Source organism: Massilia sp. UYP34, assembly GCF_056279385.1.
This window is the reverse complement of record NZ_JBWBRF010000005.1, coordinates 56391-111592: the sequence shown is the minus strand read 5'-3', so window position 1 is coordinate 111592 and position 55202 is coordinate 56391. Positions and strand designations below refer to the sequence as shown.

The window sequence follows — 55202 nt, the reverse complement described above, 5'->3', positions numbered from 1 at the left end:
GCGGACTGCTGGTCGGCTGCTGCCTGCTGCGCCTGGCCGAGCGCTGGCGCGGCATCCGCCGCAGCCAGGTCATGCCGCAGGCGCTGGCCGGCGTGCTGGCCGTCGGCGGCGCGCTGCTGTATCTCGACGCCGTCGGTTTGTTGGCGCGCGGCTTCTACTATGCCGGCTTTGGCCAGGGCGCCGCGCCGCTGTTCGGCATCGTCGCCGCCATCGCCTGCGTGCTGGCCATCGTGCGCGGCCACGCGCGCGCTCCGGCGGCGAGCCTGCTGGGCGCGCTCGCCCTCTTCGCGCTGCTGCGTCTGCCGACCGGCAACCTGTGGGATGCCCTGGTCGACCCGCTGCTGTGGGCCTGGGCCGTGGCCGCCCTGCTGGCCGCCGCGCTGCGTCGCGCCGGCCGCCGCGCCGCCGACCGCCTGCCGGAATCCGAACCCGATCCGGCCCCGACGCGCGCGCTGCAGCCGCTGGCGGCCGAACATTTTTCGTCTTTGAAGGAGTAATTGAGTGGTAGATAACAAATGGTACAAGCATCCGGTCATCATCTCGGCCTCGATCATCAACGCGTTCTGCCTGCTGCTGGCCCTGATCTGGGCCAACAATCCGCATGAGCTGTCGCGCCTGCTGGTGGAAGACGGCATCGTCGAATGGATGCAGTTCCTGGCATTTTCGCTGACCTCGGGCCTCCTGGGCTATGTCGCGCTCGCGCGCTGGAAGAGCGGGGGATTCGATCTCGGCGTGCTGGCGCTGGCGGGCCTGACCGGCCTGGTGGCCCTGGCCGCGCTGGAAGAAGTCAGCTGGTTCCAGCGCATCCTGAACATCCAGTCGCCGGAATGGTTCCTGCAAAATAACCGCCAGGCCGAAACCAATCTGCACAACCTGGGCTTCGGCGAGGAAAGCCTGCACAAGGCCGTGCTGCTCAAGGTCATCGTCATCACCGGCCTGATCCACAATCTGTTCCTGCCGCTGCTCGCGCTCAAGCGTCCGGCGATCCGCGCCTTCGTCGAGCGCTTCGGCCTGTACCTGCCGCCGCTGGCCGCCTCGGTGCCTTACCTGATCCTGGTGATCCTGTCGCACCTGCTGGTCGACCATCCGCGCAAGGGCGAGCTGGGCGAGACCTTCGGCGCGGTGCACTACATGGCCACCGTGTTCGGCGCCTATTTCGTCGGCGTCGCCTACGGCAACAAGCCGCTGTTCGAGGGCATCAGCGCGCGCCGCGTGTCGGTGCTCTTCACGCTGCTGATGTTCTACCTCCTGATGATGGGCTGGATGCTCAGCGCCGGCGCCGGCGCCGATGCGGCCATCGCCACGGGCCTGGGCGCGGACTAAGACGCCGAACGCGAGCGGGGCGGCGCCGGGGTCGCCCCGCCTGCCGCCCCGCTTTTCTTCCCTCTTTTCTCTCCGCTTTTCTCCCCGCTTCTCCCCGCTACTCTCCCGTGCCTACTCGGTGCAGTCGCACCCGCGATCGAACACGACCGCCCATCTTCCCGGCGCCTCCAGCCGCCACACCGTGTTGAAGCTGCCGATACGGCGGCCCGCCGCATCGCGCACCGGCCCGGTGCTGTAGGCCATCGTGCCCGACTCGACCACTTCCACCTGCCCGGGCTCCCATGAGAACGGCGGCTGCCGGCCGTCATAGTAGCGGCGCCAGGCGTTCAGCACCGCCTCCTTGCCGCGCTGGGTGCTGCTCCCGGTCATGAACACGGCCTCACGCGCCAGATAACGGCCAAAGCCCTCGAAGTCGCGCGCCGCCATGGTGGCGGCGAACGCGCGCTCGTGCTCCACCACCTGGCGCCGCAGGTCTTCGTGGGTCACACGCGCACGGCCGGTGGCGACGGCGGCCACGAGGCAGACGACGATCAATGATAGGGAACGGAGGCGCATTTGGCGAAAGTACAAAACTTTGCTATTTGGCAATTGAATGATTCTGTCACGGGACGGCTCGCTTGACAACCGTCCCTTGCACGCTATCCTGAAACGGAGTATAAATACTCCTATATCGGAGGAATCATGAGCGTGGCCTATGCCTATCCCAAGAGCCGGTTCGAGCCGGCGACCCTGGTCGATCTCCATTCGCGGGCCGAGCGCGAACGGCTGTCGCCATCGGCGCTGAAAGGTTTTTTCCGGCTGGCGGCGGCCTGGAACCTGCGCGACGACGATGCGCGCGAACTGCTCGGCGGCCTGTCATCCTCGGCGTTCTATGACTGGAAAAAGCACCCGGACCGGGTGCTGGAAGTCGACCGCATCACCCGCATCTCCTACCTGCTCGGCATCTATAAAAGCCTGCACATCCTGTATGGCGACAAGCTGGCCGACGAATGGGTCCAGCTGCCCAACACCAATCCCATCTTCGCCGGCCGCACGCCGCTCGCCTTCATGCTCGCTGGCGGCCTGCTCGCGATGCAGGGCGTGCGCCGCCTGCTCGACGCCCGGCGCGGCGGCCTGTGATCGATGGCCAAGCTGAGTCCGCGCCTGACCCTGCTGCGCCAGAACGATACCTGCCGCCTGATCCCCTCGCGCTTCGCCGACATGGAAAACTCGGTGCTGGCGCCGCTGGCCGAGGACGACGACGTGCTGCGCGACCTGTTCGACCTCGATAACGCCACCAACGACCGCCTGCGCGGCGAGTCCGGGCTGTTGCCGGGCATCGGCATGGACGAGCTGGTGTTCGGCGTGCCGAACTTCCGCATCGTCAACGCCGCCTTTACCTATGCCCGCCCCGAGGGCAGCCGCTTCAACGACGGCGAACGCGGGGCCTGGTATTGCGGCTTCGATGCCGCGACCTCGCTGGCCGAGGTAGTCTTTCACAAGACGGTGGAATACGCCGAGATCGGCCGCTTCGACGACAGCGTCTCCTACCAGTGCCTGCTGGCCGATTTCAGCGCCACCTTCCATGACCTGCGCGGCATCGCCGCCTACGAGGATTGTCTCGATCCAGGCAGCTACGTCGCTTCGCAGGCCCTGGCGCACGACTTGCTCGACGGCGGATCGATGGGCGTCATCTACCCCAGCGTGCGGCATCCGGCCGGCACCTGCCTGGCCTGCTTCCGGCCGGCGCTGGTCGGCAATGTGCGCAAGGCGCAGACCTATCGGTTAACATGGGCGGGTTCGCCGCATCCTGCGGTCGAGATTCTTTGAACAGATTCACGATGAAAACCAAACCCGAGAAAGACACCGAACTGCACGACAAGATCAACCGCGAGACCGGCCGCGTCAAATGGAGCGAGCTGCAGCGCCACTTCGCCAGCGGGTCGGTCATCTGGGTCAGCGAAGCGCTGGACCTGATCGAGGTCGCCCTGCGCATCGCCCACGACGACCGCGACAGCGTGACGCGCTGGATGACCGACGGCAGCGTGGCCAAGGTCAGCGACGCGCAGGCGCAGGGCTGGCTGGAGGCGGATGAAATCTTGTGGGCGTCGGTGGTGAGCCCGTTCGTGCTGGTGCAGGCCGAGAAGAAGCAGCTGCATTGAACGTCGTCGCGACATTCAATACGTCGTCCCCGCGAAGGCGGGGACCCAAGTGTGCCTGCTTATCGGATCTTCAAGCGCAGTCTCAACGCTAACGACTTGGGTCCCCGCCTGCGCGGGGACGACGGTTCATGGGGTAACGAATTACTTCGACAGGTCCACCGCATACAGCGCCGTGCCCTTGCCGCTGCCATCGTCGGCCTTCAACTGGCTGACGTTGTCGATTCCCGCCTCGCGCGCCAGCCCGACCAGCTCCGGCGCCGAGCGGAACACCACCGGCCCGGCCGTTTCTACCCGGGCGAAACGCCAGCTGCGCGCCGCGCCGTGGGCCTTGCGGCCCAGTTCCTTCGCACCGCGGATGTATTCGATCAGGATGTCGCGGTTGTTGTCGGGCGAGGCCAGCACCACATTGCCGCCGTCCAGGCCCGGGAAGCCGCCGCCACCGCTGGCGCGGTAATTATTGGTCGCCACCAGGAATTGCTGCGTCGGCGCGACCGGCTTGCCCTGGTAGGTCAGCTTGCGGATGCGCTCGCCCGGCGCGCGCGTCACGTCGATCTCGTAGCGCACGTCGGGCGAGGTGATGGTGTCGAAGTTAAAGCTCGGGAAGCGGCTGTTGACCAGCTCCTGCGCCTCTGGCTTCGCAGGGTCGATGGTGTTGAAGCGCCCCGCCGCCGTTTCCAGCCACGCCTTCAGGCCCGCGCCGTCGACCTTGACCGCGTACAGCGAGTTCGGGAACAGGTACAGGTCGGCCGCGTTGTTCAGGGCGAGATCACCGGCCGGCACGTCGGTGTAGTCGGCCACGGTCGGAAAGCCGGCCTTGAACGGCGCCGTCACCGACAGCACCGGCAGGCTGGCGTATTGCGGCAGGTTGGCCTGGACGTACTTGCGGACATAGTCGGCCTGCGCGCGGTTGACCACTTCCAGCGCCGACGGATCGCCCACGTCGGCGAAATAGGTCGTCATGCGGAAAGCCGACCTGCCCACCGGCGTCCTGACGTAGGCGATGGTCGCCTCGTGCTCGGCGCGCACCAGCGCCGTCACTTCGGGATCGGGCTCGACGAAGGTTTTAGGAGCGGTCTGGGTCGAACGCGCTTCGACCACGGTCTTGTCCTTTTCCACCGTCCAGCGCTTGCCGTCCGACTTCAGATGGAGTCGAACCACGCCCAGATGCTTGCCCCACTGGCTCGGCATCACGGCCGGCACGCCGTGCACCAGGCCGCGCGCCTTGTCCACGCCCGGCAGGTTGAACTGGGGCACGCTGCTGTCCTTGTTCGGGAACAGCTGGTGCGAATGGCCCATCAGCACCACGTCCACGCCCGGCGCCTTGGCCAGGTGCCAGTTGGTGTGTTCCATCTTCGGTGAATAGGCGGCGTCATCGAGGCCCGAATGGCCCAGCACCACCACCAGTTCGGCGCCCTTCGCGCGCATTTCGGGGATGTAGCGCTCGGCGCTGGCCTTGATGTCGACCGGCTCGACGCGGCCCGCGAGCCAGCGCTTGTCCCAGGCCATGATCTCGGGCGGCGTGAAGCCGATGATGCCGACCTTGACGGTGCTCTCGACCTGTTTGCCGTCCTTGCCGGTCGCGACGATCTTCTTGTCGATGATCTTGTAGGGCGCGAACAGCGGCTGGTTCGTCTGCAGGCTGTGGATGTTGGCCAGCACGATCGGGAAGTTCGGCCCGGCGCAGGGCCTGGCCTGCGGCGCGACGTCCTTGACCTGGAAGCTGCTGCCCGTGACTTGGTTCAGGAACGGCAAGCCGTAGTTGAACTCGTGGTTGCCTACGGTAGCCCCCTCGTAGCCGAGCGCGTTCATGATCCTGTAGATGCCCAGCACCTGGTCGCAGCCCGGCGGTTTCACGAGCGCCTGGTAGTCGGCGAAGGCCGTGCCCTGGATCGTGTCGCCATTGTCGAGCAGCAGCGTGTTGGCGAATTCCTTGCGCGCCTGCCGGATCAGCGTGGCGGTGCGGTCCAGGCCGATCGAGGCGTCCGGCGCCAGCTTGTAATAGTCGTAGCCGACCACGTTCGCATGCAGGTCGGACGTCTCGAGCACGGCCAGCACGGCGGTCGAACCGCTCGGGGCCTGGGCGGCGTGGACGGGAAGGATGAGCAGCAGCGGCGCGCAGGCCATGCCAATTTGGTAACGCAGGGAGCGGTTCATGAGCAGTTCTGGATACAGGACGGGGCCGATGATACGGCAGCAGCCACGGCCGTGGCAATCCATACGGCGTCGTCGGCGCAGTGGTCAGCGCAGGCATTGGCGCCGTCGTCGGGTATAATCCCCGGTTCGATTCAACCAACCAATGAGACTGCCGAGACCATGGAAGCCGAACGCATCAACGCCATTTCCGCCCTGCTGAACGACCTGACCGGTCGCGAGGCCGAACTTCGGAGGTATCTTTGACTTCGATAAGAAGTCGGAGAAACTAGAACAGGTCAACCAGGAGATGGAAGACCCCTCCATCTGGAACGACCCGAAGAAAGCCCAGGAAATGGGCAAAGAGAAGAAGGCGCTGGAAGGCGTCGTCCTCGTGCTCGAGAAGGCCAAGGCCGACCTGGCCGACGCCAGGGACCTGTTCGACATGGCGCGCGAGGAAGGCGACGACGACACCATGGAAGCGGTGTCCGGCGACCTGGACGAAGTGCAGAAGATCATCGAGGCGATGGAGTTCCGCCGCATGTTCAGCAATCCGATGGACCATGCGAACTGCTTCATCGACATCCAGGCCGGCGCCGGCGGCACCGAAGCCCAGGACTGGGCCTCGATGCTGCTGCGTCAATACCTGCGCTACTGCGAACGCAAGGGCTTCAAGGCCGAGATCCTCGAACAGTCCGACGGCGAGGTCGCGGGCATCAAGACCGCCACCATCAAGGTCGACGGCGAGTATGCCTATGGCCACCTGCGCACCGAGACCGGCGTGCACCGCCTGGTGCGCAAGTCGCCGTTCGACTCGGCCAACGGCCGCCATACCTCGTTTACCTCGCTGTTCGTGTATCCGGAAGTGGACGACTCGATCGAGATCGAGATCAACCCGGCCGACGTGCGCATCGACACCTACCGCGCATCGGGCGCGGGCGGCCAGCACATCAACAAGACCGATTCCGCGGTGCGCCTGACGCACGGCCCATCGGGCATTGTGGTCCAGTGCCAGAACGACCGTTCGCAGCACCGCAACAAGGCCGAGGCCTGGGACATGCTGCGGGCGAAGCTGTACGAACTCGAACTGCGCAACCGCATGAGCGAGCAGCAGAAGCTCGAAGACTCCAAGACCGACGTCGGCTGGGGCCACCAGATCCGCTCCTATGTGCTCGACCAGTCGCGCATCAAGGACTTGCGCACCGGCTTCGAAACGGGCAACACCAAGAACGTGCTCGACGGCGACCTGGACGACTTCATCTCCGCATCCCTCAAGCAGAACGTCTGACGAGGCAGAACCCGATGACCGCACCCGAGCGCGCGCTGATCTTCGACATGGATGGCACCATCGTCGACAACATGGACTTCCACACCCAGGCGTGGATCACCTTCTTCGCGCGGCGCGGGCAGGTCATCGAGCCGGACGCTTTTTTTCGCGACACGGCCGGGCGCCAGGGCAAGGAAATCCTGCGCCATTACATCCGCGACGATCTCGCCGACGACGAACTGGCAACGCTCAACCACGAGAAGGAAGCGCTGTACCGCGAGCTGTACGGCCCGCACCGCCGCACGATTGCCGGATTCGACGCCTTCATCGAGGCCGGCCGCGCGCGCGGCTGGAAACTGGCGGTGGCCACGTCGGCGTCGCCCGGCAGTGCGCGCTTCATCCTGGACGAGATGGACTTGAGGCCCCGCTTCGACGCGGTGGTGGTCGGCACGGTCGACGTCCCGCGCGGCAAGCCGCATCCTGACGTCTTCCTCAAGGCGGCCGACCGCTGCGAGACGATGCCGGCCGGGTGCATCGTGTTCGAGGACGCGCCGCTGGGCGTGGAAGCGGCGCGCCGCGCCGGCATGCGCGCGGTGGTGCTCACCACCACCCTGCCGCCTGATGCCTTCGCCGAGTTCGACAACGTCATCGCCGTCGTCAACGATTTCACGCAGCTGGACGTTGAGACCCTGCTGGCCTGAACCAACCAACACCAGAATCACACAATAATGAATATCGAAAACCAAGAACAGGCTCCGCTTCCGGCGCTTGACGAAAACAAGATCATGGCCGAGCGCCGCGCCAAGCTGGGTGCGATCCGCGAGAAAGGCGTCGCCTTCCCGAACGACTTCGTCCCGCAGCACAAGGCCGCCGACCTCGTGGAAACCTACGGCGGCAGGACCCGCGAAGAGCTGGAAGCCGAACCGGTTCCGGTGGTGCTGGCCGGCCGCATGATGCTGCGCCGCGAAGCAGGCAAGAAGGCCGCCTTCGCCACCCTGCAGGACAGTTCCGGCCCGGCCGCGGCGGGCCGCATCCAGGTCTACATCGCCCTCGACAACGCCGGCGAGGAAGCCATGGAAGCGCTGCGCAGCTACGACCTGGGCGACATCCTGGGCGTCGAGGGTGTGCTCTTCAAGACCAAGACCGACGAGCTGACCGTCAAGGTGACCACGCTGCGCCTGATCACCAAGGCGATCCGCCCGCTGCCGGACAAGTTCCACGGCCTGGCCGACCAGGAGACCAAGTACCGCCAGCGCTACGTCGACCTGATCATGAACGAAGAGACGCGCCGCACCTTCAAGGCGCGCACCGCCGCGATGTCGTCGATGCGCCGCTTCATGGAAAAGAACGGCTTCATGGAAGTCGAGACCCCGATGCTGCACCCGATCCCGGGCGGCGCCGCGGCCAAGCCGTTCATCACCCACCACAATGCGCTGGACATGGAAATGTACCTGCGCATCGCGCCGGAACTGTACCTGAAGCGCCTGGTGGTGGGCGGCTTCGACCGCGTGTTCGAGATCAACCGCAACTTCCGCAACGAAGGCGTGTCGGTCCGCCACAACCCGGAATTCACGATGATGGAATTCTATGCGGCCTACACCGACTACAAGTGGATCATGGACTTCACCGAGCAGGTGATCCGCCAGGCCGCGATCGACGCCCAGGGCAGCGCCGTGCTGAGCTACGGCGGCCGCGAGCTGGACCTGTCGAAGCCGTTCCAGCGCCTGACCATCGTCGAGGCGATCGACAAGTACGCGCCGGGCTACACCCCCGAGCAGCTGAACGACGCCGAGTTCATCAAGACCGAGCTGAAGACCAGGTTTGGCGTCAAGCCGTTCGCCACCGCCGGCCTGGGCGCGCTGCAGCTGGCGCTGTTCGAAGAGACCGCCGAGGCCCTGCTGTGGGAACCAACCTTCATCGTCGACTACCCGGCCGAGGTCTCGCCGCTGGCGCGCGCCTCGGACACCCGTGAAGGCGTGACCGAGCGTTTCGAGCTGTTCATGGTGGGCCGCGAGATCGCCAACGGCTTCTCGGAGCTGAACGACCCCGAAGACCAGGCCGCGCGCTTCCTGGCCCAGGTGGCCGCCAAGGATGCGGGCGACGACGAGGCGATGTTCTACGACGCCGACTACATCCGCGCGCTGGAATACGGCATGCCGCCGGCCGGCGGCTGCGGCATCGGCATCGACCGCCTGATGATGCTGATCACCGACTCGCCGAACATCCGCGACGTGCTGCTGTTCCCGCACTTGCGCAAGGAAGACTGACGCAAGGAAGTTTGACGCAAAAAAGCCGCCGATAGGCGGCTTTTTTCATGCGCACATGCGCAGCCTACTTCACCCGCACGCCGTATTAGGGCAGCGGGCCGTTTATTGCACGATGGTATAACAAGGCGTATACGCCTTGCCCGGCAATTTCATGCGGCTCTGCTCGACGAACGACGCCAGCAGCGCATCCATCGGCCCCATGATCTCGGACTCTCCGTGGATCTCGTACTTGCCGTACTGCTCGATCGCGCGGATCCCCTCTTCCTTCACATTGCCCGCCACCACGCCGGAGAATGCGCGGCGCAGGTTCGCCGCCAGCAGGTGCGTGGGAATGCCGCGGTGCAGGTCGAGGTTGCGCATGTTCTCGTGCGTCGGCTTGAACGGCTTCTGGAATTCATGGTCGATCTTGAGCCGCCAGTTGTAATAATAGGCGTCGCTGTGCGCCTTGCGGAAGGCGCGCACCTCTTGCACGCCGGCCTGCATGGCGCGCGCCACCCCGTCCGGGTCGTCGATGATGATCTGGTAGCGCCGCTGCGCCTGTTCGCCCAGGGTCACGCCCAGGAAAGCGTCGATCTGGGTGAAGTAGTCGCGGCTTGACGCCGGCCCCGTGAACACCAGCGGGAACGGGATCTCGGCATTGTCCGGGTGGAGCAGGATGCCCAGGATGTACAGGATCTCTTCGGCGGTGCCGGCGCCGCCCGGGAACACGACGATGCCGTGGCCGGTGCGCACGAACGCCTCCAGGCGTTTTTCGATGTCCGGCATGATCACCAGGTCGTTGACGATCGGGTTCGGCGATTCGGCCGCGATGATGCCAGGTTCGGAGATACCCAGGTAACGCCCGTTGCCGAGGCGCTGCTTGGAGTGGCCGATGGTGGCGCCCTTCATCGGGCCTTTCATGGCGCCCGGTCCGCAGCCGGTGCAGATATCCATCTCGCGCAGGCCCAGCGCATAGCCGACCTTCTTGGTGTAGTTGTACTCGATGCGGCTGATCGAATGGCCGCCCCAGCACACCACCAGGTTGGGATTCCTGTGCGGCTGCAGCACGTTGGCGTTGCGCAGGATATGGAAGACGGCGTCGGTGATGCCCTCGCTGCGGGTCAGGTCGAATTTGGGGTTGTCGGTGACGTCGAAATTCACGAACACGATGTCGCGCAGCACCGAGAACAGGTGCTCGTGGATGCCGCGGATCATCTTGCCATCGACGAAAGCATTGCCCGGCGCGTTGCGGATGTCGAGCTTGATGCCGCGCTCGCGCTGCAGGATGCTGATGTCGAAGGACGCATAGCGCTCCAGCAGCTCCTTGCCGTCGTCGATGTCGCTGCCGGTATTGAGCACGGCGAGCGCGCACTTGCGAAATACGTCGTACAGGCCGGCCTTGCCGGTTTCCAGCAGCTTGGCCACTTCGGCCTTCGACAGCACTTCGAGCCGGCCTTGCGGCGAAATCAGGGTGTCGACCAGTTGCAGGCTTTCGGGTGAAACGAGTGTATCGACTACGTCGTGGGTCATGGTCCTGTTTTCCTCTTCTCTCTAAGTAACGTTACGGCCTTTACAGCAATATACGCCAAACCGCGGCAGTTTGCGCCTGATCCGTGCCCCACAAATGTGAGTCTAGCGGGGTGCAGTGCACCATCTTCGACCCGTCATAACACACGGGGAAAAAACTTTCTTGTGATGAAGAATATGCACTAGAATGCCTGCCTATTGGAATGTTCGGCCTACGAACTAGTCCATTCTCTATTACTCTGTCACTACATTTTCGGGAGGAACCGCATGAGCGGTGCAGCTACTACACCCGCCAGCCGACCTCTTCCAGAATTCAAGCAGATCATGGGCCACCCAGCACCGCTGTGGATGCTGTTCATGACCGAATTCTGGGAGCGCTTCGCTTTCTACGGCATTCGTTGGGCACTCGTCCTTTACATCGTTGCCCAGTTCTACGGCGGTGACGCGGCCGGCCAGGCCGACGCCAACCTGACCTACGGTTCCTATCTCGCGCTGGTGTATGCCGGCGCCGTCTTCGGCGGCTATGTCGCCGACCGCATCATCGGCTACCAGCGTTCGATCCTGGTCGGCGCCATCTTCATGGCCGCCGGCCTGTTCATGATTTCGGTCCCGAACCACGACGTCTTCAAGCTGGGCCTCGCGACCATCATCGTCGGCAACGGCCTGTTCAAACCGAACATCTCGACCATGGTCGGCCAGCTGTATGCGCTGAACGACACCCGCCGCGATTCCGGCTTCACCATCTTCTACATGGGCATCAACGTCGGCGCCTTCTTCGCGCCGATCCTGACCCAGATCCTGGCCGAGAAGGTGTTCGGCACCCAGGCCATGCCGTCGTACAAGATCGTGTTCCTGGCCTCGGGCATCGGCATGCTGATCTCGCTGTTCTGGTTCTACGTCGGCCGCAAGTCCCTGAAGGGCATCGGCGCGCCGATCGGCGACCTGGCCAATCCGAAGCGCCTGGTCTTCACGGTCGTCGGCGCGCTCCTGGTGATCCCGGTCATGTACCTGCTGCTGCAGGCGGGCGCCAACAACCTGCAGATCCTGTTGACCATCCTGTTCATCGGCCTGGCCGCAATGCTGGTCATGGAAGGCATCCGCGAGGGCAAGGTCGCGCGCGACAAGACCTGGGCCATGATGATCATCTTCTTCTTCAACATCCTGTTCTGGTGCTTCTTCGAGCAGGCCGGCAGCTCGTTCACCTTCCTGGCCGACAACATCGTCGACCGCGACTTCGGCGGCTGGACCTTCCCGGTCGCCTGGTTCCAGTCGGTGAACTCGGTCGCGATCATCGTGTTCGCGCCGATCATCGCCGCGATCTGGGTGTGGCTGGGCAGGCGCAACGCGAATCCGTCGATCCCGCGCAAGTTCGGCCTGGGCCTGGTGTTCAACGCGCTGGCCTTCGGCCTCCTGATGTACGCGCTGTCGCAGCTGATCAACGACAACGGCAAGATCCCGTTCTGGACCCTGTTCGCGGTCTACGTGATCCAGTCGATCGGTGAGCTGTGCCTGTCGCCGATCGGCCTGTCGATGGTGACCAAGCTGGCGCCGACCCGCCTGGTGGGCCTGGGGATGGGCGGCTGGTTCCTGTCGACCGGCATCGGCAACAACCTGTCGGGCATCTTCGCTTCGCACGTCTCGGGCGATTCGGGCATGTCGGTGGCGTCGGCACTGGGCGGCTACAGCTTCGGCTTCTGGTCGCTGCTGGGCGGCGGCGTGCTGCTGCTGCTGCTGGCGCCGGTGATCCAGAAACTGATGCACGGCGTAAAGTAAGCGCGTCCTGCTCCAACGCAAACGGCGGCCCGCGGGCCGCCGTTTGTCGTTCCGGCGCGCGGATCGGCCAGCACGGATCGGCAAGCACTAATCGAGATGCGCGCGCATGGCCGCCATCTCGGCCACCATCCACTCGCGAAAGCGCCGCACCTTGAGCATGTGCTCCTTGTGCGGGTTGGCGAGAAAACGGTAGCCGTTCGCGAACGGCATGCTGCGGCAGGGGATCAGGCGCAGCGCGCCGGAAGCGATGTCCTGGTACGCGATCCCGTACGGCACCAGGGCCACGCCCTGCCCCGCCACCGCGGCCTGCACCAGCACGCCCCAGTGGCTGTAGGCGCGCGAGAAATCGTATTCGCCCCTGAGTGCGCGGTTCTCGTTGAGCAGTTGCAGCCAGGCCTCGGGCGAGTGCACGATCAACAGGCGGTGCCGGTCCAGATCGGCCAGGGTCAGCGCCGCCTGGCCCGGCGCCAGCAGGTCCGGGCTGTAGGCCGGCACCAGCCGCTCGCGAAACAGCACCGCCGGATCGGCATCCAGAACGGGGCCATAGCGGATCGCGACGTCGGTGCTGTCGGCCTGCAGGTCGACCGGCGCGTCGTTCGAATCGAGCCGGATGTCGAGTTCCGGATACAGTTTCGTGAAACGGTGCATGCGCGGCACCAGCCACTTGATCGCGAACGAGTGGGTAGTGGCGATGCGCAGCACCGCTTCTTCGTCGCCGCTCTGCAGCGCGCTGACCTTGGCGCGCAATTCGCCCAGCATGCGGGCGGTGGCGATCGCCAGCTCCTGGCCCTTTTCGGTCAGCGCGATGTGGCGCGGATGCCGCACGAATAGCGCGAACCCGATGGTTTCTTCCAGCTGTTTTACCTGAAGGCTCACGGCCGCCGGCGTCTTGTGCAGCTCGTGCGCGGCCAGCTTGAAACTGCCCCAGCGCGCGGCGCACTCGAAGTCGATCAGGCCGGACAGGCTGCGCAAGGCCTTCACCGCAACCTCATGGATAAGTTTTTCTTAGTCATTGGTGTGATTTTTTCTCGGTTGATGAATTGTACTGCTCCGAGGAAAATAATAATGATCACACAAGGAAGCACCATGCCCAAGAATATTCTCGTGATCGGCGGAACCCGGTTTTTCGGCAAGCTGCTGGTGCAGCGCCTGGTCCGGGCCGGCCACCACGTCACCATCGCCACCCGCGGCTACGCGCCGGATCCTTTCGGCGCGCGCATCGCGCGCGTCAGGGTCGACCGCCGCAACGAGCACGCCATGCGCGCCGCCTTCGGCGGCGTGAAGTTCGACATCGTCTACGACCAGATGTGCTACTCGCCGCTCGACGCGGCCATCTCGAGCCGCGTTTTCGGCGGCAACGTCAAGCGCTACGTCATGACCTCGACCATCGATGTCTACCGCGCGCTGGAGCCGCAGTCGCAGGCCTTCGACGAGGATGCGCTCCACGTCGACGCCCAGCCGATCGATGCCTCCTATCCATGGCACGACCCGGCGCACGCGGTCGACAGCTACGTCGCCGGCAAGGTGCAGGCCGAGGCTTACCTGTACCGCGCCGGCAGCATGCCGGTGGTGACCGCGCGCCTGGGCCACGTGCTGGGCGGCCCGGACGACTTCACCGGCCGCCTGGCCCATTACGTCGACCTGGTGCGCCAGGGCGCCGCCCTGCCGTACACCAGCGCGAAGGCGCGCACCTCCTTCCTCGAGGCGCGCGAGGCAGCCGACTTCCTGGTCTGGGCCGGCGCCCAGGACTTCACGGGACCAGTGAACGCGGCATCCGACGGCGCGCTCTCGGCCAGCGAACTGCATGGCCGCGTGGCGGCGGCGCTGGGCGTCGCGGCGCGCACGCGCAAGGTCGCCGCGGGCAGTCCGTCGCCGTTCGACCTGCTCACGCCGCTGATGCTCGACACCGGCCGCGCGCGCGAACTCGGCTACCGCTTCAGCCATGCCGACGACTGGATCGACAGCACGATCCGCCAGCACGACCTGGCCTACGTCTAGTCCCCATCCCTTTAAAGCGACGACGCCGGCTCCCAGCCGGCGTCGTCGCTTGCGCCTGGCGCTGTTACGCCTTCCCGGTCTTCTCGCGCGCCACCCAGTACAGCAGCAGCACGATGGCGCCATACGGAATCATGCTGAGCCAGTTCGCGCTCGCGCCCGCGAAGAACGGGTTCGAGGCCTGGGCCCAGGCGCCGACCGCGGCGTCGAAATCGGTGAACACGCCGGCCGTGATGGCGATGATGATGCCCGCCAGCGCGCCGCCGGCGATATAGCCCGAGGCCAGCAGCACGCCCGCGCTGCGGTCGCCCGCCGCCTGGCGCTCTTCGTCGTTGAAATGGGCGTTGTGCGGCAGCTTGTTGTTGCGGCGATCGGCCAGCCAGCGCACGGTGCCGCCGATCGCGATCGGCAGCGTTGCCACCAGCGGCAGGTAGACGCCGACCGAGAACGCCAGCGAGGCGATCCCCGCCATCTTCAGCACGATCGCGATCATCACGCCAAACAGCACCAGGGTCCACGGCAGTTCCTGGTCCAGGATGCCCTTGATGATGTACGACATCAGGACCGCCTTCGGCGCATCGTATTTCTTGACTTCGGTGCCGTCCGGACGCGTATTGTGGTGGCCGTTGATGCCTGGGTCGACCAGGTACACCACCTTGCCCGCGGCGTCGACGAAGTACTTGCCGGCCGGGCCGCCCACGGTGTCCGTCTTGTGCCAGACCTTATAGGTGTTCGGGTCATCCTTGGCCTGCGGGCCCTGCAGCTGCGCGGTGTCGGTCAAGGTCGCGGCGTCGACCGTGAGGCCGGGCGCCACCTGCGCCGCCGGCACGTAGACGGTGCCGGCTTCGTTCAGCTTGAGCAGGATCGGGCCCAGGATCAGGGCCGAGGCGAAGGCGCCGCACAGGATCGCATACTGCTGCATGCGCGGGGTGGAGCCGACCAGGTAGCCGGTCTTGAGGTCTTGCGAGGTGGTGCCGGCATTGCTGGCGGCGATGCAGACGATGGCCCCGACCGACAGCGCGGTCACGTAGTACTGGCCGCCGGTCCAGCCCATCACCAGGAAGATCAGGCAGGTGAACAGCAGGGTCGCCACCGCCATGCCCGAGATCGGGTTCGACGACGAGCCGATCTCGCCCGTCAGGCGCGACGAGACGGTGGCGAACAGGAAGCCGAACACCAGGATCAGCACCGCCCCCAGCACGTTCATGTGCAGCGGCGCGGCCAGCGAGATGATGGCGATGATGGCCAGGCAGCCGATCACCACCCACTTCATCGGGATGTCGCGGTCGGTGCGCAGCGACACGTCGCCCTTCGACCCCTGCCGGACGCCGGCCAGGCCGCCGCGCAGGCCGTTCCAGATCGTCGGCAGCGAGCGCGCCAGCGAGATCAGGCCGCCGGCCGCCACCGCGCCGGCGCCGATATACAGGATGTACGAGGCGCGGATGTCGTCGCCCGTCATGTCGCGGATCGGGATCGTGGCCGGCGCCAGCGGCGCGCTCGCCAGCTCGCCGAAGAACTTGATCATCGGGACCAGGAGGAGCGAAGCCAGCACGCCGCCGGCGGCCATCGTGTAGGCGATGCGCGGGCCGATGATGTAGCCGACGCCCACCAGTTCGGGCGACACCTCGGCGCCGATGCTGCCGGTCTTGAGCGGCGCGCCGAACTCGAAGTTGATGGTGTCGCGCCAGCCCTTGAACGACACGCTCAGGGTCTTGTACAGGATGCCGATGCCGAAGCCGCCGAAGATCAGCATCGCGCGCCGTTTCGCCGTCTTGATGGCGTCGCTGCCTTCCGCGCTCGCCGCGTCGCGCACTTCGCCGGCAGCCTCGCGCGAGACGTCGGTGGCGGCGGCCTTGAGCACCTCGGCGCAGGCCGTGCCTTCCGGGTATTTCAGTTCGCGGTGCTGGTCGACGATCAGCGTGCGGCGCAGCGGGATCATCATCAGGATGCCGAGCAGGCCGCCCAGCACCCCGACCAGCATCACGCGCGAGATCTCGAGGTCGAAACCGAGGATCATGATGGCCGGCATGGTCACGCCCAGGCCGAAGGCCAGCGATTCGCCGGCCGAGCCGGCGGTCTGGGCCACGCTGTTCTCGAGGATCGTCGATTCGCGCGCGCCGAGCTTCTTCGCCATGCCGAACAGGGTGATCGCGATCACCGCCACCGGGATCGAGGCGCTGACCGTCAGGCCCACCTTCAGCACCAGGTAGAGCGAGGACGCGCCAAAGATCATGCCCAGGATGACGCCCATGATCAGGGCGCGCGGGGTCATCTCGGGCAGCTGGGCGCTCGCCGGGATATAGGGCTTGAAGCCGGCCGGTTTCGAATCGAATGGCATGGATTTCCTTCGTGGCTGACGCGGCCCGCCGCGCCGCGGACGGGTCCAAGGCGAGAATATCGCACATGCGCGAACGGAAGGAAAGTGCAGACGCGGTGCGCCGCGCAAAGCGGATTATAATCGGCCGCTCCTGGCCCACAGCGCGGCCGCACCGCGAAAGTCCAGCAGTGAGCGATACCAACAAGCAGTCCAGCAACACCCTGTTCGGCATGAAGCGCCTGCACGCCTTCATGCTCATCGCACTGACCGCGATCATGCTGCCGATCGCCGGCGCCGCCGTCTACGTGATGACGGCGATCCTGCCCAAGGTGCCGCCGATCGACGCCGTCCTTGATTACCGTCCCAAGATCCCGCTGCGGATCTACACGGCCGACAATGTGCTGATCGGCCAGTTCGGCGTCGAGCACCGCGACTTCGTGCCGATCGCGAAGATCCCTCCGACGATGAAGGCCGCCGTGCTGGCGATCGAGGACACGCGGTTCTATGACCACGGCGGCATCGACTTCATCCGCGCGCTGGGCGCGGCGCGCGCCAACCTGCGCGGAGGATTCCGGCAAGGCGCGTCGACCATCACGATGCAGGTGGCGCGCAACTTCTTCCTTACCAACGAGAAGACCGTCACGCGCAAGCTCACCGAGATCGCGCTGGCCTACAAGATCGAGGACAACCTCACGAAGGACCAGATCCTCGAGCTGTACATGAACCAGATCTTCCTCGGCCAGCGCTCCTATGGCTTCTCGAGCGCCGCGCGCAGCTATTTCGGCAAGACCCTCGAACAGCTCACGCTGGCCGAGACCGCGATGCTGGCCGGCCTGCCGCAGAACCCGGCGCGCACCAATCCGGTGTCCAATCCCAAGCGCGCGCAGGCGCGCCAGCACGCCATCCTCAAGCGCCTGCTGGAACTGGGCGAGATCAACGAGTCCCAGTACCGCCAGGCCCTGGCCGAACCGCTGCGCGTCAAGCGCGATGCCGGGCAAAGCTTCGACACCCGCGCCGAGTACGTGGCCGAGCTGGCGCGCCAGGTCGTCTACCAGCAGTTCGGCGAAGAGGCGTACACGCGTGGGATCACCGTGACCACCACCATCCTGGCGGCCGAGCAGAACGCGGCCTACGATTCGGTGCGGCGCAACGTGCTGGCGTACGACCAGCGCCATGGCTATCGCGGCCCGGAGGCGCGCATCGAGTTGCCGCAGCAAGCGGAGGAGCGCGAGGAAGCGATCGTCGAGGCGCTGCAGAAGCGCCGCGCCAGCGACGGCCTGCTGGCGGCGGTCGTGCTCGCGGCAAGCCCGCAGGAAGTGCTGGTCGCCACGCTCTCGGGCGACGACGTCGCCATCCGCGGCGCCGGACTCAGGTTCGCAGCCGCCGCACTGTCGCCCAAGGCGCGCGAGAGCGTCAGGATCACGCCGGGCGCCGTGGTCCGCATCAGCAAGCGCACGGACCCGGGCGCGGACGGCGCGTGGGCCATCACCCAGGTGCCACAGGTGGCCGCGGCCTTCGTCGCGATCGACGCCGACACCGGGGCCTACCACGCGCTGGTGGGCGGCTTCGACTACAACCTGCAGAAATTCAACCACGTGACCCAGGCCTGGCGCCAGCCGGGATCGAGCATCAAGCCTTTCGTGTACTCGGCGGCGCTGGAAAAAGGCTACTCGCCCACCACCCGCATCCTGGACCAGCCGATCGAACTGCCCGGCGCCACGCTGGAGACGCCCTGGACGCCGCAGAACGACGACGGCGTGTTCGACGGCGAGGTGTCGCTGCGCCAGGCGCTGGTGAAATCGAAGAACGTGCCGACGGTGCGCGTGCTGCGCGCCGTGTCGGTCGACTTCGCCCACCAGTACCTGGAGCACTTCGGCTTCGACCTGGCGCGCCATCCGAAGAACTACACGATGGCCCTGGGCACCGGCGCCGTCACGCCGCTGCAACTGGCCGGCGCCTACGCGGTGTTCGCCAATGGCGGCTACCGCGTCCAGCCCTACCTGATCTCGCGCATCCAGGACGGCAACGGCGCCGTCATCCTGGAGACCAGGCCGCCGCAGGCGAAAAACGAAGCCAACCGCGCGGTCACCGCGCGCAACGCCTTCGTGGTCGACAGCATGCTGCGCGACGTGGCCCGCATGGGCACCGCTGCCGGAGCCACCAGGCAATTGGGGCGTCAAGATCTGGCCGGCAAGACCGGCACCACCAACGACGCCGTCGACGGCTGGTTCGCCGGCTATGCGGGCAACGTGGTGGCGGTGTCGTGGATGGGCTACGACGAACCGCGTTCGCTGGGCGGGCGCGAGTTCGGCTCGACGCTCGCCATGCCGATCTGGATCGACTACATGCGGGCGGCCCTGGCCAAGGCGCCGTCGGTGCAGCGCACCCCACCCGAGGACGTGGTGCACGACGGCGCGGACTGGATCTACCCGGAATTCATCGATGCGGGCGAAACGCGCACGATCGACATCGCGCGCGCGCCGCTGGAAGCGCCGCTGGAGCTGCCGTCGGACATCCCGCCAGGCAGCCAGGAAGTGCCGCCGGACGCCTCGCCGTTCGACGAACGGCCGGCGATCGAGGCCTTGCCGCCGGTCGAGCCGGCCCCTGCGCCGGCACCGCCTCCTCCGCTTCCCGTGTACAACCCCTTGTGGTAAGCCGTATGGTAATCTCACCAGCCGGGCGCCACGCCGCTCGGCGGCAAGCTTGATCTGCGGCGCCTTTCGCGCGTGCTGAGCGGCCGCGGGAAGGAAACTTGATGGCGGTGTGCCGGTCAGAATGGGGGCAGTCCGCGCGTTTCTCAGCAATACTTCTCAGCAATACTTCTCAGCAATATGTTTCTGCAATAATTCTCAGCAATAATTTTCAGCAACACCCTACGCATCACTTCATGCATCACCTCATTCCAGGAGATCATCATGGCGTATGTCGACGGTTTTGTCCTTCCCCTTCCCAAGTCGAAGCTCGACGAATACAAGGTCCAGGCCGAGCTTGCGGGCCGCGTCTGGCGCGACCACGGCGCGCTCGAATACCGCGAGTGGATCGCGGACGACGTCAAGCCGGGCGAACACACCTCGTTCCCACAGAGCGTCAAACTGGAAGACGGCGAGACCGTCATCCTGGCCTGGGCAGTGTATGAGTCGCGCAGCCACCGCGACGCCGTGCTGGAGAAAGTGATGAAAGACCCGCGCATGGCCGAGATGATGAAACCGGGCGGCGTGCCCTTCGACGGCAAGCGCATGTTCTTTGGCGGATTCGAGAATCTGGTTGACTTGTAGTCTCCGGGTGTGTCGGAAAAACACGTAAACGAGAAAATGTTGTGTGAAAAGGCGCGCACGATTGACACTGCGCCTTTTCACATGCCAACATATATTTCCAAAATTCAATAATCTCGCTCCGGCATCCGACACCATGACCGTTACGCCCCTCTCCTTCGACGCGCCCGACCTCGCTGCCCGCCTCGACCAATGCACACCGGAACAGCTCGACGCGCTCGACTTTGGCGTCATCGGCTTCGGCGCCGACACCAACGTCTCCCTCTACAACGCCTTCGAATCGCAGGCGGCCGGCCTGTCGCCCCAGCGGGTGCTGGACCAGCCCCTGTTCACGAACGTCGCGCCCTGCATGAACAATTTCATGGTGGCCCAGCGCTTCGAAGACGCCCACGAGGCTGACAGCGCGCTGGACGACACCATCGACTACGTCCTGACCCTGCGCATGCGCCCGGTCAAGGTCGCGCTGCGCCTGCTGTCGAACCCGGGCGCGAGCCAGCGCTACGTGCTGGTCCAGCGCCAGCCGCGGTAAGCCCTGCATGAGCCGGGATCCCAATGAATTCGGCGCCGAGTACGAGGCGCTGATCCAGTTCCTGTACCTGGCCCCGGTGGGCCTGGTGCAGGCGAACGTCCAGGGCGACGTCACCATGATGAACCCGGTCGCCGCCCAGCTCCTGATGCCGCTGTCACACGACGGCGGCCTGGACAACCTGTTCACGGCCCTGGCCGGGGTCGCGCCCGAGCTGCGCGAGCGCACCGCCCGGCACGGCGCGCCTTACGGCAAGGTCTGCGACGGCTTGCATGTCTACCTGGAAGCCGGCGCCGGCGCCAAGCGCACGCCGCAGATCCTCGCGCTGACCCTGCTCAAGCTCGATCCCGAACGCGTCATGGCGGTGATCCACGACGTCACCGACCAGGTGCGGCGCGAGCGCCGGCTGCGCCAGAACGACGCCTGGCTCAATGCCATCCTGGCCGGGGTCCAGGACTACGCCCTGGTGAGCCTGGACCTGCAGGGCCGGATTTGCGACTGGAACCCGAGCATCGGGCGCGTCACCGGTTTCGGTCCCGACGCCGTGGGCCGGCCGTTCACGATCTTCTACCCGACGGACGCGATCGCGCTCGAGTACCGCCAGGACCGCCTGCGCGAAGCCGACGCCAACGGCTGGTCGCTCGACGAGGGCCGGCGCCTGCGCGCCGACGGCGGCGTGTTCTGGGGCAGCACGCTGGTCGCGCCGCTGCCGGAGCGCGATCCGCTGCCCGGCGAAGCCGACGGCGCCGCCTACTGCCTGATCCTGCGCGATCTCGGCCAACCACAGGAGGCGGCCACCCGCTTCCAGGAGAACGCCCATGCAGCATGAACCAGTCGATGCCTATGAAACGCTGGTGCAGTTCCTGTACCGGGCCCCGATCGGCCTGGCGCAGACCACGCTCGACGGGTCGGTCGAGATGCTCAATCCGATGGCCTCGAACCTTCTGATGCCGCTCGCCACCGACGCCGGCCTGGACAACCTGTTCGACGTGCTGGCGCCGGTCGCGCCGCAGCTGCCGGCCATGGTCGAGGCCTTCATCGAGCCTTCCGGCATGATCTGCGAGGGCCTGCGCCTGCCGATCGGCGTGCACCACGCCGCCAGCGGCTCGCTGCAGGTGCTGTCGCTGAACCTGACGAAGCTCGATCCCGAGCGCCTGATGGCCACCGTGGCCGACGCCACCTTCGAAGTCCAGCGCGAGCAAGAGATGCTGTCGCGCCGCCTGCGCAGCGCCGCCCGCACCGACAGCCTGACCCGCATGCCCAACCGCGCGGCGGTGCACGACGAGCTGCAGCGCCTGCTGGCGCAACCGCAGGACGGGCACGGCTTCGCGATCCTGACCCTGAACTTCGACCGCTTCCGCCAGCTCAACGACAGCCTGGGCCAGGCCGGCGGCGACCAGCTGCTGATGCACGTGGCCGACCGCCTGCGCGGCGCCCTGCGTCCGCCCCCCACCATGACCGAGCCGGCCGCCCGCAGCGGCCAGCTGGCGGCGCGCGTCGGCGGCGACGAATTCGTCGTGCTGCTCGAGGGCCTGCGCGCGCGCCTTGATGCCGAGCGGGTCGCGCTGCGCCTGCTGGAAGCCCTCGCCCATCCCTATGTGATCGGCGGCCTCGAGATCGTGTGCAGCGCCAGCCTGGGGCTGGCCTGGGGCCCGGATGCGGCGGCCCTCGGCGAACACGATCCCGACAGCCTGCTGCGCGACGCCGGCATCGCGATGGTCGAGGCCAAGCGCGCCGGCGGCAATCGCCACGCGGTGTTCGAGGCCAGCATGCGCGAGCGCGCCGCGCGCCGCGCCGACATCGAGGCCGACCTGCGCCAGGCCCTGGCCGAGGAACAGCTGTTCGTGGTCTACCAGCCGGTGGTGCGCCTGCTGCCGGACGGCGGCGTCGACCGCGCGGCCGGGGTCGAGGCGCTGGTGCGCTGGCGTCATCCGCAGCGCGGCGTCGTGCCTCCGGTCGAGTTCATCCAGGTGGCCGAAGAATGCGGCCTGATCGGCGCGCTGGGCGACTTCGTGCTGGCGCGCGCCTGCCGCGACTTCATGGACTGGCAGGCGCGTCTCGGCGACGCCGCGCCGCGCCTGATGGCGGTCAACCTGTCGCGCGCGCAGCTCGGCCAGGCCGGCTGGGTCGCCAGCGTCGCCGCCGTGCTGCGCACGACCGGCATGCCGCCCGCCAGCCTGCAGCTCGAAGTCACCGAGAGCCTCGCGGCCCAGGACCAGGATACGCAGGTGCGCCTGCACGAGCTCAAGGCGCTTGGCGTCAAGCTCGCGCTGGACGATTTCGGCACCGGCTATTCGTCGCTGTCGAGCCTGCACCTGCTGCCGGTGGACACGGTCAAGATCGACCGCTCCTTCGTGTGCCTGGCCGACACCAGCTTCCACCACCGGGTCTTGATCGAAGCGACCGTCAAGGTGGCCCAGAGCCTGGGCATGACGACCGTGGCCGAAGGCATCGAGACCCGCGCGCAGCTCGACGTGGTGCGCGAACAGCGCTGCGACAAGGTGCAGGGCTATTATTTCAGCCGGCCATTGCCGGCGCTCGAGCTGCTCGACTGGCTGGCGCAGGAGACGATCGCAGCTTGACACCCGAGCCCGCACACGGTGGATTCCTACACGGGTAACCGACGTGTTCCTATTCTCGCGCGCCCATGCCGTTGCGAAAATGAAAACACTCAAGTACTCAAGGAGACCACCATGAAACGCACCGTTCAAAGCGCAGTTCTCGCTGGCATGATGGCTTTCGGCCTGGCTGCCTGCAACACGACCGACACCACCACCGGTTCGATGAGCGGCTCGAGCGCCACCGACTCGACCATCGGCAGCGGCGTGCAAACGCCCAGCACCACCGGCGGCGCCAACAGCTGGCCCTCGGGCGCCAACGGCGCCAGCGGCGTAAATGCCGCATCCGGCACCACCAGCAACAACGAAACCACCGACAGGCCAGTCAGCCGCTGACCTGCCCGGCGCATGCGGGATGCCGGGACTGCCCCAGGCTCTCCGCATGCCTTTCCCGCCGATACGCAGGAGCGCGCTCGCGTTGGCCCTCGCCGCGCACTATCTGTGAGTGCGGTCCTACACGTATTGACGTCCTGTTCCTATTTCATGCGTAAGGCTGACCTCGCATGATGACCTCACTCACCAATCAAGGAGAAACGCGATGAAGACATTCCAGACCGTTCTACTGGGCGGCATGATGGCCTTTGCCCTGGCCGCCTGCAACACCACGGACACCAATGGCGCCACCAGCGGCTCGTCCACGATGGGCGCGACCCAAGCCGGTTCGACCGGCAATCCGACCGTCGACGCACAGATGGGTATCAGCACGAACGGCGCGCAGAACACCGGCCCGGCGAACGCCACCGGCAACGCCTCCACCCCGACCAATACCGGTCATACCACCACCGGCTCGAACAACGGCCAGTAAGCGTGAAGCAGCCAAAGGCCCGGCGCCGCGCGAGCGGCGGCCGGGCCGTTTGCATTGAAGCCAGACGTTCACGATAGAATGGACGCATGTCCTCTTTCCTGAACCTCGCACGCCCATGAAATGCTGGCTCGCCCGCCTGTTCGGCACGCGCGAAGCGGACCATCCGGCCGCCGCCGATTCTGCCACCAAGTCTGCGGCCGGTTCTGTCACCGTCCCTGCCGCCGTCCCTGCCGCCGTCCCATCCGGCATCGACGGTGACCGTCCGGCCCTGGATTCCGGGTTGGCCGAGCCCAGCCTCGACCTCGACCTTGCCTTTTTCCACTGGCTGGCCGGGCCGCACGTTTCCGGGCAGCCCGCCCCCGACGGCCCCGTACTCGACGAGCTGGCGCGGCTGTCCCGCGATCCGCACGGCGCGGCGGCGCTGGTGCCACGCGTGCCCGCCGTGATTCCGCAACTGCTGCGCAGCCTGCGCGAAGACGATGCCGGCGCCGGCGCGCTGGCGCGCCAGCTGGCCCGAGACCCGGTGCTGGTCGCCGAGGTGATCCGCGAGGTGAACAGCCCCTATTACCAGCCCGCGTCCCCGATCCGCAGCCTCGAAGGGGCCGTGCTGCTGCTCGGCCGCAACGGCCTGCGCATGCTGCTGGCGCGGGTCGCCTTCCGTCCGATCATCAGTCACCAGACCGGCCCGCTGACGCGGCTGCTTGCGCCGACGCTATGGCGCCAGTCCGAACTCTGCGCCCAGGCCGCGGGCCTGCTGGCGCCGCGCCACGGCGCCGACCCCTTCGAGGCGTATCTGGCGGGCCTGATGCACAACGTCGGGCTGATGGTGGCCTTCCGCGTGGTCGAGCAACTGCTGCCGCCGGGCGCCCTGCCCGACGGCGACGCCTTCGGCACGCGCCTGGTGGCGGCGGCGCGCCTGATCTCGGCCCGTATCGCCGACGGCTGGGAGCTGCCGCCGGCGATCGGCCACGCGATCGCGCACCTGGGCGACGCCGGCGCCCTGCCGTCCGTGCTGTTCGATGCCGACCGGCTGGCCAAGCTGCACCTGCTGGCCGGCGGCGGCCAACCCCTGTTCGTGCGCGCCGTGCTCGCGCTGCCGCCGGAGGCGCGGTACGTCTACGATCACCTTCTCGCACAAACCGAGCGACAGGACGCCTGAATGCCATTTCCCATCGAAGAAAAACTCGTGATCGGCGTCGCCTCCAGCGCGCTCTTCGACCTGTCCGAATCGCACCAGGTCTATCTCGAACATGGACCCGACGAATACCGCGCGTACCAGGAGCGCCAGCGCGACGTCGTGCTCGCGCGCGGCGTGGCCTTTCCGTTCATCCGGCGCTTCCTCGGCATCAACAAGTGTTTTCCACGGCAGGCGCCCGTCGAAGTCGTCCTGTTCTCGCGCAACTCGCCCGAGACGGGGCTGCGCGTAATGCGCTCGATCGCGCACTACGGGCTCGACATCACGCGCGCGGTGTTCATGACCGGCAAGTCGCCCTACCCCTACCTGCCGGCCTTCAACGCCGCGCTGTTCCTGAGCGCGAACGAGGAAGACGTCAAGCGCGCGATCGACGTCGATTATCCGGCCGGCCTGGTGCTGCCTTCCCGCATCGCCGACGAGGACGACGACGTCGAGCTGCGGGTGGCCTTCGACTTCGACGGCGTGCTGGCCGACGACGAATCCGAGACGGTCTTCAAGCGCGACGGCCTGGGCGAATTCCACGCCCACGAGACGCTGCATATGGCGCGCCCGCATCAGCCCGGTCCGCTGGCCGGCATGTTCCGCAAGCTGGCCATGCTGCAGCAGCTCGAAAAGGACGCCGAGCGCGACGACCCGGACTACCGCCGTATCGTGCGCATCGCCATCATCACGGCGCGCAGCGCGCCCGCGCACGAGCGCGTGGTCACCACCCTGGGCAGCTGGGGCGTCTCGGCCGACGAGACCTTCTTCCTGGGCGGGATGGACAAGAGCCGCGTGCTGTCGGTGTTCAAGCCTCACATCTTCTTCGACGACCAGCTGGCCCACCTGAACGCCGGCCCAGGAGGCACGATCCCGATGGTGCACGTGCCGTTCGGGGTCGCGAACCGGCGCGCGGCCGATGCGCGGCCCGACGCCGTGCCCGGAACATCCCCCTACCCAAGCGGCCGATAACGTCGAGCCCGGCCACGGCGCGCGCGAAGGCGGTGCAGTGCGCCTTCGACTATAATTGACGCCTACTTTTGACGCGAACGTAACAGCACGCTGCATGCCTTTCGATCTCAAGAAACACCTTCCCACGCCAGGCCACCGTTTCGTCCTGCCGCCGGCGCACGGCTCGTCCGACGCCTACGCCCTGGCCACCGCCGCGCTGGCCCTGAAGGCCAGCGGCCAGATGCTCACCGTCGTCGTCGCCAATGCGAGCGACGGCCAGCGCCTGCTCGACGAGATCCCATGGTTTGCGGACGGCAAGCTGTCCTGCCACCTGTTGCCGGACTGGGAAACGCTGCCCTATGACGCGTTTTCGCCGCACCAGGACCTGGTGTCGGAGCGCCTGGCCACCCTGCACGAGATCCGCAACGGCCAGTGCGACGTGCTGGTGGTGCCGGCCACCACGGCGCTGGTGCGCCTGGCGCCGCCATCGTTCCTGGCCGCCTACACCTTCTTCTTCCGCCAGGGCGAACGCCTGGACGAAGCCAGGCTCAAGGCCCAGCTGACCCTTGCCGGCTACACGCACGTCTCGCAAGTGATGTCGCCCGGCGAATACTCGGTGCGCGGCGGCCTGATCGACCTGTTCCCGATGGGGTCCGCGCTGCCCTACCGGCTCGACCTGTTCGGCGACGACATCGAATCGATCCGCACCTTCGACGCCGACACCCAGCGCTCGCTGTACCCGGTCAGGGAAGTGCGCCTGCTGCCGGGCCGCGAATTTCCGATGGACGACGCCGCCCGCACCGCCTTTCGCGGGCGCTGGCGCGAGCGCTTCGAGGGCGACCCGACCCGTTCGCCGATCTATCGCGACATCGGCAGCGGCATTGCCTCGGCCGGCATCGAATACTACCTGCCGCTGTTCTTCGAACAGACGGCCACCCTGTTCGACTACCTGCCGCCTGACGCGCCGCTGGCCCTGGTGGGCGACATCGACGCGGCGATCAAGCGCTTCTGGCTCGACACCGAGTCGCGCTACCGCTTCCTGAAGAGCGACCGCGAACGGCCGGTCCTGGAGCCGCACGAGCTGTTCCTCGGCGCCGAGCAGTTCTTCACCTGCATCAAGCCCCACGGCCGCTGGAATATCGCGCGCGACCCGGCCGCGCCAGGCTCGGAGCTGTCGGCGCCGATCCCGGACATCGCCGTCAACCGGCGCCTGGACGACCCGCTGACCAATCTGCGCGCGTACCTGGAGCGCCGCGATACGCGCGTGATGATCTGCGCCGATTCGGCCGGCCGCCGCGAGACGCTGCAGCAGTATTTCGGCGAATACAAGCTGGCGCTGGCGCCGGTGGAGGGCTTCGAGGGCTTTCGCCAGAGCGACGCCAGGCTCGCGCTGGGCGTGGCGCCGCTGCAGGCCGGCTTCGAGCTGTTCGATGCCGAATCCGGTCATCTGGTGTTCATCACCGAGACCGAACTGTATGCGGGTTCGGGCCGGCGCGGCGGCAAGAAGAAGCAGGAAGCGACGAGCCAGGTCGAGTCGATGGTGCGCGACCTGTCGGAGCTCAAGATCGGCGATCCGGTGGTCCACATCAACCACGGCATCGGCCGCTACATGGGCCTGACCAGCATGGACCTGGGCGAAGGCGAGACCGAATTCCTGCACCTGGAATACGCCAAGGACACGAAGCTCTACGTGCCGGTCTCGCAGCTGCACGTGATCTCGCGCTATTCCGGCGCCTCGCCCGAGGATGCGCCGCTGCACACGCTCGGCTCGGGCCAGTGGGAAAAGGCCAAGCGCAAGGCCGCCGAGCAGGTGCGCGACACCGCCGCCGAGCTCCTGAACCTGTACGCGCGGCGCGCCGCGCGCCAGGGCCACGCGTTCGAATACTCGAGCATCGATTACGAGAACTTCGCCCAGAGCTTCGGTTTCGACGAGACGCCGGACCAGGCCGAAGCCATCCTCAATGTCATCAAGGACATGACCTCGGGCCGGCCGATGGACCGCCTGGTGTGCGGCGACGTCGGCTTCGGCAAGACCGAGGTCGCGCTGCGCGCCGCCTTCATCGCCGTCATGGGCGGCAAGCAGGTCGCGATCCTGGCCCCGACCACCCTGCTGGCCGAACAGCACGCCCAGACCTTCGCCGACCGCTTCGCCGACTGGCCGGTGAAGATCGCCGAGCTGTCGCGCTTTCGCACCGGCAAGGAGATCAACAACGCGATCAAGGGCATGGCCGACGGCACGCTCGACATCGTGATCGGCACCCACAAGCTGCTGTCGCCGGACGTGAAGTTCACGCGCCTGGGCCTGGTGATCATCGACGAGGAACACCGCTTCGGCGTGCGCCAGAAAGAGGCGCTCAAAGCCCTGCGCGCCGAGGTCGACGTGCTGACCCTGACCGCGACCCCGATCCCGCGCACCCTGGGCATGGCGCTGGAAGGCTTGCGCGATTTCTCGATCATCGCCACCGCGCCGCAAAAGCGCCTGGCGATCAAGACGTTTGTCCGCAGCGAGGACGGTTCGATCATCCGCGAAGCCTGCCTGCGCGAACTCAAGCGCGGCGGCCAGATCTACTTCCTGCACAACGAGGTCGACACCATCGAGAACCGCCGCGCGATGCTGCAAGAGCTGCTGCCGGAGGCGCGCATCGGCGTGGCCCACGGCCAGATGCACGAGCGCGACCTCGAGAAGGTCATGCGCGACTTCGTGGCCCAGCGCTTCAACATCCTGCTGTGCACGACCATCATCGAGACCGGCATCGACGTGCCGACCGCGAACACGATCATCATGCACCGCGCCGACAAGTTCGGCCTGGCCCAGTTGCACCAGCTGCGCGGCCGCGTCGGCCGTTCGCACCACCAGGCGTATGCCTACCTCCTGGTCAGCGATGTGTCGAACCTGACCAAGCAGTCGCAGCGCCGCCTGGACGCGATCCAGCAGATGGAAGAACTGGGCAGCGGCTTCTATCTGGCCATGCACGACCTCGAGATCCGCGGCGCCGGCGAGGTGCTGGGCGAGAACCAGTCCGGCGAGATGCTCGAAGTGGGCTTCCAGCTGTATTCCGACATGCTCAATGAGGCGGTGCGCGCGCTCAAGGCCGGCAAGGAGCCGGACCTGGCGGCGCCCCTGTCGTCGACCACCGAGATCAACCTGCACGTGCCGGCACTGCTGCCCGCCGACTACTGCGGCGACGTGCACGAGCGCCTGTCGATCTACAAGCGCCTGGCCAACTGCGAAAGCCAGGACCGCATCGATGCGATGCAGGAGGAATTGATCGACCGCTTCGGCAAGATGCCGGACGCCGTCAAGGCGCTGGTGGAAACGCACCGCCTGCGCATCGCGGCCAGGAGCGTGGGCATCGTCAAGATCGACGCCCATGGAGAGGCCGCCAGCCTGCAGTTCATGGAGCAGCCGCCGATCGACCCGATCAGGATCATCACGCTGATCCAGAAGAACCGCCACGTCAAGCTGGCCGGCCAGGACAAGCTGCGCATCACGGCCAGCATGCCCGACCTGGCGGCGCGCGTGAACCAGATCAAACAGACCATCAAACAACTGCTCGCCTGACGAGAACGACATTCATGACCACGAACCTGGTGCTGCAAGGACCGCAGGCTGACCAAGAGACCCTCGAGCGCCTGGCGCGCCTGGCCGAGCCGCAACGATTGACCGCGCTCGGCGCCCACGCACTGCGCGCCGAAGGCGTGCGCCACGACGGCGCGCTCGCGCAGGAAGTCGCCGCCGCCGCCTTCGAGGCCGGCGTCGACGCCACCTTCATCGCAGCCGGCCGCAAACTGGCCGACTTCAGGCTGGTGGCGATGGACATGGACTCGACCCTGATCACCATCGAGTGCATCGACGAGATCGCCGACATGCAGGGCCTCAAGCCGCAGGTGGCGGCGATCACCGAAGCCGCGATGCGCGGCGAACTCGATTTCGCCGAGAGCCTGACGCGGCGCGTGGCCCTGCTCGAGGGCCTCGAAGCGGGCGCGCTGCAGCGCGTCTACGACGAGCGCCTGCGCATCTCGATGGGCGGCGAAGCGATGCTGCAGGCGGTGCGGGCGGCCGGCCTCAAGACCCTGCTGGTGTCGGGCGGCTTCACCTTCTTCACCGACCGCCTCAAGCCGCGCCTGGGCCTGGACCACACCCACGCCAACGTGCTGGAAGTCATCGATGGCCGGCTGAGCGGCCGGGTGCTTGGCGCCATCGTCGACGCCGAGGAAAAGAAGCGCACCGTGGAGCGGATCTGCGCGCAAATGGGCATCGCGCCATCGCAGGCCATCGTCATGGGCGACGGCGCCAACGACCTCAGGATGATGAGCGTCGCCGGCCTGTCGGTGGCCTTCCGCGCCAAGCCGGTGGTGCGCGAGCAGGCCGACGTCGCGCTCAATTTTTCGGGCCTGGACGGCCTGCTGGCCATCCTCGCCTGACCTTCCCACATGCCTGCCCGGCGCCGCAGACGGCGCCGGGACCACCGGCTTGCCGCTCGTCGGCCATGTCCGTGCGGCGCTTGCCGCACCGCTGTTCCTGGGCATCTGCTGATTTTTAGAATTGGCAATCCTTCCCATCAGAAATCCGCACGACACAGCGCAAACTATGTACGCGACCGGACACGCGCGGCGCGCGCTCTGCGCTATCGTGAATGCGCGCTCGCACCGCGATCGCACGTTCCGTCCAGGATCTTCTTCAGGAGCCCGCCATGTCCCTTCCGGATTCCAGTGCCTCCGATTCTCCCCCCACCCCTTCCGCATCGCACTTCAAGGGCGACCATGGCGTCGACCGCAACCGACGACGCATTCTGCTCGGCGCGCCGGTCCTGGCCGGCGCGCTGGCCGCGCCGATCGCCGACGTACGGGCCCAGGCGGGCCAACCCGAGCGCTGGAGCGCGGGCTGGGGCTGCGCGCCGGCCGGCCCGCCGCCGTCCGCCTCGATGCTGACCTTCACCGACCAGACCTTGCGCCTGATCGTGCGCACCAGCCTCGGCGGCGACCGCGTGCGCATCCGGCTCTCGAACGAGATGGGCGATACCGCGTTGCGCCTGGCCAGCGCCCATGTCGGCCTGCGCGCCGGCGGCGCCGTCGTCACCGCCGGCACCAGCCGCCAGCTCACCTTCGCCGGGCGCACCGCCGTCGTGATTCCGGCCGGCGCGCCGGTATTGTCCGATCCCGTCTCGCTGCCGGTGGCGCCGCTGGCCGACCTCGCGATCAGCCTGTATTTCCCCGGCACGGTCCAGGCGAGCACGATCCATAATGCCGCCTACCAGGCCAGCTACGCCTCGACCACGGGCAACTTCGGTGCCCAGGCCTCGTTCCCGGTCCAGCGCGCGTTCGCCTCCTGGCCCTTCCTCACCGAGGTCGACGTCGACCGCGTGGCGCCGGTGCTGGTGGCGGTGGGCGATTCCGTCACCGACGGCGTGGGCAGCACCTCGAACGGCAACCGGCGCTGGCCCGATTTCCTGGCGCGCCGCATCCAGGTCGAACTCGGCAGCAACCGGATCGGCGTCGTCAACCGCGGCATCGCGGCCAACCGCCTGCTGGCCGACACGCCCACCACCTTGTTGGCCGGCAAGGACTTGCTGGAACGTTTCGACCGCGACGTGCTGTCCACGGCCGGCGTACGCGGGCTGGCGGTGCTGATCGGCATCAACGACATCGTCTACAGCCCTTCATCGGCGCCGATCCCGGTCGACGACCTGATTGCCGGCTACCTGCAACTGGTGGCGCGCGCCCACCTGCACGGCATCCCGGTGCTCGGCGCGACCCTGCCGCCCTTCCTCGGCTTCGTCTACTACACCCCGGCGCGCGAGGCGGTGCGGCAGGCGGTCAACGCCTGGATGCGCAGCGCGCTGCCGTTCGACCTGCTGGCCGACGTCGACCTGGCGCTGCGCGATCCCGACGTCCCGCAGCGGCTGCGCGCCGCGTACGACAGCGGCGACCGCCTGCATCCGAACGATGTCGGTTACGAGGCGCTAGCAGCGACTGTGCCACTGCCGGCGCTGTCCGCGCTGATGGGTGCGTGACGGGGGGGCCTGGCGCGGCGCGGCGCGGCGCCGTGTAACAGGGTGTAATTCCCCAGCACAGTGGCCCAGCAGCCCGTATGATGGCAGTATCAGGAGGGCTGTCATGAAAAATATTGCCATCATTCTCGGGTCGCTCGGCCTGCTGGCCGGCTGCGCCGCGCCCGGCCCGACTTATACCTATACGCAACCATCCGCCCCCAGCCAGTGGCGGGTCGTGTCCGTCACCCCGGTACCGGTCGGCACCGGCGCCCAGGTAGCGGCCTCCGGCCAGGGCGGAGTCGTGACCTCGACGCCGATCGCGACTGCGCCCCCCGGTTCGGGCTGGACGACGACGTCGGTGACGCCGGTGTATCGCAACCAGCAGCCGGTGATCGCGCAGCAGCAACCGGGGTGGGTGCAGCAGCAGCCGGTCTACGTGCCGCAGCCGGTGGTCGTTCAGCAGCCGCGCTACTGGTATCCGCCGATCTCGATCGGCCTGGGCTTCGACTTCGGCCGCAGCAGCTGGCATGGTCACCGCCATCGCGGCTGGGGTGCGCATATCGGGACGCGCTGGCCTTACGGCTGGTAACGGCTGCCTGACGGCTGGTCAGAAACAAAGCCGGCTGACGCCGGCTTTGTTTCTTATCCTCGCCTGATGAAGCACCGTGTTGCCACGAGGCAGCTGAGCCACTCCAGCCCCAAGGCCCTTGCTCACCGGACAGCTAACTGGCGGTCGGGATACTCGGGCGGCGGGACCCGCCGCGAGGACCAATGCGGCATCAGATCGGCACAAGTGCATCTTGGTTAAATTCCAACTGAGACATTTTGTCTCGATGTATGGAGTTTGCTTTCCAGTAGTATGCATCCCTGCGTCGGCTTCTGCGCCGACATGGAAAAGCGCCTGGGGCCACGTACCTCAAGATAGTCTCAAGTCATAGCCTGGAAGTACTCAACATCATGGAATGGATCCCTGTCGTCTTCGTCATCTTCAAGGCGCTCGTGTTAGGCGCGGGTATGTTCTATGCCATCAAATGGCATTACGACCAGGGACGAAAAGGGAAGATCGAGGAAAGGCGCGCGGTGCTGCGCGCGGCCGGCAAGGTGGCGGCCATTTTCTTGCTGTCGCTGCTGGCCCTGGCGATCATCACCTACCTGATCGTCACCAGGCTCAGCCTGAACCTGGGCCTATCCTGATGGCGACGCATCGTCAACCCGTGTGAGGCATTTCCAGCACTGACTCTCGCTGGCGACGCGGTGGCCGGCGTGATGCCGGAACGCCCCGGACCGCGCCAGGCCCGAACGGCGATGCCACGAGCGCCGGGAGCGCCACGCTGCCTCCCGGCCAATCGCCGTCCACCGGCAATCAATGCCCGTGCTGGCGCTCGTATTCGTCCGCTTCGGCCTTGTTGGCGTGGACGATGCCGTCCGGATGCTCCGGCGGGGTGTACAAGGTGTACAGGCGCATCGGCTCGGTCTTCGAGGTATTGATGACGTTGTGCTCGGTGCCGGCCGGGATCACCACCGCGACGCCGTCTTCCAGCTTGTGTTCTTCGCCGTCCAGCAACGCCACGCCCTCGCCCGCTTCGACGCGGATGAACTGGTCGTGGCCATCATGGTGCTCGAGCCCGATCTCCTCGCCCGGCTGCAGGGTCATGATGACCAGCTGACTGCGCTTGGTGGTGTAGAGCACTTCGCGGAAGTTGTTTCCTGCAAGCGTTTTTTCTTCGATATTGATGCTATAGCCCGACATGGGATTCTCCAGGATGCCGCGCGCGGGACCACACTGCGCGCGGTGGTTCAAGGGCGGCTGATGCCGCTCTGTCATCGATTGTATAAGAGCCGGACGGTTCGTGTACAGGCAACGGCCCGTGCTCCGCGCCCGCTCCCCATGCATTCCGTTTCAGCCTGCGCCGAACAAGTCGTGAGCGTCGAGGATCGCCCAGGCGATCTCGGGCCGCTCGGCCAGGCGCCGCCGCACCGCCGCCGGCACCGACTGGCGGATCTTCTTGCACAGTCCGGGACGCTCCTCGAGCACCACCAGGATGCCACGCACCGTGCGCACTTCGTTGGGGCCGGGCGCGATGCGCAGCTCGCTGCCGATGTTGTTGCGAACCAAGTTCTGCACGTGGCGCAGGTCGGCGTAGCTGTCGACGCGCCCGATGCGCTCGATCAGTTTCAACTCCTGCTGGCGCGTGATCATAAGGGGCCGCTGGTCGGCCGCCGGGTCGGCCAGCACCCTTTCGCGCGCACACACGCAGGCGCCCGGCGGGCAGCCGACCCGCAGGGGCATGCCGGCGGCAAACGCCGGGGAATCGGATGTTGCTGGGGCAGACGTAGTTACGCTCACTAGTCACGCTCAAAGATGAAAGTCGGTTTCCTCGGGAGATTCTACATCGGCAAGGTCGTCCAGGGCGCCTTTCTCGCGCTGGCCCAGCGCCGCCAGCAGCGCCGCCATGCGCTCGTAGTGCGAGCCTTTCCAGTAGACCCGCAGGCAGTTGTCGCACGTGGTAAAGCTGTCGTGCAGCGCGCGCACCGACGCCGGCAGGCGCGCGAGCACGCTGGCCTTCGCGACCGCGCGCAGCGGCAGGTTACAGTGCAGGCACAGGGAGAATGGACGCGCGCCGCCGGCAAGGTCGAGCCGCTCGAACAGCTCCCGCAGTTGCCGCGGCGGATCGAGGGCATGGACGTAGCAGCCATGCACGATCGCGCGCCGCTTGAGCAGCGCGCGATCGCGCGTCAGGACGATGCGGTCGTCATTGGCGGCCAGGTCCTCGATCTCGTCGTCACGGTAATGGTTGTCGTACAGCGTATCGTAGCCGGCCATGCGCAACAGGCGCGCCAGGCCGCCCAGGTGCGCGTCGGCGACGAAGCGCATGCGCGCGCGCGCTCGCTCACGCAGCCAGTCCAGTCCCGGGCCGCCATGCGGGCCGGCCGCAGGCAGCGCGAAGCGCGCATACACGGCAACGTGGTCGCCCTCTTGCAGCATGCGGTCGAAGCCGCTTGGTTCGCCATTGACCAGCACCATCTCGACCTCGGTATGCGGTACGCCGAGCGCCTCGATCATGTGCTTGGCGGTCGACCGCCGCGCGCAATCGGCGGCGAAGGCGCGGCCGCGCCGCTCGCGCGGCAGGAATGCGCCTAGTTCCTGATAAAAACGAAAAGTCGCGGTCACCATGATGGCGGCAGTATCGCAAGATCGTGACCTGCCTGCACCAATTATCGGTGCATCAGTTCCAGGGCATTCGGGACGGAAGCGCCCTCCGCCGTATTATCGAAGATACACCACACCTGGCGTCCCTGGGCGACCAGCGCGTCGAATTCGGCGCGCCAGCGTGCGATCTCTTGTTGCGGATAGCGCGAGTAGTAGATGCGCGGCACGCCATGCAGGCGCACGTAGGCCGCGCGCTCGCTGGTGGGCTCGTGCGGTCCCGGCTGGCCGGCGGCCGGATCGGCGATCACGCGGATCACGCCGCTTTCGCGCAGCAAGGCAGTGGCCGGCTGCGAGAACCAGCTGGCGTGGCGCGCCTCGAAGGCGATGCTGCAGCCGAAGCGCTCGCGCAAGCCGTCGAAAAAAGCCTGCGCCGGCGCGTCGGTGAAGCCGAAGCGCGGCGGCAGCTGCACCAGCAGGCAGCCGAGCTTGTGGCCCAGCATGCCAGCCTCGCGCTGGAAGCGGTCGAGCTGCTCGTCGACCCCGACCAGGCGCGCCTCGTGCGTCATGGCGCGCGGCACTTTGACGGCAAAGCGAAAATCGTCCGGCACGCTCGCGGCCCAGCGCGCGTAGGTCTCCGGCTTGTGCGGCTTGTAGAAAGAGGAATTGATTTCCACCGTGGAAAAGACGGCGGCATAGCGCTCCAGCTGGCTTCCCTCGAGGGGGAAAGCGTCGGCGCAGGGTTTTGGCAGGCTCCAGCCGGCGCAGCCGACGAGCAGGCGCCCGGGCGATTCGGATTGAGGCATCGGACTTTCGCGATCATGTTGTTTCCCCAATTCTATGCAGGTCGGGCCGGGCGCGGCGCATGGCAGGGGCGGCGACGGAAATGCGCGGTGCCGCTTACAATACCGCGATCGTTCCACATGAAGGAGAACACCATGAGCGACCAGCTCCACATCGTCTGCCCGCACTGCGATGCGGTCAACCGCATGCCGCAAGCGCGGCTGCAGGACGCACCTACTTGCGGCAAATGTTCGCGAGCCATTTTTACTGGCCAGCCGCTGGACGTCGACAGCGCCCGCTTCGAGCGCCACATGGGCCGCAACGATATCCCGGTGCTGGTCGACTTCTGGGCCGAATGGTGCGGCCCTTGCAAGATGATGGCGCCGGCGTATGCCCAGGCCGCCCAGCGCCTGGAACCGCAGGTGCGCCTGCTCAAGGTCGATACCGAGCGTTCGCAGGATTTGTCCGGACGCTTCGCGATCCGCAGCATCCCGACCCTCGCGTTGTTCCGCGGCGGACGCGAGATCGCGCGCCAGTCGGGCGCGATGGATGCGGGGCGCCTGGTGGCGTGGGTGCAGCAACATGTAAGCTGAATCCTTGGCCATTCCGGCCGACAAGATCCGGCGCCTTGCGGTCGACGCTGCTACAATGACAACGAACGGGACCGATCCCGTCCTTCATGAGGAGCCACTATGTCGCAAGAACTGGTTTTGGAGCGGGGCGTCGAGGACAACAAGCAGTGGGCGCGCATCCTGTACGTCATCCACGCGCTGACCTTCTTCTTTTCGCTCGGGATGCTGTCGATCATTCCGGTGATCATCAACTACATCAAGCGGCCGGAAACCGTGGGCACGATGGTCCACAGCCATCACACCTGGATGATCCGCTCGTTCTGGTGGTACGTGGCCTGGATGGCGGTCGGCGGCGTGCTGTTCATCACCGTCATCGGCATTCCGATCGCCTACTTGCTGTGGTTCGTGGTCTGGGTCTGGAAGGCCTACCGCCTGGTGCGCGGTTTCCTCGACCTGAACAGCAACCGGGCGATGCCGGTATAAAACGAATGGGGCCGACAAGGCCCCATTTTATTTATAGCTGTCCGAAGGCCCGTTCCAGATCGGCGATCAGGTCGTTCGGGTCTTCCAGGCCGACATTGAAGCGCACCAGCACGCCGGGATCGATCCACTTGTCGCGCAGGCTCTTGATCCGGTATGGCATCACCAGGCTGTTCGGCCCACCCCAGCTGTAGCCGATGCCGAACAGGCGCAAGGCATCGACCATGCGATCGACCCGGGCCTCGTCATGACGGGGATCGAACACGACCGAGAACAGTCCACCGGCGCCGGTAAAATCCCGTTTCCAGAACGCGTGGCCGGGGCAATCCTCGAACGCCGGATGCAGCACCTTGCTCACCTCTGGCCGCGCCTTGAACCAGGCGGCCAGCGTCCGCGCGCTCGCGTCGTGGCGCTCGAAGCGCAGCTTCATCGTCGGCAGGCCGCGCTGCACCAGGTAGGCGTCGTCCGGGCTCACGCCCATGCCCAGCCGCATATGCGCCTGCGCGATGCGGTCGTTGAGCGCCTTGTCACGGGTAATCACGGCGCCCATCAACAAATCCGCTCCGCCCGACTGGTACTTGGTCAGCGCATGCATGACGATGTCGGCGCCGTGGTCGAAGCCGCGCAGCGCCAGCCCGGCCGCCCACGTGTTGTCCAGCGCGACGATCACGCCGCGCGCGTGGGCTGCCTGGCACAGGGCCGGCAGGTCCGGCACCTCCATCGACACCGATCCCGGCGCCTCCGTCCACAGCAGCCTGGTGTTCGGCTGGATCAGCTCGGCGATGCCGGCCCCGATCATGGGATCGTAGTAGCGCGCCGACACGCCGAAATCCTGGGTCAGCCAGCGCCCCAGCTCCCGGTTTGGGTTGTAAACGTTTTCCGGCAGCAAGACGTCATCGCCGCTCTTGAGCAAGGCGAAGTCGACCATCGCGATCGCCGCCAGGCCCGATGGCGTCAACAGGCAATGCGCGCCGCCTTCGATCTCGGCCAGCTTGGCCTCGAGGGTGAACGTGGTCGGCGTGCCGTGCAGGCCGTAGGTATAAGCCTGCTTGTCGCGCCACTCGGTCGAGCGCATCGCCGCGGTGTTCGGAAACAGCACCGTGGAGGCGCGATGGATGCCGGGAGGGAAGGCATCGAAGCCGCTCGGCGCGACGTAGTCGCTATGGATCAGGGTGGTCTGGATCGACTTCTCGTTCATAGGACTCGCAGGCGCCGGGGTGGGTGTCAGTGCGTCAGAGCGGGTTGGCCCACAGGTCGTGGGCGTCGGCGCGGGTAATGACCACGTCGGCGAACTGGCCGACCGCCAGCTTCTGCTTGCCCGGCACCAGCGGCCGCTTGATGTGGACCACGCCGTCGATTTCGGGCGCATCCGCGCTCGATCGACCGATGGCTTCGCGCGGGCCGACCTCATCGATCAGCACGCGCAGGGTCTTGCCGACCTTGGCCTGCAGACGCTTGGCCGAGATCTCCTCTTGCAGCAGCATCACGCGCGCGCGGCGTTCTTCGCGCACCGCTTCCGGCACCGGATTGGCCAGCTCGTTGGCCGTCGCGCCTTCGACCGGCGAATAGGCGAAGCAACCCAGGCGGTCGATCTGCGCTTCTTTCAGGAAGTCCAGAAGGTACTCGAACTCGGCCTCGGTCTCGCCCGGGAAGCCGGCGATGAACGTCGAGCGGATCGTCAGGTCCGGGTTCATGCTGCGCCACTTGAGGATGCGCTCGAGGTTCTTCTCGCCGCTGGCCGGGCGCTTCATGCGCTTGAGGACGTCCGGGTGCGCGTGCTGCATCGGGATGTCGAGGTAAGGCAGCACGTGGCCGTCGCCCATGAACGGGATCGCGTGGTCGACGTGCGGGTAAGGATAGACGTAGTGCAGGCGCATCCACGCATCGTACTGGCGCGCCAGCTGGCCCAGCGCTTCGACCAGCTGCGTCATGTGGGTCTTGATCGGACGGCCGTTCCAGAAGCCGGTGCGGAACTTGACGTCGACGCCGTAGGCCGACGTGTCCTGCGAAATCACCAGCAATTCCTTGACGCCGGCCTTGAACAGGTTCTCGGCTTCGATCAGGACTTCGTCGATACGGCGCGACACCAGATCGCCGCGCATCGACGGGATGATGCAGAAGCTGCAGCGGTGGTTGCAGCCTTCGGAAATCTTCAGGTAGGCGTAGTGCCTGGGGGTGAGCTTGACGCCATGGTCCGGCACCAGGTCGATGAACGGGTCGTGCGGTTTCGGCAGGTGCAGGTGCACCGATTCCATCACCTCGGTCACGGCGTGCGGGCCGGTCACGGCCAGCACCTTCGGGTGCACCTTGGTGATGATGTCGTCGCCCGCGGCGTCCTTCTTGGCGCCCAGGCAGCCGGTGACGATCACCTTGCCGTTCTCGGCCAGCGCCTCGCCGATCGCGTCGAGCGACTCCTGCACCGCGGCGTCGATGAAGCCGCAGGTATTGACGATCACCAGGTCGGCGCCGTCATAGGAGTTGGCGGTCTGGTAGCCTTCGGCGCGCAGCTGGGTCAGGATCTGCTCGGAATCGACCAGCGCCTTCGGGCAGCCGAGCGAGACGAAGCCGACCTTCGGCGCCGCATTGGCGCTTGACCCCGCACCCGCGGCCGGCGTCGGCATGACGATGGCCGGGGCCTTGGCGGCGGCTGCGGGGCTGGCGCTGGCGCTAGGGTTGGCAGAAGGATTACGACGAAGTTCGGGCATGGGCGGACGACAAATGATTTGGGCAATCCGCGATTGTACCTGAACCCGGCCCCCTGTTGTTGCCGGGGGCGGGAATGCCGGCATCCGAACGGGCCGGCGAGTGTCGCGTCAAACCGACGCGACGGTTATTTCTTGTCCGGCGGCGGCGTCATCCCCGGGAAAGGGAACGCGCCAAACATCGCCTTGCTCTGGTTCTGCATCTGCTCCTGCATCTGCAGGAACAGGTTCTTGCTCTGGTCGATATAGTTGTTCATCATGCCCTGCATCATCGGACCCTGGACGTTCATGAACTGGGTCCACATCTCGGGACTGAACGGCTTGCCTTCAAGGGCGCCGGCGGCATTGCTGGTGAACTTGTTCTGGATGTCGGTAAACGCCTGGACGTTCTTTTCCAGGTAAGAACCCATCATGCCCTGCATCGCGTGGCCGTAGTAGCGGATGATCTGGGCCAGGACCGAGCTCGAGAACATCGGGACGCCGTTGGCTTCCTCTTCCAGGATGATCTGCAGCAGGATGCTGCGGGTCAGGTCTTCATTGCTTTTGGCATCGACCACGGTGAACTCGTCGGCATCGAGCACGAGCTGTTTGACGTCGGAAAGCGTAATGTATGAACTGGTCTGCGTGTCGTACAAGCGACGGTTCGGGTATTTCTTGATCAGGCGTTCCGTACTTTTCTTCACACTGCTCATTTCTCGTTCCATAGGTTGCGTCGCGGCTTCGTGAGCCTCGTACTTAGAATTGTGTGCGCCGGCATGACCGGTTCGTCTCCTGTCCATCCGCTGCCAGGTCGGCAATGGGCGGACAGCAGACACCATACCATGCAATTGACGCAGGTGCAGCAATTACAAGTTTAATCACTGTATTGGCTTTTCTGTCAACGATCCGGCGTTCAATCGGCACGCGCCTTGACGTAGCGTCCGGGCGCCGGTTCCAGCGGCGTGTATTGCGCATTGCCGGGCGCCTCAGGCGCGCTCACCTCGGCGCCGCCATGTTGCGCCAAAAATTTCGCCCATTCCGGCCACCAGCTGCCCTTGTGCTCGACCGCGCCGTCGAACCAGGCGGCGTCGTCCAGGGGCGACGGGTTGCCCGCCGTTTTGCCGGCCGCCTTGCCGCCATCGTCGTTGACCCAGTAGCTGCGCTTGTTCTTCGCCGCCGGGTTGATGACGCCGGCGATGTGGCCCGAGGCGCCCAGCACGAAACGGTTCGCCTTCGGGTTCCCGGGATTGAGCAGCCCCATCGAGACATAGGCCGCCTGCCACGGCACGATATGGTCTTCCTTCGAGCCGTACATGAATACCGGCGCCTCGATCTTGCCCAAGTCGACCGGCACGCCGCACACGGTCAGCGCGCCCGGGGTCTTGAGCTTGTTTTCGAGATAGGTGTTGCGCAGGTACCAGCAGAACATCGGCCCCGGCAAATTGGTGCTGTCGGCATTCCAGTACAGCAGATCGAAGGCCGGCGGTTCCTTGCCCTTCAAGTAGTTTTGCTGGACATAGTTCCATACCAGGTCGTTTGGACGCAGGGCCGAGAACGTCGTCGCCAGGTCGCGCCCCGCCATCAGCCCGCCGCCGCTCAGGGTCTGCTCGCGCAGCGCCACCTGGGCTTCGTCGACGAACACTTCCAGCAAGCCGGCGTCGGAAAAGTCGAGCAGGGTCGTGAGCAGCGTCAGGCTGGCCGCCGGCTGGTGGCCGCGCGCAGCCAGCACCGCCAGCGCGGTGGCGGCGATCGTGCCGCCGACGCAGAAGCCGAACACGTGGGCCTTCTCTTGCCCGGTGATCTCGCGCACGACGTCGAGTGCGCGCAGGGCGCCCGTTTCGACGTAATCGTCCCAGCGCAGGTGCGCCTGGCTACGGTCCGGATTACGCCAGGACATCATGAATACCGTATTGCCCTGCTCCACCGCGTAGCGTACCAGCGAATTCTCGGGCTGCAGGTCGAGGATGTAGAACTTGTTGATGCACGGCGGGATCATCAGCAGCGGCACGCTGTGCACGGTCGGCGTGGCAGGGGTGTACTGGATCAGCTGAAACAGCTCGTTCTCGAACACCACCTGGCCCGGCGTGTTGCCGACGTTGCGGCCGACCTCGAAGGCGGATTCGTCCGATTGCGAGATGCGACCCTTCTGCAGGTCGGCCAGCATATTCGCCAGGCCCTTGGTGAGACTCTCCCCCTTGGTGTCGAGCAGCTTCTTCTGCGCTTCCGGATTCGTTGCAAAGAAATTGGCGGGCGACATGGCGTCGACCATCTGCTGCACCGCGAAGCGGATCTTCTGGCGCTCGCGCGGGCCGGTCTCGACCGCATCGACCAGCGCCAGCATGCATTCGGAATTGAGCAGATAGGAGGCGGCCGCGAACGCCGACAGCGGATTCGCCGTCCATTCGGACGCCGAGAAACGCCTGTCATGCAGCTCGGGCGTCTTGCCCGAGACGAAGTCTTGCCACAGCTGGGCGCCCTTCTTGAGATAATCGTCGCGGATCGATTCGAGCTTGAGCTGGTCGACGCCGGCCCCGGCGTCTGTCAGGAACCCGGCCAGCGGATGGGCCGCTGCCGGTGTCGTCGTCAAGGACGCCATCTTGGTCCAGCCTTCCCAGGCCTTGGGATCGGTGAACTGGGACAACCAGGTGGCGGCAAAAGCTTGCGGGTCGGGCATGTTCATGTGGGCATCCGTTGTTAGAATCTCGTCTCTTCAACCAGGAAACAGAACATCATGTGGATCGTGGCCATCGCGTGGATATACGTTGTCGTACTCATGGCGGCGACCGAACCGACCGTGGTCGGCGGGATCATGACGTTCGTATTCTATTGCGCAGTGCCATTATCCATTCTTTTCTATCTGACTGGCGCAAGGCGGCGTCGGCGGCGCGGCCGAACGGCGGTGCAAGGCCGGCGCACACCCGGGGAGAACGGTGGAAATGAGGATGCCGCCGGCCCATCCGGGGCGGATGGCGACGGCGACTGAACAGTATCAGGCAGATCGCCGCTCTGTCACTTGATCCAGATCAAGCTGGCTTGCCGCCCGGTGACCCCGTCGCGGCGGTAGGAATAAAAGCGCTCCGGTGCGCTGGCGGTGCACAGTCCACCCCCATGGACGCGTTCGACGCCGTCGCGCGCCAGCATCAGGCGCGCCAGGGTGAACATATCGGCCAGGTATTTACCCGGACGGCCCGGATAGTCACGGAAGCACGCGCGCGTTGCCTGCCGCGGGATGGCCGCCACGAAAGCGTCCGCCACGTCCTGCCCCACCTCGAAGGCGCCGGGACCGATGGCCGGTCCCATCCAGGCGGTGATCTCGCCGGCGCCGGCCGCGCGCATGGCGCTCACGGTCGCGCCCAGCACCCCACCCGCCAGGCCGCGCCAGCCGGCGTGGGCCGCGCCCACCACCTTGCCGCCCAGGTCGGCGAACAGCACCGGCAGGCAATCGGCGGTGAGAATGGCGCACACGACGCCGGACGCGGTGGCGATGCTGGCGTCGCCTACGCGCATGTCGCCCGTACAAACCGGCCGGTCCGGCCCCACGCTCGCGGCGTCGACCACGTCGGCGCCATGCACCTGGGCGATCCAGGCCGGACGGCCCGGCAGCCAGGCTTGGAGGCGGTCGCGGTTGGCGCGCACGGCCTCGGGGTCGTCGTTGACGTGCAGCCCCAAGTTCAGGCCGCCGCCGCCCTTGCCGTCGTCATACGGCGCGGCGCTGACGCCGCCGTCGCGGCCGGTGGCCAGCGCGCCGACCGAGGCGGGCAGATCCGGCCATTCGGGCCACACCAGGTCGGCCCCGGCAAGCGCTCGGTGCGTCATACGCGGTAGGTGACGACGCCGCCGTCGTCATCCTCGTCGTCGATTTCCCTGCCGACGTCGCCATCTTGCGGCTCTTCGATGCCGGCCTGGGCGATCAGCGCGGCGAAATCGTCGGCCAGCGGCACCGTCCATTCGCACGGTTCGCCGGTGCCTGGATGCACCAGGCCGAGACGGCGCGCCTGCAGCGCCTGGCGGTGGAAGACGGGCGTCAGGTGACGCTTGCCATAGACCGCGTCGCCCACCAGCGCGAAGCCCAGCGACTGCATGTGGACGCGGATCTGGTGGGTGCGGCCGGTCTCCAGCCGGCAGCGCACCAGCGACACCGGACGCCGATCGAGTTCGCCCGTGACGACGCGCTCGTAATGGGTGATCGCCGGCTTGGCGAACGGGCTGTTCGAGACCGCCATCTTGACACGGTCCTTGGCGTCGCGGCCCATCGGGCTGTCGATGGTGCCGGAGGCGCGCGGCGTGCCCCACACCAGCGCGAAGTATTCGCGCTTGACGGTGCGCGCCTGCAGCTGGCGCACCAGGTCGGTCTGGGAGGCCAGGGTCTTGCCGACCACCATCAGGCCGCTGGTATCCTTGTCCAGGCGGTGCACGATGCCGGCGCGCGGCACGCCCACCAGCTGCGGGCAGTGGTGCAGCAGGCCGTTGAGCAGCGTGCCGTTCCAGTTGCCCGAGCCGGGATGCACGACCAGGCCGGCCGGCTTGTTGACGACGATGATGTCGTCGTCCTCGTGGACGATGTTCAGCGCCATCGGCTCCGGCGCGAACGCCGTGTCCTCGGGCGCGGCCTGCGGTTCGACGACGATCGTTTCGTCGCCGTACGCGGTGTCCTTGCCGCGCGCCGGCTTGCCGTCGACCATGATGTGGCCGCTGTCGAACCATTGCTGCAGGCGGCTGCGCGAAAACTGGGGCACGAGGCCGGCCACCACCTTGTCGAGGCGCTGGCCGCAGTGTTCCTCGTGCAGCGCGAGCGTGATCGGCGACAGGTCGATGCCGGGCGCGGGGGCGAACCCGACCTCCAGTTCATCGTCAAAATCAGGGTCAATAGGTAAATCCGCCGAATCCGGCGCAGGAGTTAATATCACGTCAGTCCCATCGGCTATAATCAGCCGTTCGTTGAATCTAGGTAAAACTTCTCTGCAAAAAGCTATGCAAAAAAAATTGTCTGTGTTGGTCGCAACTTGCGCCCTCGTCGGCCTCTCGGCATGCAGTGTTCTGCCGAAGGCTGCCGACGAATCCAAAAACTGGTCGGCGGAGAAATTATACGCTGAGGCGCGCGAGGAGATGGCCGGCGGGCACTACGAAGCCGCGATTCCGCTGTTCCAGCGGCTCGAAACCAACTTCCCATTCGGCGTCTATGCAACGCAGGCGCAGATGGAGATCGCCTACGCCCACTACAAGGCGGGCGACCAGGCCGAGGCGCTGGCCGCCGTCGAGCGCTTCATCAAGCTGCACCCGAACCACGCCCAGGTCGACTACATGTATTACCTGCGCGGCCTGGTCAATTTCAACGACCAGCTCGGCTTCTTCAGCTTCGTCTATGAGCAAGACCCGACCGAACGCGATCCGCGCGCAACCCGCGAAGCGTTCGCCGCCTTCAAGGCCCTGGTCGACAAGTTCCCGAACAGCAAATATGCGGCGGACTCGATCGAGCGCATGAGCTACCTGATCAACGCGATGGCGCAGTACGAAGTGCACGTGGCGAATTACTATTATCGCCGTGGCGCCTACCTGGCGGCGCTCAACCGCGCCCAGGATGCGGTGACCAACTACAGCGACGCGCCGGCGCGCGAAGAAGCGCTGTTCATCATGATCCGCAGCTACGACAAGCTCGGCATGCCGCTGCTGCGCGACGATACCCAGCGCGTGTTCCTGCTCAACTATCCGAACAGCCAGTTCCTCAATCCGAATGCGCGCGGCGAAGCGCCGTGGTGGAAGTTCTGGGCCAAGAGCGGGCCGAAGCCGTCGCCGAAGGACGCGGTCGAATGATCGCAGCGCCGGCGCCTACGGGCGCCGGCGTTCCTTCCGGCTCAGGCGTCGATACGCCGGCGGAACACCCAGGCGCGCTCTTTGGAAGCGCCCGCTTCGTAGGCATAGCCGTCGACGTCGAATTCCTTGAGCTGCTCCGGATCCGTGATGCCGCGCTCGGCCGCGTAGCGCGCCATCATGCCGCGGGCGCGCTTGGCAAAGAATGAAATGATCTTGTACTGGCCGTTTTTCCAGTCCTGGAACACCGGCTCGATCACCGGCGCATCGAGCAGCTTCGGCTTGACCGACTTGAAGTACTCGGTCGAGGCCAGGTTGACCAGCGCCGTGGACCCGGTCTCGGCCAGCTGGCGGTTCAGCGCCCCGGTAATGGTCTCGCCCCAGAACGCATACAAATCCTTGCCGCGCGGCGTCGCCAGCCTGGTGCCCATCTCGAGGCGGTAGGGATGCATCCGGTCCAGCGGACGCAGCAGGCCGTACAGGCCGGACAGGATGCGCACGTGGCGCTGCGCATACGCCAGCCCTGGCGCATCCAGGCTGGGGGCGTCGAGGCCGGCATACACGTCGCCGTTGAAGGACATGATGGCCGGGCGCGCCTCGGCATGGTCGACCTGCCAGTGGGCATAGCGGCCGACGTTGAGCATCGACAAGGCATCCGACAGATCCATCAGCTCGCTGATCCGGGCCGGCGAATAGTCGCGCAGCACATCGATCAGTTCCGCGGCCTGCGGGATGAAGTCGGGCGTGGTATGTTGCTTGGTGGTCAGGGGCGATTCGAGATCGAGCGACTTGGCGGGGGACAGGACAATCAGCATGAACGAACAGAAAATTTCCGCAAATAAACAAGCTACATGATAACCGCTCCAGCCGATTCCATCGTCAACAACACCATCGTCATCGACACCAACGTCCTGCTCGACCTGTTCGTGTTCCACGATCCGCGCTGGGCCGAGCTGCTGGCCGCCATCGAAGCGAATGAGGTCGATGCGGTCACGCGCGCCGAATGCCGCGCCGAATACCTCGCCGTGCTGCGCTACCCGCACCTGCCGCTGGACGAGGCCGGGCGCGAACAGGCCGCGGCCCGCTTCGACGCCCTGCTGCGCCTTGTTGCGCCGGACGCGAAACCGGTCCGCCTGCCGGTGTGCACCGACCGCGACGACCAGAAATTCATGGAACTGGCGCGCGACGCCGGCGCCGCGGTCCTGATCAGCAAGGACAAGGCCTTGCTCAAGCTGGGCCGCAAGACGGCGCAGGCCGGCCTGTTTCGCATCATGCTGCCCGAAGCCTGGCTCAAGGCCAGGGCCGAAGGCACGCTAGAATAAGCCAACATCCTCTTCACGATCCGCCTACGTCATGAGCCTTCCTCCCTTGGTTTCCCGCCTGCCCCAAGTGGGCACCACCGTATTCACCCGGATGTCGCAGCTGGCGCTCGAGCATGACGCCGTCAACCTCGGCCAGGGCTTCCCCGACTTCGCCTGCGACCCGAAGCTGGTCGACCTGGTGGCCGGGGCGATGCGCGCCGGCCATAACCAGTACGCGCCCATGACCGGCATGCCGGTGCTGCGCCGGGCGATCGCCGCCAAGATCGAGGCGACCTATGGCCGCCGCTACGACCCCGACACCGAAATCACCATCACGGTCGGCGCCAGCCAGGCGATCCACACGGCGATCCTCGCCGTCGTGCATCCGGGCGACGAAGTGATCGTCATCGAGCCGGCCTACGACTGCTACGCGCCGGCCATCGCACTGGCCGGCGGCGTGGTGGTGCCGGTGGCGATGCGCTTTAACGACGCCGGCTTCGGCGTGCCATGGGAACAGGTGGCTGCCGCGGTCACGCCGCGCACGCGCATGATCGTGGTGAACACGCCGCACAACCCGACCGGGACCATCCTGCGCCAGGCCGACCTCGACGCGCTGGCGGCGGTCGTCGACGGCACGTCGATCCTGGTGCTGTCCGACGAGGTCTACGAGCACATGGTGTACGACGGCGCGCCGCATGCGTCGGCGTCGCGCCACCCGGTGCTGGCCGAACGCGCCTTCGTGGTGTCGAGCTTCGGCAAGGCCTTCCACGTCACCGGCTGGAAGATCGGCCACGTGGCGGCGCCTGCCGCCTTGATGACCGAATTTCGCAAGGTCCACCAGTACAACGTGTTCTGCGTCACGGCGCCGATGCAGCATGCGATCGCGGCCTACCTGGAAGACCCGGCGCCATGGCGCGACCTGCCCGCCTTCTACCAGGCCAAGCGCGACCTGTTCCGCGCAGGCCTTTCCGGCTCGCGCTTTACCCTGCTGCCGTCGGATGGGACGTATTTCCAGTGCGTGCGCTATGACGCCGTCTCCGACCTGCCCGAGGCCGATTTCGCAAGCTGGCTCACCACCGAGATCAAGGTGGCGGCGATTCCGGTATCGGCCTTCTACAGCCAGCCGAAGGAATCGCGGGTGGTGCGGTTCTGCTTCGCGAAGAAGGACGAGACGCTGCAACTGGCCCTGGAGCGCCTCGGCCGCCTGTAAGCGTCAGCGGCCGCGCTGCGGCCTGGTGGCCAGCGCCACGATCGCCGCGCCGGCGGCCACGATCAGCGCGTCCTCGATCAAGCCGCTCCTGGTCTGGCCGATGCGCGCCATCGCCCGCTTGCGGCCGGCCAGGGTCAGGTAGGCCAGCGGCACGGCGGTGGCCACCGCGGCCGCGGCCCCCGCCTTTTCCCTGCCCTTGGGCGCCAGCGCCGCGCCGGCGATCCCGGCGCTCATCACGCGCGCCAGCAGGCCCGGAAAGACGGTGCGGTCGGGCGCGCTCTTCATCTTGTCGCCGAGCAGCTCGCCGACGCCCATCGCCAGCGCGCCGTATTTGAAGGCCGGACGGTCGAGCAGGAACAGTTCGCCGGAGGTGCCGCGGCCGGCCAGGCGCGCGGTGGCGATGGTGGCCATGGGCGTCATCGAACGCGCGCTGGCGACGGCGCCGATCAGGATTGAAGAAAGCAGGCTGCGCAAGGACATGGATGGGGCTCCTGTAGGTGGATGGCGGCGCGCCTCCACGTGCGCGCCGGACCAGCCCAGCCTACCAAAGCGCGCGAACTATCGACGCACGGCTCAGCCGTGACGGCGGCGCCGGCACGCCATCCGCCCGGCTAGTCGGTCAGCGAACTCAGCGCCGACGCCGAGCTGTCCGCGCGCTCCAGACGCTTGACCAGCAACTGGTCGATCCGGTAGTGGTCGACGTCGACCACCTCGAAGCGCATGCCCTCGTACTCGACGCTGTCGGTCGGCTTGGGCACCTTGCGCAGCATGTACATCATGAAGCCGGCTGCCGTTTCATAGCGATCTTCCTCCGGCAGCGACTGCAGGTCGAGCACGCGCTTCATGTCGGCCACCGGCGTGCTGCCGTCGATCAGCCACGAGCCGTCGTCGCGCTGCAAGGTCTGCTGGTCGGCCTCGAGCGGACTGCCCCAGCGGCCCATGACGGTGACCATGATGTCGCTCAGCGTGATCACGCCGACCACGAACGCGTATTCGTTGATGACGAGCGCGAAGGTTTCCTTGCTCGAGCGGAAGCGGTCGAGCATCTCGGACAGGGTCAGGCTGTCCGGGATGATCAGGACCGTGCGGATGGTCAGTTCGCTCAGCTGGAACTTGGCCTGCTTGCTCAGCAGGCGCACCAGGATGTCGCGCGTGTCGACATAGCCGACCACGCGGTCGATCACGCCGTCGCACACCGGGAACTTCGACAGCGAATGGTTGGCGATCTTCTGGCGGATGCTTTCTTCGGGCTCGGTCAGGTCGAAGAACACCACGTTCTCGCGGGTCGTCATGGTCGACGTGACCGTGCGCGACTCGAGCTCGAACACGTTCTCGATGAAGTGCTGCTCCTGCTTCTGCAACACGCCGGCCTGGGCGCCGGCTTCGACCACGGCCGAGATCTCATCAAAGGTGATGCGGTCTTCGCGCGTCATGTCGACCCCGAACAGGCGGAACAGCATATTGGCAATCTTGTTCAGCGCCCAAGAGAATGGCCTGAACAGGCGGATCACGAACAGCACGGGACGGATCACGGCCATCGCCGTCACCTCGGGCGCGATCAGCGCCAGGCGCTTGGGCATCAGGTCTGAGAACAGCACGAACAGGGTCGTGACGAACACGAAAGAGAGGGCAAAGGCCACGTTGTCGCGGCCCGGGCCGCTGTAGAACAGCGACAGCCATTCCAGGAAAAACGGCCGCAAGGCGCCCTCGCCCAGGATGCCGCCGAGGATGGCGATGGCGTTCAGCCCCAGTTGCGAGGCGGCGAAGAAGTCGGCCGACTGCGCCTGCAGCGCCATGACCTTGCGGGCGCGCTCGTCGCCCGCCTCGGCCAGCAGCTTCAGCTTGATCTTGCGTGCACCGGCGAGCGCGATCTCGGTCAGCGACAGGAAGCCGGCCGCCAGCACCAGCAGCGCCAGCAGCGCCAAATGTTCGAACAGATTCATGGGACACCCGGGGTTTATTTTTAGGTCGCTTAGACCGGGGCAATACGCGTCGCCTCGTCCACCGTGCACGGAGCGAGGCGCGCTGGCTGCGTCCGCAACCAGCAATCATGTCACTTTAGCACATGGCCGCCTTCCTGGCTGCCCTTTCGCGGTGCACGGGTCGCGCCCTGCGGCGTTCAGCCGCCAGCCCGTTTCGGCGCGTGGCCCAGTCTGGCCAGCGTGTCCATCACCAGGTCGCAATGGTCGCCCTGCACTTCGATCACGCCATCCTTGACGGTGCCGCCCGCACCGCACGCCGTGCGCAGCTGCTTGCCCAGGAGCGCCAGCGCGACCGGATCGAGCGCCGCGCCTTTGACCAGCGTCACCGTCTTGCCGCCCCGCCCCTTCGACTGGCGCGATACCCGCACCACGCCGTCGCCGACGCTCTTCGCGCCGGCCGCGCAGGCGCAGGCCGCGACCGGCTGGCGGCATTCGGGGCACATGCGCCCGCTTTCGGTGGAATAGACGAGGCCACCGTTCGAACTACGTTTCATCTTCCGCTCCGCCATGTCTGGTCGTCGTTTCCCGGACCTTCACGCCGCGCCGGGCCAGGCTCTCGCGCAGCAGGAATTCGATCTGCGCGTTCACGCTGCGCAGGTCGCGCGCCGCGAGGCGCTGCAGCTCCTCCCACAGGGCTGGATCAATCCGCAGGGGGAACGCTTTTTTTCCCGGGCTTGCCATGCTGTTTCGCCGCTAGTTATACAGGGTGCCGGTGTTGACGATCGGCTGGGTTTCCTTGTCCGAGCACAGCACGACGAGCAGATTGCTGACCATCGCCGCCTTGCGCTCGCCATCGAGCGCGACGATGATGGCCTCGGCCTGCTGGCGGCGCAGCACGACCTGGGCGATCCCGGCGCCGGCCACCAGGCAGCCATTGGCCGACGAGAACGCCGACTCGCGGCGCGTATGGGCTGCATTCAGGGTAAATCTCCCACAGGTCGGCGGCATCAAAGTGATATCACGTTAGGATCACTCGGTGTTCTTGTCAAGAAACTTCGATGACACTTACTGCAAGCGCACGGCGACGTCGAACAGCCAGGTGCGACGGATCTCGACCACGTCGTACTGGCGCGCCAGCGCCGGCGGGAATGGGCCGTAGGGCGCCTGGCTCGCGATGATCCTGCGGATGCCGTCATCGATCGCCGCCACCCCGCTCGAGGTCTCGAAGGTGATCTTTTCCACCGAACCGTCGGCGCGCACCGCCACCGTCACGACCGGCTGGACATGCGGCTGCTTCACCGCGTCGCGCAGCATGTCGAGCGTCCCGTTCAACTCGATCTTGCGGCCCATGGCTTGCGCATACAGGACCAGGTCCTGATTGGGGTCGGCGCGACCGAACAGCCAGCCGCGGCGCTGGCCACTGACCGTGGGCTGCGGCATGCCCGGCACACCCGGCGCACCGACCGCGGGGTCGCGCCCGGCGCCCTCACGGGCGAGTTGCTCGGCGATCGCGCGCAGCCGTTCGGCGCGCGGCGCCAGTTGCGCGGGCGGGCCCCGGTCGGTCGGCCCCTGTTGCACCGCCGCCTGGCTGGCCTGCGCCTGGCTTGCCCGTTCGCGTTCGCGCTGCGCTTGTTCCAGCCTTGCCTGCTCCTGACGGGCGTGTTCCTGGCGGGCCTGCTCCTGCCGCGCCAACTCCTGCCGCGCCAGCTCCCGCTGGATTGCCTCCTCGCGCCGCGCCGCTGCTTCTTGGTCCTGCCGCTCCTGCCGCTCCTGCCGCTCCTGCTGCTCCTGCTGCTCCTGCTGCTCCTGCTGCAAGGCAGCGAGACGGTCGGCTTCGAGACGCGCCGCCGCGGCCCGCTCCTCCTCCTGCTGCCGGGCCAGCGCATCGAGCCTGGCCTGCTCCTGCCGCGCCTCCGCCACCTCGCGCTCGCGCGCCTCTGCCACCGCGCGCGCGCGCGCCTCCTCCCGTCGCTGCGCCGCGATCCGCCCGGCCTCCACGCGCGCGCTCGCCTCGCGTTCGGCCTGCGCCCGTGCGAGCGCGATCAGCTCGACCTCGCGCGCCTGCTGCGCAGCCTGCCGATCGGGCGCGGATTCGGGCTGGGATTCAAGCTCGGATTCGGGCTCGGGCGCGACTTCGGCCCTGGCGACGGCATCGCTCCGGGATACGGCCGGGGCGGCGGCCCTGGCTGGCGCCTGCATGGGCGCGTCGACTCGCGGGACAACGGCGGCCGGCCTGGGCGGGGCGGGAGCGGATGCGGCGGCAGATACGGGCGAGGATGCGGATGCGGGCGCCGCCGCGGCGGGTATGGCGGGCGTCAGCACGATCTGCAGGTCGCTCGCCGCCAGGCGCCGTTCTTCCCACGGGAAGCGCAGGCCCGACAGCCCGAAGACATCGCCCTGCATGGGAATGCTCAATAACAGCACGTGAAGCAGCACGGACAGCGCTAACGCCATGCGCATGCGCCATGGCGCCGCTAAGGGGACGGACTGCGTCGATGTGGCCACGTGTGTTGTGCGAAAAGATGCCGGGGATGAAACGAACCCGGCGATGCTATCACAACAACAGGAATTGCCGGCCGCGCTAGCGCTCGAGCTGTCCCAGGCGGCGCTCGACGAAGGCCGTCAGTTCGGCGGGCGCCAGCGTCCCGCTGGCAAGCGCCTGCCGGAACGCCGCCACCGCCTCGGCATCGCGCTTCTCGGCCTGCAGCGAGATGCCCAGGCCCATCCACCATACGCCGTTGCCCGGCGCGGTGCGCAGCGCGGCCTGGTAGTGCCCGGCCGCTTCGCGATGACGGCCTTCGCGCTGCAGCACGCCGGCCAGGAAGGCGTGGTATTCGCCATTGCCTGCCGCATGCGGCAGGGTGCGCATCAGGGTGTCGAGCGCCGGACCGCCCCGCTCCAGTTGCAGGCGCGCCAGCAGCATCGCCAGCGACGGCTGGCGCGCGTCGAGGGCGAGCGCCGCGTGCAGCTGGCGCATCGCTTCTTCCGGCCGTCCGGCCTCGATCAGCAGACCCACCAGGGTTTGCCGCGACGGCTCATGGCGCGGATCGATCGTCAAGGCGGCCTGCAGGGTCGCGACGGCCTCGGTGACGCGGCCATCCTCCAGCGCCAGCAGGGCGCGCCGGTAGGCGTTCTCGGTGCGCTGCGCCGCCGTCTCGCTGTGGCCGCCCACGGCGGCGCTCGCCGTCGGCGGGCGTGGCGCGGGTGCGACCCGGGCGCCCCCCCGCGCGGCGTCCTTGCGCGGCGCCGATGGGGCCGGCGCGGGCTCGGGTTCCAGCTCCGGTTCGGGCTCCGGCTCCGGCTCCGGCGGCGGCGGCGGCGGTGCAACATCGACCACCGGCACCGGCGCGGCCACCGGCAGCGCGAGCGCTACCGGCTGCGCAGGCGCCGCTACCGCCGCAACCTGCGGCGCCGGCGGCTCGCCCATCGCGCGCCAGCCGATCAATCCGGCCGCGGCGACGGCGATCAGCGCCCCACCCGCCAGCGCGCCGCGCAGCCACGGCGCGCGCGCTTCGCGCGGCGGCGCCAGGCGCACGTCGGCGGGCAACGGCGCGGCGCCGGGCTGGCCGGCGCGCGCGTCGAGGTCCTGCAGCATCTTGTTAATCAGGCTCATGGCGCCAGCGTCCATGCCAGGGCCGCCGCCGCGCCGGCGACGAGCGCGCCCCCGGCAAGCCAGGTCCGGATCGTGCGCGTCACGCCCACCGTGTCGCGCGCGGCGATGGCCACGTGGCTGCCGGCCACCTGCTGCTTGCCCTGCCCGTAGCTGAGCATCAGCGCCTTGTGCGCCATGATGTTGACCAGGCGCGGCACGCCGCCGCTCGCCTTGTACAGGCCGCGGATCGCGGCGCCCGTGAACAGGCGCGCGCCGCCGAAGCCGGCCACGCGCAGGCGGTGCGCCACGTAGAAATCGAGGTCGTCGCGGCTCAGGGGGCCGAGGTGATAATGAAAGGTGATGCGCTGGGCCAACTGGCGGATCGCGTCGAGTTCGAGCTTGCGGTTCAGCTCCGGCTGGCCGAACAGCACGATCTGCAGCAACTTGCGCTTCTCGGTCTCGAGATTGGTCAAGAGGCGCAGCGCTTCCAGGCTTTCGACCGGGATCGCCTGCGCCTCGTCGAGACACAGCACCACACGCAAGTCCTGGCCGGCCAGCTCGAGCAGGCGCAGATTGATCGCCTTGAGCAACTGGTGCTGATCGACGTCGCGCGCGAGCGGGATCGCCAGTTCGTCGGCCAGCGCCAGCATCAGCGTGCGCGGCTCCAGATAGGGATTCGGGATGTAGGCGGTGACGAAGCCCTCGCCCAGCGTGGCCATGAACTTGCGGCACAGCAGCGTCTTGCCGGTGCCGACTTCGCCGGTGATCTTGATGAAGCCTTCGCCGCCGCGCGTGGCCACCAGCAGCGTATTCAGCGCTTCCTGCGAGCGCGGGCTGCCGAAGAAGAAGCTGGTGTCGGGCGTGATCCCGAACGGCAGCTCGCGCAGGCCGAAGTGCGTCGCGTACATCAGTCCGCGCCCAGGGTGCGACCGCGGCTGCGCGGGTCGAGCTGTTCGATGCGGCGGCCGGCGTCGAGCATGTCCTGGCTCCAGTCGCTCGCCCCTTCGACGATGGTCGGCTTGATCAGCACCACCAGCTCGCGCTTCTGGCTCATGCGGTTCTTGTTGCGGAACAGCTGGCCCAGCAGCGGGATCCTGTCGGCGCCCGGCAGCTGGTCGGTGTCGCCGCTCGCGGCCTGGCGCATCAGGCCGCCGATCGCGACCACCTGGCCGTCGCGACCGCGCACGATGCTGTCCAGCTCCGAGGTGCTCGACGCCGCCAGCGGCAGGCGCAGGGTGCCGCCCGAACCCAGGTCGACGTCCTTGTTGACGGTCGTGACCTGGCTCACCGACGGGTGAACATGCAGCAGAATATTCCCTTTGTCGTCGATCTGCGGCGTCACGTCCAGCACCACGCCCGAGAAGAACGGCTGCACCGTGACGCTCGGGCTGACGATGGTGGTGTTGTTGCTGGTGCTGATGTTGTTGGTGATGCCGGTGACGAAGAATTCATCGGTGCCGATCTTGAGCACGGCCTTCTGGTTGTTGACCGCCGCGATGCGGGGGCTGGACAGCACGTGCACGCTGCCCTGCGACTCCAGGAAGGTGATCAGGGCCGCGAAATTATTGGTCTGGAAGGCGAAGCCGAACAGCGAGCCGGCCGCGTTGGCCGCGTTCGACAGCGAGAAGCCGGTGCTGGCCGACAGGC

Annotated in this window: 55 protein-coding genes (2 of these 55 cut by a window edge); 30 read left to right on the top strand and 25 right to left on the bottom strand. The window is 66.8% G+C overall.

Annotated elements, in window-relative coordinates; genetic code table 11:
* Both ACZ9AQ_RS11045 and ACZ9AQ_RS11040 read left to right on the top strand, forming a co-directional pair.
* Window positions 1–497 carry the 3' portion of a hypothetical protein gene (locus tag ACZ9AQ_RS11045; RefSeq protein ID WP_429204864.1) on the top strand. 211 nt of this gene lie to the left of the window's left edge, so only the last 497 of its 708 coding nucleotides appear in the window; the start codon falls outside the window, past its left edge; the stop codon is at window positions 495–497.
* A 4-nt stretch (window positions 498–501) separates the two neighbouring features.
* Entirely contained in the window at window positions 502–1323 is an 822-nt protein-coding gene (locus ACZ9AQ_RS11040) for a hypothetical protein (protein ID WP_429204862.1), read from the top strand.
* A 111-nt stretch (window positions 1324–1434) separates the two neighbouring features.
* Here ACZ9AQ_RS11040 and ACZ9AQ_RS11035 read toward each other — a convergent pair whose 3' ends face one another.
* On the bottom strand, window positions 1435–1878 hold the full coding sequence (locus ACZ9AQ_RS11035; RefSeq protein WP_429204860.1) for a YybH family protein: 444 nt from the start codon (window positions 1876–1878) through the stop codon (window positions 1435–1437).
* A gap of 126 nt (window positions 1879–2004) precedes the next feature.
* Between ACZ9AQ_RS11035 and ACZ9AQ_RS11030 the strand changes: the two genes are divergently transcribed.
* The 3 genes from ACZ9AQ_RS11030 to ACZ9AQ_RS11020 are packed head-to-tail and all read left to right on the top strand — an operon-like array spanning window position 2005 to window position 3464.
* Entirely contained in the window at window positions 2005–2442 is a 438-nt protein-coding gene (locus ACZ9AQ_RS11030; RefSeq protein WP_429204858.1) for an antitoxin Xre-like helix-turn-helix domain-containing protein, read from the top strand.
* A 3-nt stretch (window positions 2443–2445) separates the two neighbouring features.
* Window positions 2446–3132 (top strand): RES family NAD+ phosphorylase, encoded by a 687-nt coding sequence (locus tag ACZ9AQ_RS11025; RefSeq protein ID WP_429204857.1) that lies wholly within the window; start codon window positions 2446–2448, stop codon window positions 3130–3132.
* A gap of 11 nt (window positions 3133–3143) precedes the next feature.
* On the top strand, window positions 3144–3464 hold the full coding sequence (locus ACZ9AQ_RS11020; RefSeq protein WP_429204856.1) for a DUF2288 domain-containing protein: 321 nt from the start codon (window positions 3144–3146) through the stop codon (window positions 3462–3464).
* Between the two features lie 141 nt (window positions 3465–3605).
* Here ACZ9AQ_RS11020 and ACZ9AQ_RS11015 read toward each other — a convergent pair whose 3' ends face one another.
* Entirely contained in the window at window positions 3606–5588 is a 1983-nt protein-coding gene (locus ACZ9AQ_RS11015; protein WP_429204920.1) for a bifunctional 2',3'-cyclic-nucleotide 2'-phosphodiesterase/3'-nucleotidase, read from the bottom strand.
* 81 nt (window positions 5589–5669) lie between these two features.
* Between ACZ9AQ_RS11015 and ACZ9AQ_RS11010 the strand changes: the two genes are divergently transcribed.
* The 4 genes from ACZ9AQ_RS11010 to lysS all read left to right on the top strand — a co-directional run bounded on the left by ACZ9AQ_RS11010 (window position 5670) and on the right by lysS (window position 9128).
* Window positions 5670–5861, top strand: coding sequence for a hypothetical protein (locus ACZ9AQ_RS11010; protein WP_429204922.1), 192 nt, complete (start codon window positions 5670–5672; stop codon window positions 5859–5861).
* Window positions 5778–6882 (top strand): peptide chain release factor 2 gene (gene prfB, locus ACZ9AQ_RS11005; RefSeq protein WP_429204854.1). Its coding sequence is split into 2 segments (ribosomal slippage): window positions 5778–5858 and window positions 5860–6882, totalling 1104 coding nucleotides; the frame shifts between segments, so codons are not numbered across the junction. Before ACZ9AQ_RS11010 ends, prfB begins: the two co-directional genes overlap by 84 nt.
* 14 nt (window positions 6883–6896) lie before the next feature.
* Window positions 6897–7562 carry an HAD family hydrolase gene (locus tag ACZ9AQ_RS11000; protein ID WP_429204852.1) on the top strand — a complete coding sequence of 222 codons (666 nt, stop codon included), beginning with the start codon at window positions 6897–6899 and terminating at the stop codon, window positions 7560–7562.
* Window positions 7563–7589: 27 nt separating this feature from the next.
* On the top strand, window positions 7590–9128 hold the full coding sequence (gene lysS, locus ACZ9AQ_RS10995; protein ID WP_429204850.1) for a lysine--tRNA ligase: 1539 nt from the start codon (window positions 7590–7592) through the stop codon (window positions 9126–9128).
* 102 nt (window positions 9129–9230) lie between these two features.
* Here lysS and ppnN read toward each other — a convergent pair whose 3' ends face one another.
* Complete coding sequence (gene ppnN, locus ACZ9AQ_RS10990) at window positions 9231–10637, bottom strand: nucleotide 5'-monophosphate nucleosidase PpnN (protein ID WP_429204848.1); 1407 nt, start codon at window positions 10635–10637, stop codon at window positions 9231–9233.
* Between the two features lie 321 nt (window positions 10638–10958).
* Here ppnN and ACZ9AQ_RS10985 point away from each other — a divergent pair, with 321 nt between their 5' ends.
* The gene (locus ACZ9AQ_RS10985; protein ID WP_476108122.1) at window positions 10959–12407 is read left to right on the top strand and encodes a peptide MFS transporter; all 1449 of its coding nucleotides are present in this window, start codon (window positions 10959–10961) and stop codon (window positions 12405–12407) included.
* An 87-nt stretch (window positions 12408–12494) separates the two neighbouring features.
* On the opposite strand, the gene ACZ9AQ_RS10980 is transcribed toward ACZ9AQ_RS10985, so the two are convergent.
* Window positions 12495–13388 (bottom strand): LysR substrate-binding domain-containing protein, encoded by an 894-nt coding sequence (locus tag ACZ9AQ_RS10980; protein ID WP_429204845.1) that lies wholly within the window; start codon window positions 13386–13388, stop codon window positions 12495–12497.
* 105 nt (window positions 13389–13493) lie between these two features.
* Here ACZ9AQ_RS10980 and ACZ9AQ_RS10975 point away from each other — a divergent pair, with 105 nt between their 5' ends.
* Entirely contained in the window at window positions 13494–14405 is a 912-nt protein-coding gene (locus tag ACZ9AQ_RS10975) for an NAD-dependent epimerase/dehydratase family protein (protein WP_429204843.1), read from the top strand.
* 64 nt (window positions 14406–14469) lie between these two features.
* Here ACZ9AQ_RS10975 and ACZ9AQ_RS10970 read toward each other — a convergent pair whose 3' ends face one another.
* On the bottom strand, window positions 14470–16740 hold the full coding sequence (locus ACZ9AQ_RS10970; protein ID WP_429204842.1) for an OPT family oligopeptide transporter: 2271 nt from the start codon (window positions 16738–16740) through the stop codon (window positions 14470–14472).
* A gap of 209 nt (window positions 16741–16949) precedes the next feature.
* On the opposite strand from ACZ9AQ_RS10970, the gene ACZ9AQ_RS10965 reads away from it, so the two are divergent.
* From ACZ9AQ_RS10965 to ACZ9AQ_RS10900, 14 genes are all read left to right on the top strand, one after another.
* Complete coding sequence (locus ACZ9AQ_RS10965) at window positions 16950–19373, top strand: penicillin-binding protein 1A (protein ID WP_429204918.1); 2424 nt, start codon at window positions 16950–16952, stop codon at window positions 19371–19373.
* A gap of 261 nt (window positions 19374–19634) precedes the next feature.
* Window positions 19635–19994 (top strand): DUF1428 domain-containing protein, encoded by a 360-nt coding sequence (locus tag ACZ9AQ_RS10960; protein WP_429204841.1) that lies wholly within the window; start codon window positions 19635–19637, stop codon window positions 19992–19994.
* A 133-nt stretch (window positions 19995–20127) separates the two neighbouring features.
* Complete coding sequence (locus ACZ9AQ_RS10955; protein ID WP_429204840.1) at window positions 20128–20520, top strand: phosphonate transporter; 393 nt, start codon at window positions 20128–20130, stop codon at window positions 20518–20520.
* Between the two features lie 7 nt (window positions 20521–20527).
* The gene (locus tag ACZ9AQ_RS10950; RefSeq protein ID WP_429204839.1) at window positions 20528–21346 is read left to right on the top strand and encodes a PAS domain S-box protein; all 819 of its coding nucleotides are present in this window, start codon (window positions 20528–20530) and stop codon (window positions 21344–21346) included.
* Window positions 21336–23099 (top strand): putative bifunctional diguanylate cyclase/phosphodiesterase, encoded by a 1764-nt coding sequence (locus tag ACZ9AQ_RS10945; protein WP_429204837.1) that lies wholly within the window; start codon window positions 21336–21338, stop codon window positions 23097–23099. Before ACZ9AQ_RS10950 ends, ACZ9AQ_RS10945 begins: the two co-directional genes overlap by 11 nt.
* 111 nt (window positions 23100–23210) lie before the next feature.
* Window positions 23211–23471 carry a hypothetical protein gene (locus tag ACZ9AQ_RS10940; protein ID WP_429204836.1) on the top strand — a complete coding sequence of 87 codons (261 nt, stop codon included), beginning with the start codon at window positions 23211–23213 and terminating at the stop codon, window positions 23469–23471.
* A 202-nt stretch (window positions 23472–23673) separates the two neighbouring features.
* Window positions 23674–23940, top strand: a complete 267-nt coding sequence (locus tag ACZ9AQ_RS10935; protein ID WP_429204834.1) for a hypothetical protein — start codon at window positions 23674–23676, stop codon at window positions 23938–23940.
* Window positions 23941–24055: 115 nt separating this feature from the next.
* A complete protein-coding gene (locus tag ACZ9AQ_RS10930) occupies window positions 24056–25099 on the top strand; it encodes an HDOD domain-containing protein (protein ID WP_429204833.1) in 1044 nt (347 codons plus the stop codon).
* On the top strand, window positions 25100–26086 hold the full coding sequence (locus tag ACZ9AQ_RS10925) for a 5'-nucleotidase (RefSeq protein ID WP_429204831.1): 987 nt from the start codon (window positions 25100–25102) through the stop codon (window positions 26084–26086).
* Window positions 26087–26180: 94 nt separating this feature from the next.
* On the top strand, window positions 26181–29627 hold the full coding sequence (mfd, locus tag ACZ9AQ_RS10920) for a transcription-repair coupling factor (protein WP_429204829.1): 3447 nt from the start codon (window positions 26181–26183) through the stop codon (window positions 29625–29627).
* A 14-nt stretch (window positions 29628–29641) separates the two neighbouring features.
* Window positions 29642–30490 carry a phosphoserine phosphatase SerB gene (gene serB, locus ACZ9AQ_RS10915; RefSeq protein ID WP_429204828.1) on the top strand — a complete coding sequence of 283 codons (849 nt, stop codon included), beginning with the start codon at window positions 29642–29644 and terminating at the stop codon, window positions 30488–30490.
* Between the two features lie 269 nt (window positions 30491–30759).
* Complete coding sequence (locus ACZ9AQ_RS10910; RefSeq protein ID WP_429204827.1) at window positions 30760–32079, top strand: SGNH/GDSL hydrolase family protein; 1320 nt, start codon at window positions 30760–30762, stop codon at window positions 32077–32079.
* 103 nt (window positions 32080–32182) lie between these two features.
* A complete protein-coding gene (locus ACZ9AQ_RS10905; RefSeq protein ID WP_429204825.1) occupies window positions 32183–32647 on the top strand; it encodes a hypothetical protein in 465 nt (154 codons plus the stop codon).
* A 368-nt stretch (window positions 32648–33015) separates the two neighbouring features.
* The gene (locus tag ACZ9AQ_RS10900; protein WP_429204823.1) at window positions 33016–33252 is read left to right on the top strand and encodes a hypothetical protein; all 237 of its coding nucleotides are present in this window, start codon (window positions 33016–33018) and stop codon (window positions 33250–33252) included.
* 169 nt (window positions 33253–33421) lie between these two features.
* Here the strand turns inward: ACZ9AQ_RS10900 and ACZ9AQ_RS10895 are convergent, their stop codons facing one another.
* The 4 genes from ACZ9AQ_RS10895 to ACZ9AQ_RS10880 all read right to left on the bottom strand — a co-directional run bounded on the left by ACZ9AQ_RS10895 (window position 33422) and on the right by ACZ9AQ_RS10880 (window position 36012).
* Window positions 33422–33808 (bottom strand): cupin domain-containing protein, encoded by a 387-nt coding sequence (locus ACZ9AQ_RS10895; protein WP_429204822.1) that lies wholly within the window; start codon window positions 33806–33808, stop codon window positions 33422–33424.
* A 150-nt stretch (window positions 33809–33958) separates the two neighbouring features.
* Window positions 33959–34348: a hypothetical protein gene (locus tag ACZ9AQ_RS10890; protein ID WP_429204820.1), complete on the bottom strand. Its 390-nt coding sequence runs from the start codon at window positions 34346–34348 to the stop codon at window positions 33959–33961.
* A 66-nt stretch (window positions 34349–34414) separates the two neighbouring features.
* Complete coding sequence (locus ACZ9AQ_RS10885; RefSeq protein WP_429204818.1) at window positions 34415–35233, bottom strand: Mut7-C RNAse domain-containing protein; 819 nt, start codon at window positions 35231–35233, stop codon at window positions 34415–34417.
* A gap of 41 nt (window positions 35234–35274) precedes the next feature.
* Window positions 35275–36012, bottom strand: a complete 738-nt coding sequence (locus tag ACZ9AQ_RS10880) for a DUF72 domain-containing protein (RefSeq protein ID WP_429204816.1) — start codon at window positions 36010–36012, stop codon at window positions 35275–35277.
* Between the two features lie 132 nt (window positions 36013–36144).
* Here ACZ9AQ_RS10880 and trxC point away from each other — a divergent pair, with 132 nt between their 5' ends.
* A complete protein-coding gene (gene trxC / locus ACZ9AQ_RS10875; RefSeq protein WP_429204815.1) occupies window positions 36145–36582 on the top strand; it encodes a thioredoxin TrxC in 438 nt (145 codons plus the stop codon).
* Window positions 36583–36681: 99 nt separating this feature from the next.
* Window positions 36682–37044 (top strand): DUF4870 family protein, encoded by a 363-nt coding sequence (locus ACZ9AQ_RS10870; protein ID WP_429204813.1) that lies wholly within the window; start codon window positions 36682–36684, stop codon window positions 37042–37044.
* A 31-nt stretch (window positions 37045–37075) separates the two neighbouring features.
* Here the strand turns inward: ACZ9AQ_RS10870 and ACZ9AQ_RS10865 are convergent, their stop codons facing one another.
* The 6 genes from ACZ9AQ_RS10865 to ACZ9AQ_RS10840 form a co-directional block, all read right to left on the bottom strand.
* A complete protein-coding gene (locus ACZ9AQ_RS10865; RefSeq protein ID WP_429204812.1) occupies window positions 37076–38239 on the bottom strand; it encodes a cystathionine beta-lyase in 1164 nt (387 codons plus the stop codon).
* 34 nt (window positions 38240–38273) lie between these two features.
* Complete coding sequence (gene rimO / locus ACZ9AQ_RS10860) at window positions 38274–39662, bottom strand: 30S ribosomal protein S12 methylthiotransferase RimO (protein ID WP_429204917.1); 1389 nt, start codon at window positions 39660–39662, stop codon at window positions 38274–38276.
* Window positions 39663–39871: 209 nt separating this feature from the next.
* The gene (gene phaR / locus ACZ9AQ_RS10855; protein ID WP_429204810.1) at window positions 39872–40435 is read right to left on the bottom strand and encodes a polyhydroxyalkanoate synthesis repressor PhaR; all 564 of its coding nucleotides are present in this window, start codon (window positions 40433–40435) and stop codon (window positions 39872–39874) included.
* A 200-nt stretch (window positions 40436–40635) separates the two neighbouring features.
* On the bottom strand, window positions 40636–42402 hold the full coding sequence (gene phaC / locus ACZ9AQ_RS10850; RefSeq protein ID WP_429204808.1) for a class I poly(R)-hydroxyalkanoic acid synthase: 1767 nt from the start codon (window positions 42400–42402) through the stop codon (window positions 40636–40638).
* A gap of 329 nt (window positions 42403–42731) precedes the next feature.
* Window positions 42732–43538 (bottom strand): peptidoglycan editing factor PgeF, encoded by an 807-nt coding sequence (pgeF, locus tag ACZ9AQ_RS10845; protein WP_429204806.1) that lies wholly within the window; start codon window positions 43536–43538, stop codon window positions 42732–42734.
* Entirely contained in the window at window positions 43535–44629 is a 1095-nt protein-coding gene (locus ACZ9AQ_RS10840; protein ID WP_429204804.1) for an RluA family pseudouridine synthase, read from the bottom strand. Before ACZ9AQ_RS10840 ends, pgeF begins: the two co-directional genes overlap by 4 nt.
* Before the next feature lie 64 nt (window positions 44630–44693).
* Here ACZ9AQ_RS10840 and ACZ9AQ_RS10835 point away from each other — a divergent pair, with 64 nt between their 5' ends.
* Window positions 44694–45533: an outer membrane protein assembly factor BamD gene (locus ACZ9AQ_RS10835; RefSeq protein ID WP_429204803.1), complete on the top strand. Its 840-nt coding sequence runs from the start codon at window positions 44694–44696 to the stop codon at window positions 45531–45533.
* A 41-nt stretch (window positions 45534–45574) separates the two neighbouring features.
* Here ACZ9AQ_RS10835 and yaaA read toward each other — a convergent pair whose 3' ends face one another.
* A complete protein-coding gene (gene yaaA, locus ACZ9AQ_RS10830; RefSeq protein WP_429204801.1) occupies window positions 45575–46345 on the bottom strand; it encodes a peroxide stress protein YaaA in 771 nt (256 codons plus the stop codon).
* A 36-nt stretch (window positions 46346–46381) separates the two neighbouring features.
* On the opposite strand from yaaA, the gene ACZ9AQ_RS10825 reads away from it, so the two are divergent.
* Window positions 46382–46852 (top strand): putative toxin-antitoxin system toxin component, PIN family, encoded by a 471-nt coding sequence (locus ACZ9AQ_RS10825; RefSeq protein ID WP_429204799.1) that lies wholly within the window; start codon window positions 46382–46384, stop codon window positions 46850–46852.
* Window positions 46853–46883: 31 nt separating this feature from the next.
* Complete coding sequence (locus tag ACZ9AQ_RS10820; protein ID WP_429204797.1) at window positions 46884–48041, top strand: pyridoxal phosphate-dependent aminotransferase; 1158 nt, start codon at window positions 46884–46886, stop codon at window positions 48039–48041.
* A 3-nt stretch (window positions 48042–48044) separates the two neighbouring features.
* On the opposite strand, the gene ACZ9AQ_RS10815 is transcribed toward ACZ9AQ_RS10820, so the two are convergent.
* The 9 genes from ACZ9AQ_RS10815 to mshL form a co-directional block, all read right to left on the bottom strand.
* On the bottom strand, window positions 48045–48521 hold the full coding sequence (locus ACZ9AQ_RS10815) for a hypothetical protein (protein ID WP_429204795.1): 477 nt from the start codon (window positions 48519–48521) through the stop codon (window positions 48045–48047).
* Window positions 48522–48652: 131 nt separating this feature from the next.
* The gene (paeA, locus tag ACZ9AQ_RS10810; protein WP_429204793.1) at window positions 48653–49984 is read right to left on the bottom strand and encodes a polyamine export protein PaeA; all 1332 of its coding nucleotides are present in this window, start codon (window positions 49982–49984) and stop codon (window positions 48653–48655) included.
* A gap of 176 nt (window positions 49985–50160) precedes the next feature.
* The gene (locus ACZ9AQ_RS10805; RefSeq protein WP_429204792.1) at window positions 50161–50517 is read right to left on the bottom strand and encodes a translation initiation factor Sui1; all 357 of its coding nucleotides are present in this window, start codon (window positions 50515–50517) and stop codon (window positions 50161–50163) included.
* A complete protein-coding gene (locus ACZ9AQ_RS10800; RefSeq protein ID WP_429204790.1) occupies window positions 50507–50704 on the bottom strand; it encodes a type II toxin-antitoxin system antitoxin in 198 nt (65 codons plus the stop codon). The genes ACZ9AQ_RS10805 and ACZ9AQ_RS10800 overlap by 11 nt, the downstream gene beginning before the upstream one ends.
* A gap of 12 nt (window positions 50705–50716) precedes the next feature.
* Window positions 50717–50971, bottom strand: a complete 255-nt coding sequence (locus ACZ9AQ_RS10795) for a hypothetical protein (RefSeq protein ID WP_429204788.1) — start codon at window positions 50969–50971, stop codon at window positions 50717–50719.
* Window positions 50972–51028: 57 nt separating this feature from the next.
* Window positions 51029–52417: a TonB C-terminal domain-containing protein gene (locus tag ACZ9AQ_RS10790; RefSeq protein WP_429204786.1), complete on the bottom strand. Its 1389-nt coding sequence runs from the start codon at window positions 52415–52417 to the stop codon at window positions 51029–51031.
* A gap of 127 nt (window positions 52418–52544) precedes the next feature.
* A complete protein-coding gene (locus ACZ9AQ_RS10785; protein ID WP_429204785.1) occupies window positions 52545–53576 on the bottom strand; it encodes a tetratricopeptide repeat protein in 1032 nt (343 codons plus the stop codon).
* Window positions 53573–54463: an ExeA family protein gene (locus ACZ9AQ_RS10780; protein ID WP_429204783.1), complete on the bottom strand. Its 891-nt coding sequence runs from the start codon at window positions 54461–54463 to the stop codon at window positions 53573–53575. The genes ACZ9AQ_RS10785 and ACZ9AQ_RS10780 overlap by 4 nt, the downstream gene beginning before the upstream one ends.
* Window positions 54463–55202: the final stretch of a pilus (MSHA type) biogenesis protein MshL gene (gene mshL / locus ACZ9AQ_RS10775; RefSeq protein ID WP_429204782.1), read on the bottom strand. It continues 1063 nt past the right edge of the window; the window shows 740 of its 1803 coding nt (coding positions 1064–1803); its start codon lies beyond the right edge, outside the window — the gene reads right to left on this strand; the stop codon is at window positions 54463–54465. The genes ACZ9AQ_RS10780 and mshL overlap by 1 nt, the downstream gene beginning before the upstream one ends.

Excerpts from the sequence above, each read along its gene's own strand:
- ACZ9AQ_RS10835 (WP_429204803.1), top strand. The coding sequence starts at position 44,694 with ATGCAAAAAAAATTGTCTGTGTTGGTCGCAACTTGCGCCCTCGTCGGC.
- ACZ9AQ_RS11015 (WP_429204920.1), bottom strand. The coding sequence starts at position 5,588 with ATGGCCTGCGCGCCGCTGCTGCTCATCCTTCCCGTCCACGCCGCCCAG.
- phaC (WP_429204808.1), bottom strand. The coding sequence starts at position 42,402 with ATGAACATGCCCGACCCGCAAGCTTTTGCCGCCACCTGGTTGTCCCAG.
- pgeF (WP_429204806.1), bottom strand. The coding sequence starts at position 43,538 with ATGACGCACCGAGCGCTTGCCGGGGCCGACCTGGTGTGGCCCGAATGG.
- ACZ9AQ_RS10940 (WP_429204836.1), top strand. The coding sequence starts at position 23,211 with ATGAAACGCACCGTTCAAAGCGCAGTTCTCGCTGGCATGATGGCTTTC.
- rimO (WP_429204917.1), bottom strand. The coding sequence starts at position 39,662 with ATGCCGACGCCGGCCGCGGGTGCGGGGTCAAGCGCCAATGCGGCGCCG.
- ACZ9AQ_RS10905 (WP_429204825.1), top strand. The coding sequence starts at position 32,183 with ATGAAAAATATTGCCATCATTCTCGGGTCGCTCGGCCTGCTGGCCGGC.
- ACZ9AQ_RS10785 (WP_429204785.1), bottom strand. The coding sequence starts at position 53,576 with ATGAGCCTGATTAACAAGATGCTGCAGGACCTCGACGCGCGCGCCGGC.
- ACZ9AQ_RS11030 (WP_429204858.1), top strand. The coding sequence starts at position 2,005 with ATGAGCGTGGCCTATGCCTATCCCAAGAGCCGGTTCGAGCCGGCGACC.
- paeA (WP_429204793.1), bottom strand. The coding sequence starts at position 49,984 with ATGAATCTGTTCGAACATTTGGCGCTGCTGGCGCTGCTGGTGCTGGCG.
- ppnN (WP_429204848.1), bottom strand. The coding sequence starts at position 10,637 with ATGACCCACGACGTAGTCGATACACTCGTTTCACCCGAAAGCCTGCAA.
- phaR (WP_429204810.1), bottom strand. The coding sequence starts at position 40,435 with ATGAGCAGTGTGAAGAAAAGTACGGAACGCCTGATCAAGAAATACCCG.
- ACZ9AQ_RS10970 (WP_429204842.1), bottom strand. The coding sequence starts at position 16,740 with ATGCCATTCGATTCGAAACCGGCCGGCTTCAAGCCCTATATCCCGGCG.
- ACZ9AQ_RS11025 (WP_429204857.1), top strand. The coding sequence starts at position 2,446 with ATGGCCAAGCTGAGTCCGCGCCTGACCCTGCTGCGCCAGAACGATACC.
- ACZ9AQ_RS10820 (WP_429204797.1), top strand. The coding sequence starts at position 46,884 with ATGAGCCTTCCTCCCTTGGTTTCCCGCCTGCCCCAAGTGGGCACCACC.
- lysS (WP_429204850.1), top strand. The coding sequence starts at position 7,590 with ATGAATATCGAAAACCAAGAACAGGCTCCGCTTCCGGCGCTTGACGAA.
- ACZ9AQ_RS10815 (WP_429204795.1), bottom strand. The coding sequence starts at position 48,521 with ATGTCCTTGCGCAGCCTGCTTTCTTCAATCCTGATCGGCGCCGTCGCC.
- ACZ9AQ_RS10825 (WP_429204799.1), top strand. The coding sequence starts at position 46,382 with ATGATAACCGCTCCAGCCGATTCCATCGTCAACAACACCATCGTCATC.
- trxC (WP_429204815.1), top strand. The coding sequence starts at position 36,145 with ATGAGCGACCAGCTCCACATCGTCTGCCCGCACTGCGATGCGGTCAAC.
- ACZ9AQ_RS10895 (WP_429204822.1), bottom strand. The coding sequence starts at position 33,808 with ATGTCGGGCTATAGCATCAATATCGAAGAAAAAACGCTTGCAGGAAAC.
- ACZ9AQ_RS11035 (WP_429204860.1), bottom strand. The coding sequence starts at position 1,878 with ATGCGCCTCCGTTCCCTATCATTGATCGTCGTCTGCCTCGTGGCCGCC.
- ACZ9AQ_RS10780 (WP_429204783.1), bottom strand. The coding sequence starts at position 54,463 with ATGTACGCGACGCACTTCGGCCTGCGCGAGCTGCCGTTCGGGATCACG.
- ACZ9AQ_RS10985 (WP_476108122.1), top strand. The coding sequence starts at position 10,959 with ATGGGCCACCCAGCACCGCTGTGGATGCTGTTCATGACCGAATTCTGG.
- ACZ9AQ_RS10975 (WP_429204843.1), top strand. The coding sequence starts at position 13,494 with ATGCCCAAGAATATTCTCGTGATCGGCGGAACCCGGTTTTTCGGCAAG.
- ACZ9AQ_RS10890 (WP_429204820.1), bottom strand. The coding sequence starts at position 34,348 with ATGCCCCTGCGGGTCGGCTGCCCGCCGGGCGCCTGCGTGTGTGCGCGC.
- serB (WP_429204828.1), top strand. The coding sequence starts at position 29,642 with ATGACCACGAACCTGGTGCTGCAAGGACCGCAGGCTGACCAAGAGACC.
- ACZ9AQ_RS10945 (WP_429204837.1), top strand. The coding sequence starts at position 21,336 with ATGCAGCATGAACCAGTCGATGCCTATGAAACGCTGGTGCAGTTCCTG.
- ACZ9AQ_RS10925 (WP_429204831.1), top strand. The coding sequence starts at position 25,100 with ATGCCATTTCCCATCGAAGAAAAACTCGTGATCGGCGTCGCCTCCAGC.
- ACZ9AQ_RS10930 (WP_429204833.1), top strand. The coding sequence starts at position 24,056 with ATGAAATGCTGGCTCGCCCGCCTGTTCGGCACGCGCGAAGCGGACCAT.
- ACZ9AQ_RS10800 (WP_429204790.1), bottom strand. The coding sequence starts at position 50,704 with ATGGCAAGCCCGGGAAAAAAAGCGTTCCCCCTGCGGATTGATCCAGCC.
- ACZ9AQ_RS11020 (WP_429204856.1), top strand. The coding sequence starts at position 3,144 with ATGAAAACCAAACCCGAGAAAGACACCGAACTGCACGACAAGATCAAC.
- ACZ9AQ_RS10885 (WP_429204818.1), bottom strand. The coding sequence starts at position 35,233 with ATGGTGACCGCGACTTTTCGTTTTTATCAGGAACTAGGCGCATTCCTG.
- ACZ9AQ_RS10910 (WP_429204827.1), top strand. The coding sequence starts at position 30,760 with ATGTCCCTTCCGGATTCCAGTGCCTCCGATTCTCCCCCCACCCCTTCC.
- mfd (WP_429204829.1), top strand. The coding sequence starts at position 26,181 with ATGCCTTTCGATCTCAAGAAACACCTTCCCACGCCAGGCCACCGTTTC.
- ACZ9AQ_RS10880 (WP_429204816.1), bottom strand. The coding sequence starts at position 36,012 with ATGCCTCAATCCGAATCGCCCGGGCGCCTGCTCGTCGGCTGCGCCGGC.
- ACZ9AQ_RS10950 (WP_429204839.1), top strand. The coding sequence starts at position 20,528 with ATGAGCCGGGATCCCAATGAATTCGGCGCCGAGTACGAGGCGCTGATC.
- ACZ9AQ_RS10865 (WP_429204812.1), bottom strand. The coding sequence starts at position 38,239 with ATGAACGAGAAGTCGATCCAGACCACCCTGATCCATAGCGACTACGTC.
- ACZ9AQ_RS10790 (WP_429204786.1), bottom strand. The coding sequence starts at position 52,417 with ATGGCGTTAGCGCTGTCCGTGCTGCTTCACGTGCTGTTATTGAGCATT.
- yaaA (WP_429204801.1), bottom strand. The coding sequence starts at position 46,345 with ATGCTGATTGTCCTGTCCCCCGCCAAGTCGCTCGATCTCGAATCGCCC.
- ACZ9AQ_RS11000 (WP_429204852.1), top strand. The coding sequence starts at position 6,897 with ATGACCGCACCCGAGCGCGCGCTGATCTTCGACATGGATGGCACCATC.
- ACZ9AQ_RS10870 (WP_429204813.1), top strand. The coding sequence starts at position 36,682 with ATGTCGCAAGAACTGGTTTTGGAGCGGGGCGTCGAGGACAACAAGCAG.
- ACZ9AQ_RS10960 (WP_429204841.1), top strand. The coding sequence starts at position 19,635 with ATGGCGTATGTCGACGGTTTTGTCCTTCCCCTTCCCAAGTCGAAGCTC.
- ACZ9AQ_RS10900 (WP_429204823.1), top strand. The coding sequence starts at position 33,016 with ATGGAATGGATCCCTGTCGTCTTCGTCATCTTCAAGGCGCTCGTGTTA.
- ACZ9AQ_RS10795 (WP_429204788.1), bottom strand. The coding sequence starts at position 50,971 with ATGCCGCCGACCTGTGGGAGATTTACCCTGAATGCAGCCCATACGCGC.
- ACZ9AQ_RS10935 (WP_429204834.1), top strand. The coding sequence starts at position 23,674 with ATGAAGACATTCCAGACCGTTCTACTGGGCGGCATGATGGCCTTTGCC.
- ACZ9AQ_RS10805 (WP_429204792.1), bottom strand. The coding sequence starts at position 50,517 with ATGAAACGTAGTTCGAACGGTGGCCTCGTCTATTCCACCGAAAGCGGG.
- ACZ9AQ_RS10955 (WP_429204840.1), top strand. The coding sequence starts at position 20,128 with ATGACCGTTACGCCCCTCTCCTTCGACGCGCCCGACCTCGCTGCCCGC.
- ACZ9AQ_RS10965 (WP_429204918.1), top strand. The coding sequence starts at position 16,950 with ATGAAGCGCCTGCACGCCTTCATGCTCATCGCACTGACCGCGATCATG.